Origin of the sequence: Sphingomonas lacusdianchii (genome assembly GCF_022664395.1) — a bacterium.
In the GTDB taxonomy this organism is placed as follows: Bacteria; Pseudomonadota; Alphaproteobacteria; order Sphingomonadales; family Sphingomonadaceae; genus Sphingomonas; species Sphingomonas lacusdianchii.
Map to the genome: position 1 here is coordinate 55,530 of NZ_JAKRET010000015.1, position 55,484 is coordinate 111,013.

Genomic DNA, 55,484 nt, shown 5'->3' on the forward strand with positions numbered 1-55,484 from the left:
TGTCGCGACGGGAATACGCGAGCGCGGTCACAACTGCAGCAGCCTTCCGGTTGTACGGGGCAAGCCATGTGACGTGTCCGGCGACGAGCCGCCCCCGAAGCGCAGACAGATTTTGCATCAGCCGCGGATTGTCGGGGTCGTTCGACCCGACGGCAATAACTGCCCGTCCCGCGATAGCGCCGGCAGGCTGGGCCTGAAGCACGCGCGCCGAGGATGCGCCGACCTTGGCCTGCACTTCGCATCGGATACCCTGGGCCGCCAAAGCCGCCGCTGTACCAACGCCCGTGCTATCGCCAACGATCAGGCAGAACGGGATCATCCGTGACCTACCGCGAACAGCACGATGGCCAGCGACATGACGAACAGGGAGAGCCACACGGCGATCTGGCCATAGATGTGGAGAACGAGACCGACCCAGGAATAGCGCCTCCGCAGGAGGATGCCGCTGCCGACGGCCACGAAGAAGGCGACGGTTGTGGGCATCGTGATCGAGGGCGAGCGGCTGAGCGAGGCTTCCGCCAACGGCATCAGGCCGATCGCCATCACCAGCATCCAGGAAAAGCCAAAGAGGGCGTGATTGCCCGCTTCAACGGCGATCTGCTTAGGCCCGTTTGAGGTTGTCATATCGCTCCCCTCGTGCGATCATGACGGCGGAGGCGTCTGCCATGATCGACCAGCAGTTCTACTATGCCACCAAGGACAGCCCGATGGGGCCGATGTACGTCATGGAGGACGATGGCGTAGCCACGCCCGATCATGTCTATCGGGACGCAGATGGCAAGCCCACCCGTGGCGGTATGATCGGCCAGGGTATCACCACGGTGATCCTGCTCGCCGGCTTCGCCTACTGCTGGTTTGCCATCTAGCACGATCATTCCCGAAGCTTCGGATCATGGAAGAAGCCGTGGTTCAGTCCGTCGGTGACTTCCGACTGAACCTGAGCACCGCCTTGGACGTACCCACCACGCATCACCCGCTGGGTTTCCTGCTCGGCTTCTAGATTATCCTTGCCCACGGAAATGCGCGCTCGCGCGGCGTCTCCGTTGGGCAATGCAGGCGCCGCAGGAAGGCCATTGAGGCCATGCGGGTGATAACGCGCGGCAACATCCGCCTCGGTCGATACAGGCGGAGGCGCGACCTGCACCAGGTCTGGGGTCTCAAGACGATCCGAAACCTGATCGTAGATAGCCTGCCGACGTTCTGCGAGGAACTGAGAGACCATAGCATCACGGGTCTGCCGCTGCTGCGCCGTGAGCGACACTTCGTGCAGAGCAGGGGCGTTGAGACCGGGGTGCTCGCGAGCTTCTTGGCGATACCAATCGGCGAGCTCCTGGCTGAGATTGACGCTCATCTGCATGCCGTTGTTCTCGGCGAAGTTCGCATCATTGGTCAGTTGCTCGGCGAGCTCATGAAGCTTTCGAGCACGCTGCTCGTGCACATAGGCGCGAGCACGCGCGTCTTCCTGGCTGACTGACGAGGTCGAATCCGATGACGACCGCGAGAACGTCGAGCTACGGCTAAAGGTGCTCGAGGACGTCCCAGCGCTGTCTCCGTTGGAATGTTCGTCGCGAGAGCCGGTGTTCTGGCTGCTGCTATAATCGTCAGACCGGGAACGATCGGTGTTGTGGGTAAGGCCGTCGCGCTGGCTGCCGGTCCAAGATACACCGCCTTTGATCTGCGGAATGGGCAGTGCACCCAGCGCGCGACCGACGCGACCCTTCGGCGTTCCGCCCACCTGGCCATCGCCAGATCCGCCGCTCCCCACTCCTCCGCCGATACTGATCCCGCCTTGGGTAAGACGAACGGTCTCGGCACCACGGCTGTGGCTATCGGATACCCGCTGGCTCTGGCCGGTCGACGAGCGCTCTTCCGTCCCGGATGAGGTCGAGCCGGTGTTCCGGTCGAAGGTCTCCAGCGACGTGCCGGTCTGTCCACCCTGTCCAATCTCGAAACCCGAGGACATGCTCGTCGAGCGTCCGAAGGAGCTGCGATCGGTATGCGTCGTCGTGAGAGAGGCCGCGGCTGCTTCTTCCTCGCTACGGGCTGCTCGCTCGACCAAGCTGGCCTGCTGCCGCATCTCGGCGACATAGCCGCTGGTCATCGTTGGTTGCATCGGCAGACGCGAGATCGCTCCCGTCGTGTCCGTCACTACGGCCCCGCTCGCCTTGTAGCTGTTGATGGCGCCGTTACCCTCATGGACATTGAAGCTGTTTGCGCCGGTCGTGTACGACGACAGATCCGACCAAGCGTTGCTCTGACGCATGTTCGACGTCGAGTTCGCGAAGCTGGTGTTGCCATAGGAGTAGTTGCCCGTCGTCTGCTCCAGCGCCGCGGCCTCGGCCGCGTTCTGCGCCGGGGCAAGGATCGACGTCGCTTGACCCGAGATCCCCATCGCGCCGCGAGCCAAGCCGCCCGCGATGAAGGGCACGCTCATGAGCATGAACCCGGCGATCGTGGCGGTCTCCGCGTTGACCGCCCCAATGCCGGCGACGGTCCCGAGACTTAGACCACCATCCGACATGCTCGCCGATGCGGCCGTGGCCCGCGTCATGCAGATCATGTGGAGGATGACGTACAACGGACCCCATGCCGCCAAGTAGAAGAAGCCGGTAAGATAACCCTTCAAAGCTCCCACGCCGGTTTGGGGCATCAGGAACAGAGGGAAGATCACCGGGAACATGGCGTAGAAGACGACCGTCAGGACGATGTTGAGGATCGGCACCCACGACATCGCCTGTTGCGCGATCGAGTTGTAGGTGTTCCGCGCCTGGATGTCCGCGCGGGTGGTCGCGAAGGTATCGATCGAGGCGCCCCCTGGACCACCGGCCATGCCGTCGCGGGCCTGCATGAAGGCATTGATGGCCGTATTCTGGCGCATCGTCGCAACGTAGTCGCTGCTCGCGTTCGTGAACGCCTGGTTCGCGATCGGAACGTCCTGCTTCAGCTTGGCGACGGCTTCCGCCGTTGTCAGCTTAGGATAGGTCTTCTTCGCCCAGTCAGCGGTCTCTGCCTCGATCTGAGCTGGCCACCTGTTGGAAAGATACTCGTAGGCGTTTCGACACGTCACGATGCTGCTGGTGATCGCTCCGCCCGACTTGTCGATCCACGGCTGCGCCCGAGCGGCCGAGCCGGGGCCAAGGTCCGTCCAAAGGTCCTTCGACTTAGCGAGGTCGGTCAACGACTTCTGGTAGAGCAGTATATCCCCGAAGACGCAGTTTTTCATGTGCGCTTCGAGATTGGCCGCGAACTCGGCATCGTGAATGTAAAAGTTGCGGGTCGCGTCAAAGAGCCGCGAGCCATAGATCATGCCGTTGGTGGTGTAGCTGAGCTGGCTCGGCATCACGAACACGGTTTCGGCCGTGCGGGTCAGCCAGTCACCGACTTGGCTCGTGAAGCTCGCGATCACCCCTAGACCGAGTGGGACATTCGCTACCGTCGCCGGCGCGAGAGAGGGGTTCACCCGGTCCGTCACCTTGATGGTGACGGTCGGCACCATGAGGCACATGTAGATCAGGGTCGCGCCGATGAACCAGTTCATCCAGACACGAAAGTTCATCGTGAAGGCAACCGCCAGAAGCGAGTAGATGAGCCCGAGGACCATCACGACCTTGATGAGGGACTTGTACCCTCCGCCACCCGTCCACGCCGCTACGGCGTTGAAGGTGTTGACGATATATTCGCCGCCGCCAATCGTGAAGACCTCGAGCATGATCCCGTTCCCCGCTTAGTTGAGGCCCTGCGCGTTCAACCCGCGTGAAAAGTTGAGCGCTGCGGCCATACCCGGCGACATCGTGTTCTGGAGGGTGGACTCGACCTGTACCGACCGGTTGATGAGCGCGATCGTCGCGGTCAGCGTGTTCTTCAGCTTGATATCGCGCTGGCTGTATTTGTTGCGCGCTTCGGCAAGCTGACGGCGCCACGTCTCGGCCGTCGCCTGATCCGCCGGCTGGAAGTGGACCTCGGCCTGGCTCACGCGATCGAGCATGTTCTCGATCATCGAGCTCAGGAGGTTCACCGCCACGATCTCGGCTAGCACGTCGATCTCACCGTCCCCGAAGTTCTGGTGAGCCATCGCCTGGACGGCGAGCATCTTGTAGAGCGGCACCGACGTCATGTTGAGTAGCTGCTGCTCGGCCGAGTCCAGCGCCGCGTCGGTGCGGATCTTGTCGTTCATCGAGACGATCATCGCACGGACCCGAGGACGGAGCGCCACGTTGGTCGGGATGGAGAGATTGGCCTCAGTCACGTTGAGGCACTGATCGTCCGTGTCGCAAGTCAGGACCTTCGCCGTGTTACCGGTCTGGGTGCCATCGAGAAGCGCCGTGACGACCGCGTCTTCCGCCGGCCCGAGGTACTGGATCGAGGCACCGCCGCCCGCGCCGTTCGGGTTGGTGATAACGGTCCCGACCACGGTCATCAGGTATTCGGAGAAGCCCTTGTCGAACGACCCGAACTTGTTGGACCGCTTGATGGCCTGCCAGGTGTAGTTGCGAGGGGCGAGCGGGATCTGATCGTCCATCTTCGCGTCGGTGTTGCCGGCAAGGACGCTGTCGATCTGGCCATCGGGACCGCACCCCTGCCGCGAGCGCGCCCAGTCAGAGAACACACCCTGGCTGTTGCCGACCGCCGCGCAAATAGTCGACCGAGCGCCCTGCACCTTCGGCCACACCGAGCCAACCAGCCCCTGCGCCGCTTCGCACGACGAGATGTTCATCTGGTTCATCTGTTGCGCGGCTTGCGCAAACTCGCTCATCACCTTGCCGATCTCCGGCGAGACGCTGTCGATTGCGAGCTTGAAGGCAAAGCCAAGCGCGTTGTTGGCGGTTGCCTTCAGGAGGGCGACCATCTCAGAGGCGTTGATGAACGAGAAAGATCCGGAGAACAGGTCGATGCCGCCGCAACCTGCCCGGGCACTCGGCAGCTGTAGGTTGAACGGCTGAACGCTCTTCTGCGGGAAACGCGTCCAGATGTTGCCGCCGGAGTAATAGCCCGCCGCCTGACCTTGGTAGGCGGTCGGCCCAGTGACGTTTGCAGCGCCGCCGGACTCGTTGAAGAACGAGTTCATCTGGCCTGCCACGTCCGCTCGCGCGACACCGACCGGAACCATGCTGGCCGCCCCGAGCGTCATGGCTCCGGCGGCAAGCCGCCGACGGAAGACGCGGAAGCGGGAAGGGCGGGGGGAGGGCGTGGGAGGGTGCGTCATCAGTAGTCACTCCCGACCTTGGTGTTGGTGAGCATGAAGATGCGCTCCATGATCTCGTCGGCCGACATAACGCCGAACCCGATCGGGACGGTTTTGCGGGTGACCGTGTCGAAGAGGACAAGAGCGGGCGTGGCGAGCGGGACGCCCATGCGTGCGCGCTGGCCGGAGTCGACCACGTAGTTCGGGAATGTCCGGCTCGGACCGCCGTCGGTCGAGACCGCCATCACCGAGATGCGATGGCTATCTGCAACCGAGCGAAGGATCGGGGAGAATACCTCACACGCCGCACATGACTGCGCGAAGAAGTAGAACATGCCGTAGCGTTGGCCGAGGCGCGACAGGACTTGGTCACGGTCCGCAGTGCGGTTGTCGGACCAGGCCCGCTTCGCGACGGTCGAGACCGGCCGCTGCAGCGTGTAGTCGATGTCCGGGTTCTGCCAGAGGGCACGCTGCCATGTGTCCGAGAAGGTGGACGCGCGGTCGAGCTGCTCACGCTGGAAGCGGACATAGGCGATCACGTTCGCCTCTGTCGGCTCGAGGATCGCTCGCGCCTTGAGTTCGTCGAGCTGCTTGGCGATCGCTGCCATGCGCTGGCTGGCGGACTGCACGGGAGCCGCAGCCTTCGGCGCCACCGGCCTGGACTTCGGCCGATCGCAATAGAACCATTGCCCGAGCTTGCGCTCGCCGCAGTAGAAGCCATCTCCGCGATCGCCGCCGTCACCGGCGTCGGCACCGAGGTCGACAGCCTCATCGCCTACTCCAGCCTCGATCACCGGGTCCGTCCCCTCCGCCGTCTGCGCGAGGGCAGGAGCGGGGAGCGCCGGCAGGGCGGCCAGCAGAATAGCTGCAAGGTGCGTCAGGCGGCCGCGGCCGACCTTGGCCACCTTCCGGTGGTCAAGCTTCATCGTCATCATCTGAGTGCTCCCCATCGAGCTCGATCATCGCGAGGTTGAGAACCGACATCATTCGGGCGACGTCGAGCATCTTGGTGCCCTGATCCATCATCCGAACGAGGCCACGAAGGTGCATGCGGCCGTGCCGTCGCCCCGCGATCGTCGGGCGAACCCCGCTGTCGCGGCTGACCAGCCATCCCAGCGCGAGCATCCGGCGGAAGCCCGCCTCGATCTCGCGGGGATCCACCACACAATCGAACCACTGGCCGATCGTCGCCGAGACATCGCCGGCGACGGCAACACGGTTGGTCCGATGTACCCGCATGAAAATGGCCAGATCGAGAACCGACATGTTGACCATGCACGGCGCCATCCCCCCGGCCCCATCAGCGTCATTTGCTGCCATGGAGGTCATAGTAGTCCTGTATCTTTTGCTGGATGTCGGTCATCACGCTGACTTCATCGGGCAGCTTTGCTGCCTCCTGGAACTCAGCGTACACTTCGGTGAAATCCATCTTGGATAGATCGAGCCGCTGGAACTCCTCGATAGTGAAGCCTTTGCACTGTTCGTTCTTCGGCTTGCCCCAAGGCTTGCCAATCTGCTGCCGCCCCTGGACCTGCAGGATGCGGCTGAGCTTGCTGCCAAAACAGCAGTAGGCGTCCTTCGAGGTCACGCAGACGCCCAGGACCTTGTCAGAGCAATACGACCCGACTTTGTAGCAGAGGCCCTTGTCATCCTTCTCGTCGAGCTGCTTCTCCGCCGTGCTGCACAGCCACGGCGTGAGGAGCGGGACGCCCTTGCCCGAGCAGCAGTTCGAAGCGCCGAAGATCTTCTTGTTGCAGGTCTCGCGCGTACCGGAGAACACGGTCAGGGTGTTCGGGTCGAACTGCTTGCCCGCGTCCCCGATAGCGTGGAGCGCCACCAGGGCGTCCTTGAACTCGGTCGAGGCCTCCCGCTCGATCGTCTCGCAATCGCCGTTGATGCAGTAGACGTCATTTCCGCAGACATACTGGCTCCCACCCGTCGGCTGGTCGTCCGGGAGCGGGCAGCTGTAGATCCGTTGGGAAACCTGGCACGCGCCCTGCTGCGGATCATCCAGGCACTCGTCCCGGACGTAATGGCACTGCGTGTTCTGGTCGAGATCGCCGCAGTCGTTCGCCGGGGTGAGGCGCTGACAGGTGAACTGGCGTGACCATGCCCAGCAGCTCTGCGTGACGGGTTGGCCCTCGATCATCCGGGTCTCGGGACCCTCGGTGCAAACCTCAACATCTTGCGGGACGCACGACGTATCGGCCGCCAGTGCCGGACATGTGCCCTCGTTGCGGGTGACCGTGACGCTGACGGCGCCTTCCTGCTTTAGGTAGACCGTGCCCGTCGCATAGTTCGTGTGGTACGGGATCTGGCCCTGCGGGATCTCACTCGAGCAGGAATAGAGCTGCGCCTGCGTGTTGAGCGAGCCCTGCCGCTTGCAGTACCGCCGGTAGCTCTCGACGTTGTCGCCACCAGCGCCGAGATCGATCTGCGCATCGCACAGATGCTTGGTGACCGGCTCGGCGCGGCAGAGGCCAGATGCGACCTTGCTCTGCATGACCGAGTTCTTGGCGAAGCCGTTGGCCTCGTTCTGGTCCCGAATCCCGTAGTAGAAGTAGCGCGTCGTGTTGACGACGGACGGCACCATGCGACCCGAGCAGCTCTCGGTCTTCTCGACAACCTTGGAGCCTCGGTTGCAGGTCGCCTCGTAGTAGCCCTTCGACCCCGCCGGCGGGGGGAGGGGCGTGCAGGTGCCGGATCCGCCACCGAGGCTCTGGCCGTCGAGATAGGTGTCCGGATTGCCCTCGATGGCCATGCCGCGACTGGTCGCCGCCGTGATCTCGGCGTTGCTGAAGCTGGGACGAGTGCGGCCCTTGTCGGTCACGGTCCCGAACGCCTCGCTGGTGTTCGCCGTGATGTTGCCGTCGGCCACGAGCTTGTCGGGATCGTCGAAATACGCGCCTTGCGGAAGATCGTCGCCGGCGTAGCCGGGAACGTCGTTTCGCTTCGCCTCAGAAGGCATCAGCGTGTCATCGGCACGCATCGTCTTGCCGATGTTCTTGCCCTCTTCCCTGGCCTGCTCGACTGTCTGAACAGTCTGCGCAAACACGGCACCGCCGGCAGCGCATGCCAGAGACATCAGGACCGAGGCGGTGAACGCCCTCACCTAGCCGGCCTTCGCCATGTTCCGCAGCGCCACAGCGGCCACGCCGGCACCCGGGCCGCGGGCGTTGACGAACGTGTCCAGCACATAGTTGACCGAGACGTTGCCAGTCATCCGGTCATGCGGGGGGACCTGGGTCTGGCAGTTCAGGCCAGCGCACAGGTCGAAATCGCTCGACACCGCGACATAGGTCGGCACGGCCTGGACGTTGAAGGCGCGAAACAGCCGCGGATCGATGCCGACGTTGGCGAGCTGGTCCTGCTCGGTCACGACCTTCCCGAGCGCCGCGCTGAACGCCTTCATCGAGTTGTTGGGGAACCCGCGGAAGACGACGACGCCCCCCGCCTTCGCCGTGTCGGCGATGAGCTGACGAAGCGCCTTGGGCGGCATCGACAGGCTCGCGAACGCGATGAATTGCGGTGCCTCTCCCTTGGTGCCGGCGATGTTCTGCGACGCACCCTTGATGATCTCGTCGAAGTCGAAGGTGTCGCCACCGTTCATCGGGATATCTGCCTTCGCGAGGGTCACCATATTGTCGGTGCCGCCTTTGCGAAGCGCGATCGCTTCTTCCCGGAACGCGTCGCCCCGGGTCCGGACCTGCTGGACGAACGTCTCGGCGTCCTCTTTCATGGCCGCAGAGCGCTTCTTTATCGCCTCCACGTCGATGCCATCCACAGACTGCGCGAGAGCCTGGATGGCGCCGATCCCGGCGAAAGCGGCGATGAGGATCGGTAGGCGTCGCATCGCGGTTCCTTTCAGAGTACGCAGCAATTGCGCTTGCGCCACACGAGGTAGCCCATGTCCTCGCCCTGGACGGGGAAGGCCCGGCCTGCCTGCGGCGGGAAGGTCGAGGCACCCAGCGGTGAGCAGGCGAACTTGCCGCTGACCGTCGGGATCGGGTTGACCATCTGGACGCGGTACTGCTGCTTCTTAAGCACCGGCATGAGGTACTTATTGCAGAGCCCCTTCGAGCCCATCGTGCCCCAAGCCAGGCCCTCACGGTGGATCTTGAAGGCAAAGCGGGCGAGCGCGAGACGCGAGGCCTGAACGTGCCCGATCGAGGCCGGCACGTTGCCGTTGACCGGATACATCGGACCCTGACAGCCCGCGCACCAGAACAGCTGGTCGAGGGGGAGCTTCGCCGTGGCGGCGATGCAATCGCCGGCACAGGCAGCCTGTGCAATCTTGCTGGAGAAGAGGACCGCCTCCGGGTTGATGAGAGCGGTTAGGGTGTCATCCTGCCAGAGGGGATCGACCTCGGTCATGTAGGCGATGTCGAACGATGCCTGCTCGAAGCACAAGAAGTCCGTCAGGATCTCCATCCAGTAGAGGAGCGGGTAGACGTACCAGTGGACGTGCCACTTCGACGTGTTCTGTGCCTTGCCGCCGATCGCGGAGGGGCCTTCGAGATGGCCCTGGCCAATATCGAACCCCGGCGCGATTTTGAGGCCGCCGAGGTTCACGAAGCACCACGGCTTGGTCGACACGTCAGCTAGTCGAACCGGCTCCCAAAAGCCTGCGGCGATGCCGATACGCGGAACCGGGCTGCCGCAGGCGCAGACCGGCAGCGAGGGATTGTCGGTGTCGGGCCGCGTGCTCGGCCAGATCTTCAAGCCGCCAACTGAGAGCGGAAAGAGGCACGACCAGCAGACGTCGGTAATTGGATTCACGAATTTGCCCGTGCACCGCGACTGAGCCTGGGCCGGCGTCGTGAACACGGCCGCTGCCAAGACAAGCGCGAGAACGCCGGCGAAGAGACGGAGCGCCCTCACGAGCGGCCCTCCTTGCGACGCAGCCGGAACTTCACCCACGCCAGACCAGCATAGAGGCAGGCGAGATGACCCAGCGCTAAGAACAGCTCGAAACCGGTCGGACCGGCGCCCGCGCCTGCCGTGCCCGCGGAGAGGAACGACAAGAGCAGCCCGACGGCGACGAGGAGCGTGCACGCGACGCTCAGGGCGCACAGCAGGTCATGGAGGGAATACAGCGTTGCGCGCTTCGCCGCCGAGCCGGCCTGGCTGGATCGCGTGCTCACTGGCCGTCCTCCGACGCGACCGCTGCATGAAGGAATGCGTTATCCGCCCTGTTCTTCCGCACGACGTACAGCGTCGTGTAGAGGGCGGTCGTGAGAAGGAGCCCGGCGACGCATACAGGCGCGGCACGTCCAAAAAGCACCGTCAGCGGCGATATCGCGACGACGCCGAGCGCCGAGAGGACGCACAGGATCTGGAAGGTACGACGCATCGACCGGAGCACCGACGTTTCTGGTGCCGCCATCGGCGTCTTCAGGAGGTCGAGCCAAAGCGGCATCAGCTGTTTCCCTTCAGCTTGATCTCAGTGAGCTTCACGATGTTGCCCTGCTGGACCGCGACCGCGGGCGTGTGCTGGATGCCGAACTTCCCGGTGAGCCGGCCCTCCTGGTCGAAGTAGAAGCGGCGCTTGCGGGCGGTCATCTCCTCGATGGGAGAGCCGCTCACGAGGATGATCTTGGCTTTCAGGTCGGAGTAGCGCTCCGTCGCCCACGCCATCTGCGCTTTGTCGTCGCCGTCGATGAAGACCAGCGCCTGGTGCATAGTCACGAAGTCGAGCGGGTTCACCGTCTGACCGCGCCGGGCGATCAGGTTGCCCTTCTGGTCGCTCACGTCATGCTCGATCACGATCGTCGGGTCATAGGCCCACTCGCGCATCTGAACCGCAGGCGTGATGCCGTCGACCGGCTTGGGGCGACGTACCCGCGCTTCGGCGCGCCGGGCGAACTCGGCGTTCATGCGGTCGATGCCCCCCGTCGCCTGCAGCTTCTGCAGCCGTGCCTCGATCGTCGCCATGAGGTCGGGCTCGATGATCGGGAACGTCTCGCCCGAAACGCCGTGATCCTTCGCGAGCGTGCCCGACGACATGCTGAGCGAGCAGAGCAGGACGAGGCCGAGGCTCTCCACGGTGCGTCTCACAGGATCGCACTCCCGACCCCGACGATCTTGTTCGAGCAGGCGTACCCGATCGCGGCGTAGCGACTGTCGAAGCCGTCCTTATGCGGCGTGCCAACATAGTAGCACCCTTGCGGGATGACGCCCGTCGGCCCTGCAGCCAGGGGCTCCCCGAACCGCGTGAACGGCTTCATGCGCGCTACCAGCTTCCCGTTGACAAAGACTTCGGGGCCGCGATGCGCAACGACGTCGCCGGGCATGCCGTAGACGATCTTGCCGAACATCTGCTTCTTCGCGCCAAAGTGCCGGACGACCAGCGGGGCCTTCGGGGGGACGAAGAAGACGTACTCTCCGCGCTTCGGAACCGCCGTCTTGTGGATGACGAACGCCCAGTTCGGAAGAGACTCCGAGCTGTTGATGAGCAGCCCGTGGGAGTCACGCCAGTCCGCGATCGCCGTCAGGGCAGAGCCGCCGACGATGAACAATCCGAGCGCGGCCCAGCGATGTTTGTTGGGACGCCACCGCGCTACCGGCGCGCCAGAGGCCGCGACTTCACTGAGCGCCTGCGCCATCGGGGCCTCCGAAGCTGGACACGCTGGCTCCCGCCATTCCGGGGGCAGCAAAGGCAGGATCAGCCGGAGCAACAGGTGCAGGGCCGAAGGCACCTTGCTCCACGGGTGCCTGTGCCGCCGTCGGCATCGGGACCACGGGCACTGCCTGTTGGGCAGCAGCTGCCGGCACCGCGCGCATCATCTGGCTCATCTGCTCTTGGCTCGCGGGCTGCGGGCGCTTCACACCGGAGGCGTAAACGGCGCTCACAACCTCGGGCGTGATGTCGGTGACACTCTTCGAGAGGACCGCCTCCCCGACGAGGACGACCTGTCCCTTGGCACCGCGGCGCTGCAGCTCGTTGTCCAGAGACGCCATGAACTGGCGCATCTGAGCCTGGACTTGATCCGGTGGGGTCGCGCTTCGCGCTTGCGCCTGCACATAGTCGCCGACGATCCGCGACAGGTCGGCTTTGACGATCCGCTGGGGCGGCTCGCTGGTGAGGGCACGGGTGACCCACATGCCCCACACGACAAGCGCGATCATGGCCGCGAAGAGGACGAGCTGGCCAGCGGTGTAACCGGCGAAAACGGTGCGCCTTACCTTAGCGACGGGCTTTGCCGCGTCTGCGGGGGCGCCAGCCACCGCGGGCTCAGCTCGGAGGGCTTCGGTCATGTCGGTCATGCGGCTTGCTCCAGAACCTTGGCGTCGCGCGGCATCAGGGCGTGGCGCCGGAAGAAGATGATCGCGCAGGCGATGACCATGTGAGCCACGCCGAGGATCAGCTTGAAGTGATCGAGCCTGGCCGCGTCCGCGGCGATGTACCGGGTCGAGAGGTTGGCCAGGTGGTGCATCATCCCGTCGACGCTGAAGCCGCCGATCGCGAGGAAGAAGAGGACGAAGACACCCCACGTCATGAGGAGCGTCACGCTCACGAACCCGAGGCTGTGAAGCATGAAATACAGGACGAAGCCGTAGTCCGTCCTATGCGCCGGCTTCGCCGGCATCACAGCCTTGCGCTCCCGGCGCTCAAACCAGCGGTTGGGGAAAGTAGTCGCCATGACGCTCACTCCGCTGCGATGGCGAGACCGGGATCGGCGTCGCCCCACTTCTCGGGGTTGTTGGGAAAGGCCACCCGCTCGATCGCGGCATCCATTGTCAGACCCTGGCCGAGCAGCTCATGGATCGCTGCGAACGTGCGGGGCGACGACGAATAGACTGTGGCGGAGTAGGGATCGAGGACAAGCCGGCCGACGGCCAGCGTATCCGGACCCTTTATCATCACGTCGGAATACTCGACGCCATTCCGCTTGAGGGACCGCAGGAGCGCGTCCGTATAGTCGTCCATCTCGAAGCGGTCGTGCTTCTTGAAGTCCGCGATCGTCTCCGCCTTCTGCTGAAGGATGACGAACCAGTCGCTGTTCTCGAGCGCTGCGCGCGAGCCGTCCGACTTGTAATAGTCGTTGAGGCTCTGGGTCGCGGTAACGAGCGACGCGCCGTATTTGCGGCAGGTGCGTGCATAGGCCTCGATGAAGTCGGCCATCGAGCCGCCCTTCAGCATCTGCCACGCCTCGTCGAGCAGGAGCGCCTTGGGCACCGAACGGTCCTCACGGCGCATCGCCTGCGATGCCATGAACATGATCGCGGTGAGCACGACCGACCGCAGCTCCTCGCGCGAGGAGAGATCGGACAGCTCAAACACCGTGAGGTCGGCCTTCAGCTTGAACGACACCTCGCCCTCGAAGAAGCGCCCGTAGGTGCCGGTGCGGGAGAAGGGCCGCATGGCGATCGCAAGATCGGCCGCCAGTGGGTTGCCGCTCGCATCCAGCGCCTCGATCACGTCGTTGACGGATCCACCGCGCCCCTTGGCCTGCCAGACCTGGTTGATCGCGCCGTCGATCAGGCCGCGCTCGGTGTCGTTGAGCTTGTCGATGTGACGAGCCATCTGGTTCACGATGGATTTCAGCATCGCGAAGCAGTCCATGAGATAGTCGCCGTCCTCGGCGGCCATCACCGGATCGATCATCGAGAAGGGATTGATGCAGAAGCCAGACGACATCGTGAACTCGACGAAGGCCCCACCCTGGAGCTTGGCCGAGTGCTCGAAGGAGCGGCCGTCATCGATCACGACCACCTTGGCGCCGGCCCCGCAGAGGGAGGAGCAGAGCTCCTGCAGTGCGACCGACTTGCCCGACCCCGACTTTCCGAACACCGCGACATTGTGGTTGCCGGCCGTGTTCTCGAACGGGCTCCAGAAGAAGGGTTGGCCGCGGCGCCCAACCAGCATCAGATGCGGGTTGTTGCCGCCGAGGTACTCGCCCTGCAGCGGGGCCAGGCTGGCGGCGGTGGTGGTAAGCACCGTCCGCATCCGCTTCATGTTCTTGAGGTCGTAGGAAAGCCCATTTGCCATCGTCATCGGCATGGCGGCGAGCAGACCCTGGATCTGAAGGTAGCGATCGTCGAGCAGATCCCAGCCTGCTGCCCGGTACACCGACTTCAGGATGCGCTCGTTGGCGTCGCCGCGACCCTTGGGCGAGAACGACGTGACCGAGTAGAACGCCTGAACCAGCTTGCGGCCCTGCCGGAGCTCGTCCTTGACGAACTTCCACTCGGCCGACTGGTCCTTCAGCTGCGGCAGCATCCGCGCAGATTTGCTATCGGCCAGGCTCGTGGTCCGCATGAACTTCCGACCCGCGCGCAGGCCCTCGGCCTCCGCGTCGGGGAACTCGAGGCAGAGGTTCGTCGACACCGGGCAGGGCATGCGCAGCTTGTCGGCGAACATGTCGCCGATCAGCTTGGCCATGTCCCAAGGTGCCCAGCGCTGCGGGAGGTTGCGGACCGAGAAGGAGCGGACGTCGAAGACGTCCGGGTAGATCTCGCCGATCTCCGGGGCGCTATCGACCGTCTTGCCGGTCGGCCTGAACCGCTCGGTGCGGAGAAGGATGCGATCCGGCTCGATCTTGATCTCAAGGTCGTGCCGGACGGCCTGGTCCGCGATCGGGTCGAACGGGTTGTAGATTATCGCGTCATCGCCCGGCGCCGTCGTCGGCGAGGTGATGTCGTCGATCCACGCGATCAACGCCTGTGGGTCCATCGGGCGCGACTGCACGCCGATCGATTCCAGCGCCGAGATCAGGCCCTCCATGACGGAGACGATTTCCTCGCTGGAAACCCGGCTCGACTCCGGGGTGGCGTAGGAGATCGCTAGCCGATGGTTGCGCAGGCAGAAGGGGGCCGCGCTGGAAAGCGAGTTCCAGACACCGTCGAGCAGATACTCGGTGCGATGCTTCGCCATACGCTCATAGACGCCCGCGGCCGAGTAGCGCGGGAGATACCACTGGGACAGGCGCTCACTGACCCGCGGGCTCATCCAGCCGTGGAACTGCAGCGTGCCGGGGGTCGGAATGCCCTCAGACAGGAACTGCGTCATGATGTCGGCCGATTGCTCGCTCGCGCCGATCATCGGCGCTGCTTCGAGAACGAACCCCCGCGATGCACTGTTGTAGAAGATCTGGGTCTTGGGGTCGTAGCTGCGATAAGGGAGCCAGTGGACCAGCCTCGGGACGGCCGTGTCCGGACGCGCATTGTCGGGCTTCGAGCTATCGCCGAGGACGGACGACAGCAGATTGCGGACCATGCTCATTGCTGAACTCCCGGGAACGAGGTGGCGCGAAGCACTGGCAGCGGTTTGGCGTCCTGCGCGGCCGTCCGAGCTTCGGGTTCGGCACGAGCCAGTCCCGCACGGACGGCGGGATTGGCCGCAACCGCCGCGATCGCGGCCCTGCCGGCGTCGGTCGCATGCGCCGGCACGACGATTGCCGGGGCGCCAGTCGCACCCTGGCGCCCGGAAGACGCGGATGCGGTCGGGGTGCGGGCGGGCGAGGGGGTTGCGACGTTGAGGGAGGTCTTAGTGCCGGCGTTCGGGGGGGTCGCCGCGCTGATGGTTGCCCCTGCCGACGCGGGTGCCGTCGTGGCCGAGGCCGGAGCCTTGGGCACGATACGACTGACCGGCTGCCGGCGTGGCGCGGTTAGACGACGCGAGACCTGGTCTTTGATGTCCCCGATCGGGTCCGGGCTGGCGAGCTGCTGCGGCGCTGCCTGCGCACGCGCCGCCGCGACCGCCGCCGCGCTCGGCGTGCCGGGATCAACTTCGGCACCGTCGACGACGGGCGGGTCGGCCCGCTCCACCGCCGCCAGCAAGGTGTCGCCGCCGGTCGCTGCCGCTACATCCGTCGGCGTCGTCGCGACGGCGTTGCTGGCGAGGGCCTGTTCCCACCCACCTTGCTCGACCACCGCATGCACCGCGGTCTTCTCGCGCAGGCGGCCCGCCGCATCGATCTGAGCCGGGAAGACGATCCGGAGTACGCGCTCGCGCGTCCGGGCAGGGGCGGACGCGGTCTGGAAGCCGCGCCCTTCCTTCGGGGGCTCGGCATAGGGGCCGGCGGGCTGGACCATGCGATCGCCGTCCTCTCCCGAGATGAGGGCGAGCGCGCGATCGTCGATCAACGAGCTTGGCGCGCAGATCCCGTCGGGCGCGACGCAGGAGAAGCTGCCCTTCACGTTGGTGCCCATGGTGGTGCAGCCCGTCAGCGCGGCGCCGCTGGCCAGCAGGCCGGCGAGCAGAAGCCGACCGCGGCTCACGACTTGCCTCCCGCGATCCAGCTGGCGAGGACCTGCTTGGGCCGGTAACCCTCGATCATCGAGCCGTCCTCGCGGACGATGACCGGCGTGCCGCTCAGACCGTATTTGCGCGCGAACGCCTCGTTGGCATCAAGGCCACGGGTGTCGCACTTGCCGGTGTTCCGCAGCGGCTCGCCCGCATAGGCCTCGTGAAGCGCCTCCTCGCGGTTCTTGGCGCAATAGACCTGGTTTGCCAGATCGCGGCTTCCAAGAACTGATATCGGGCGCTCGACCACGCGCACATTCATCGAACGGAGCGCGTTGCTGAGCGCCTTGCAGTAGCTGCATCGAAAGTCACTGAAGACGGTGACCGTCTTGCCATTGGGGTTGCCCCAGACGATGGCGCCTTCCTTGGGGAGCGTCTGGATCGGCAGGCGCTGCAGGGGGGCAGGCGCGGATGTCTGGCGAACGCCCGCATCACGCCCCGGCGCGATTGGGAGGGCGTCCCCGCTCTCAGCTGCGGCATTCGCCTTGGCAGAGCCCCCGACGAGCATGTCGGGGTTCATCTCGAGCAGCCGGGTGGCCGTCAGGTCCTGCCGGGTCTCCATGTCGTACACGCGGCCGATGACGAGGTATCGGGCGGAGTGGTCGACATAGAAGAGGTTGCTGCCGGCGGTGACCTCGCAGAGGCCGTCGAGCTTCTCGCAGTCGACCTTCGAGACTTCGGTCTTCGGCAGCCGGGCCTTCAGGAGCTGCGCGACCTGCGTCTGGCTCGGTGAGCCCCCAGGCATGTGTTGCGCGAGCAGGGGCGCGGCCCACGCGGCACCGGCATAGCCGAGGACCGCGCTGGCGCTTACCGCGAATGCCCGGTTCCGGTGCCGCTTCAGGCTATGCAGGACCGCGGTCGCACGGCCGCCAACCGGGGCGCGCGACGCGCGCCCGTCGTCAATTCCGGACATACACACCCTCCAGGAAAACGATTTCGACGTCGACGCCGGTCGGCATCTCGATGACCGGTTGGTACTGCTCGGCCCGCTCGATCAGGTACTTGGAGACCATGTCCCCACTCTCGGAGATCCCGTTCCCGAGACCGCCTTGCGCGATGTCGCCGACCCCCAGCTGCTGGCGCTTGCCGTCGACGACGATGGCGCCGGGCTGCAGGGCGATGTTGGAATTGGCGGCGAAGCCCCGTCCGATCCCTCCAACGAGACCGGCGAGAAAGGCTTGGCTGACCAGGCCCCCCTCGCGGCTGACGACCCGACCGCGAACACCCGTCTTGCCGCCGAAGGCGATGAAGCCCTTCACCTCGGAGACGGCGTAGCGGCCACCGGGCTGGGGGCAGGTCATCTTCTGCAGCTTGACGTACACCTTCTCCGAGCTGAGTTCGCCGCGCGCCGCACCGTTGATGAGACAGCCCTGAATCTTCGTCGTCAGCAGCTTGCCGTTCTGCAGGACCGAACGGGCGGGACCGGTCACGCGCAGCACAACCGGAAGCGGATCGGTCTGGCTGTTCACGCCGGCAGCGGCATCGACCCCGACGATCACCTTCGCGGAAGCAAAGCTGTTCGGAGGCAGGTAGTTCGGGCTGTCGGTATAGACCGTGTTGCCCTTCTCGACCTTCGTTGCCGTCCCGGAGCTGGCGGTGGTGAACGACACCATCTTCACCTCGCTCATGCGTGCCGGCGGGAGATCCGGTCCGGCAGCGGGCGAGCCGGGGCGCTGGTACGTCGGCACGCCCGGGCCATACATCGCGGCCGGACCCGGAGGCGGGGCGGCGGGCACACTCGCGCGCTCGTTGATCTGGCGGCGCAGCTGCTCGTTCTCTGCCTGATAGGCACTCACGACCCGTTGCCCGTCCGAGGACATCGACTGGTTCTGGGCGCGCATGGCTTCCAGCTGCTGCGAGAGCTGCGCCACGCGGGCGTTGGTGCCGTCGACGGACTTGAGCTGGTTTTCCTGGCTCTGGAAACGGTTCTCCGAGAGCGCCATCCATTCCTGCTCGGACAGGTTCCGGTTCATCATGTCGTTGGTCGACACCTTCACCGTTTCCGACCCATTGGCGTCACTGGCGGTCGTTTTGCCGTCACCGCCGAAGATCCAGAAGCTGGATGCGAGCAAGCCCACCCCGCCGACGCCGGCCAGCAGCATGCGCTGCTTCTTTCGCGCTTCGGTGTTGCCGTCCAACTCGCTCGCGACCGGTGAAACGCCGGGGGCGTCAGCGGCCTCCGGGCCGTCGAGCGGCTTGCGGGTGCGCGAAAACATATCCTTGATGCCCATGGGTCAGTTCCCGTTCCGAGATACGAGGTAGGCGGTGGTGACCTTGCCGGGGGCGAGCTTCGGCTCGGCGATCGACACGGCCAGCGAGCTGGCGGGCGCCACGCTTGCCTCGGTGAGGGTGGTCTCCTGCGTGCCCTTGTTCTCGATGCGCAGGACGCGGCCGGTCAGATCGTCGCCACGGTACTCGGCGATCATCTGGACCTTGAGGTCACCGACATAGACCGGCCGGAGCGAGCGCTGACGCATCTCGTAGCCGTCGACGATCTTGTTGGCGTACATGGCTTGGACCAGCTCGACGGCCTTGTCCTCGCGGGTCGCGGTGGACTGCGGCCGCGCTTCGGCCATTTCCGACTTCGCGATCGCCGGGTTGGAGATGAAGACCTGAACAGCTTGGTCGCCGGCGATGCGGCAGATGAACTTGTAGACGTAGCCACGCTTGCTCGTCGCGAAGAACGAGAGCGCCGGACGGGCATAGCCTTCGGGCACCGACAGGTAGATGTCGCCGCGTACCGGCTCGTTGACGACGCTGAAATCGTCGGATGGGTTGCCCGTGTTGATCTTGGACACGGATGCGAACTCATCTTGGACGAGGCTGATGCGGGTCAGGTCCTTGGCCGAGGCGCTGCACTGCACTTGGCTGCCGTCCGAGGCCATCAAGGTCTGGTCGCCGCCCGCCGCAAAGGCCGGCGAAGCGATGAGCATGAACGAGACCGCGATCAGCACGATGCCGACGACGCGGCTCACGAGGCAGAAGTAGCGGGACACGAGAGCGGTGCCGGCAACAGCGGAGCCGACGGCATAGATGGTCGGCGTCATAGCGTCCCCCGAGTTTTCCTGACTGGTTGGACCATCCCGAAGCCGGCGAGCTTCAGGGACACGCCGGAATACTCCCAGTCGAACTGGAAGGTGCGGGTGTCGCTGGAGACGATCTTCTGCCCGACGACAGTGTTCAGGACACCCGTGACGGAGGATCGGAGGTTCTTCGGGTCGATCTCCATCGACTGGATCTGGAAGTATTGCGAGATGCTGGAGCCGCGCTGCTCGTTGACGATCTTCAGCAGGTCTGCCTTGATCTTCCCTTGGGCACGCGGAGAGACGATCTCGAGGACCGACTTCATCCAGTAGTCGAGGGTTCCTGGCGAGCGGTCGAGGGTCAGGATCGCGGTATCCCGCGTGACCATCTCAAGATACTCGCGCGAGACGCCGGCGCTGGAAAGCGTCACCGGCGATCGCAGAACGGGTTGGAGCACGATCTCGCGACTGCGGGTCGCAGAGACAAGCAGCAGCAGGCCGACGATTCCTGCCAGCACCAACGCGGCCATGCCGAGAAGATTGCGCTGGCGCAGGATCCGCTGGCTCTGCGCATGCTGATAGGAGAAATCCATGTCAGCCCACCATCAGTCGGAGGTAAGAAGGTGGCGTGGCGCGCAGCGAGGGAAAGCCGCCTGGCAGGTGCCAGTAGGCCAAGTGGATCAGCCACGAGGTCGCCCTGCCCGCCTTGGCTTTGCGGAGCGCCCACCATCCAAGAAAGGCCAGGCCAATCCCTATGATGATGTGTTGGGCAAGGATCCCCCACGTGAAGGGGATGACCATCGCTAGAAACTCATCAAGCGTCCAAAAGCCGATCAACTCAGGGTCATCGAGATGAGAGGGGATCACGTACTTGTCGGCTGCCATCACGCCACCTTCCGAACGATGCCGGCGGAGCTGCTACTCCGCCGGCATTTGGGTCAGATCGTCGCGGTGACGGTCGAGGTGACGATCGGGATACCGGTGCCGGCGCCGACGCCGACGCCGACCGGGATCGCGACCTGACCGAGGCTGAAGCGGCCCGACGCGAGACCGACGATGCCGCCCGCGAGCGACAGGACGGTGATGATCTTGCCGCCCGAACCCTCGAGGAAGCCGGTGAAGGCGTCGAGGGCGGTGTCGAACGTCGTGTCGGCGCCAGCGAAGGCCGGGCCGGCGAACATCGCCGCAGCGGCGACCAGGCCGACCGCGGTGAGAGCGGCTGTCTCGCGACGGCTGCCCTTCTGGACGAGAGTCTTCATGTCAGAGGTCTCCTTCGGATCGAGCGCATTTCAGCGCGCCCAAAGGAAGGCTGGATGGGACCGCAGCGAAGCCGCAACCGGCCTCGGCGCGGAACCATGCCGCCGCTCAAACATTTTTCACTTTTGCCCCGGTAGAGTCGTTCCGAATCGCTTCCGCGTCCACATATATGGACGCGCGTCCGCCCTGATGGACGGGTGTCCACGCCATTGGACGCGCGTCTATGTCCTTGGACGGACGTCCGAAATAATGGACGGGAGTTTTTCGAGACGAATCGTGCCCCGGCTACCTGTTCCGCTTACCGGCTTAATGCCGTAAGCTGCCGCTTCGGCGTGATCCGAATGGGCAGTTGGAAGGGGTGAAGGGTTCTTGAGCATGAACGCGGCTGAGCGATGCTTCAATCTGGACGTCTCGGAATACTATTTCCGACTGACGACCGAGAGTATCCGGCTCCATTCGAATAGAGCGTTTCGGCACTCTACTTTCCGTGAGGTAGTCGACGATCGTGCCGAAACTGCAACGGATCTACTGGACCGCTACGAAGCCGACGACATGAAGGAGCACCTCCGCATCATCCCAAGCGATGGTGACAAGGAGCTCCGGTTCTGTATTCTTGAAACTAGCGCCGCATGTATTGATGACGCCATCCCGGAATTGGAGAAGGCGCTCGGGACTTCAGTCAAGTTTGCCGATGCACTGTCTCTGGTGCTCTACGATCTTGTAGTTGAGGCAAACGCTACTGAGGTTCTTACTAAGCTGGGCCTCACCTCCGAGGAGGCCGAAAAGTACCGGGTTTGTCTTAAAAGACCCAAATCGAATGTAATTCCTTTTAAGTGATTCCGAGTGCGGAACGAGCGGATTGTTGCCGGCTGGTTAATGAGAGTGGTTGCAAAGCGATCCGGTTCGGGTATCCCTAGGAAGCACGACCGGGAGGAAGGCAGTGGGGGACCCGAAGCAAGAGGCGGCACCCTGTCCCGATGCGATGGCACCACCGGCGCCATCGCGCGGCATAGTGGATTTTATCCTCGCAAGAGCTGACGCTGACAAGATCAGCGCCCGACAGATCGGCCTTCTCGCAGGCATCACCAGAGCACGTTGCGGTAACGTACTCCACCGAGATCCGGCGAAGCGTCACCCGCTCCGGCTCGATGAAATCAACACGATCCTCGACGTCCTGAAGATCGACCGGATGGAGGCCCATCTCGCAAACGAGCTGCTCGCGGCCGATCCAGGGGCGGACGAGCGGGCCATCCTCCGTATCGTGCTGCTGGTTTCCGAGTTCGTTCGCGGCCTTCCCGCGCAGATCGTCGAGATCGTCAGTCACATCGACGGCCTCGAGCTCGAAGACATCCGCCCGGAGCATGGCAGGCGGTTGCAGACCGCTATTCTGAAGATCGTTCACACCCAGTACCGGGATCTGGCGGCGCGCCGCGAGTTTCGGATCGACCAAGAAGGCCTGTAAGGCCACCCCGCCCCGACCAGGAAGGGGCGGTCCATGGGCGAGATCGCCCAACAAGCACATTGCGAACCGCACCAAGCGCCAGATAGCCGCATCAGGCCCGCGGCGGGTTTTCCGCGCCATAGCACGAGGGCAGAGCGCACGATGCCCTCGCTCCTGCATTCTTGGGCTGGAGAGGGAAGAGGGGGGCGGATATTCGTGGTTTGACGCGGAAAACCCCAAAGGGGGGTCGAGCCTGATGACCGTGCAGGCTATGTCAACCCATCCTTGGCCACGGCTCGCTCCAATGCGGTGACATTATGCTCATGAAGCAACCCGACCTATTCGAGCTGGACAGCCCGCTGTACGCCGACCTCCAAGGCGAGCGGACGGTTGCGGAGTTTCCCTTTTTCGCTCTGTCGAAGAAGGCCCAGATGACGCCGATGGTTTTCGAGAATGGCGATGCCCGGATTGAGATCAATCCAAGCAAGACGGGCGTTGCCACGATCTACGACAAGGAAATCCTACTCTATATCGCCAGTCTCATGGCGGAGCGCATGGAAAAGGGCGAGCGCGTCGATCGCGTGATGAGCTTCACAGCCAACGACTTGTTTCGCGTTACCAGCACCAATTCGTCGGCACGTTCCTACGTTTCCCTGAAAGCCTCGCTTGCAAGGCTGCAGGGCACTCAGATCATCACGAACATCGAGACCGGAGGCGAGGGGTCGGACAGCGCATTCTCCTGGCTGCTCAAGGCAGATATTAAATACGTGAAGACGGCGGACGGCGCGCGTCGGGTGAAGCGGATCGAGGTAATGGTCTGCGACTGGCTTTACCGCGCGATTCTGGTGGATCGGCGTATCGCCGCTTATCACCATGACTTCTTCACTCTCGGACCCATCGAGCGCCGATTATACGAGCTGGCGAAGTTCAATTGCGTCGACGATGGCGGCTTCGAGATCGACATGGAGGCGCTCGCCACACGGGTTGGCTGTGCGACCGACAAACGTGGTCTGGAATACTTCAAAAAGCAGCTTCGCGAAGTCGCGGAGGACCAGCCGCTTCCAGAGTACGAAATCCGCCTGTCTGAGCAAAAGATGACGTCGCCCAAGGGTGGCAGGCCGCGGATCAAAACAATGATCCATTTTCAAAGCCGCGGAACACTGAGGCTAGTCTCGGCCAAGGCCGCCTCGTAAGTCCCTAGGACTGTCGGCCAGCCCGCCATGCTCGGTGAATACGGTCGCGGCTTTCCGCCTTGTCCGGTCAACACTCCGGCGCAGTCGCCATCGAGTTAGCCGTGTGAAAGCACGAGGACGCCCCCCGAGGGGTTTTCCGTGTGATACCACGAGTGCGGATGGCGTTTTCCGCGTGAAAGCACGAAGCGGGATGGGCTTTTCCGCGTAAAAGCACGAACTTTAGACGGGGTTTTCCCGGTGTTCGCACGAATCTGGCTGCTAGGGACCCGCGCGATCGAGCGCCATTGATAGGCGGCGGTTCCACCATCCCTGAATCGATCCAAGAAATGCGGATGGCAGCTGCAAGCCAGGCGACGTCGTCGCCAGCTTCATCACGAACAAAGGGATCAACATGACCGGATAAGAGAAACCCGGCACGAAGGCCGGGCATCCCATTGGCACTGACACACGCCGGCAAGCGTGCGCCGCCTCACATCGGTTTGTCAGATAGCCTCTCCCGATTGCTGTCGCAAGGATGCGCGTTTCGCGCCACGGAATCTTTTGCCCGCTCGCGATCCCCAGAAGGGGAGTTGGAATGGGTCAGTTCACTATCGGCTCCGCGGCGCTCAGCGCGATCGCGGGCATGCCTTTTCGTGCCAAGCCCCGTCGGTCCGGTGCACCGCACCGCACCGGGGCACCCGTGCTGCGCGATAGCATCGAGGACACGAAGCTCGACGAGGGCTTCTTTCAGCTACCGAGCCCCGGCGAGCCGGACCGGATGCTGCGCATCGCGCGCAAGACGCTGGATGCAGGGAAGCGCCTCCGGCGCGACGCCCGCGCTGGGACGCGCACGTTGTCCGCGATGGAGCGATTGTTGACCCAGCTGACGGCATCCGCAGTGCGGGTGTACGAGGAGCTCACGACCCTATGTCGGCTGAATAAAGGCCGCGTTTATCCCAGCTACGACCACTTGGAGGAGGCGACCGGCCTCGGCCGCTCGACCATCAGGCGCTCGCTCGCCATCCTCGAGGCGATCGGCTTCATCATCAGACAGCGACGCTTCACACGCGTAGAGGCCGAAGGACCTGGCCCTCGCTGGAAACAGACGTCGAACGCCTATAGGCTGCTCACCCCGAAGGGCGTGATGAGCTATCTTCCGCGCTGGCTACGCCCTGCTCCCCTGCCCGTAGATGACGAGTGGCGGCGCGAGGCGCATGCCGAAGACATCCAGCACATGCTCAAGTCGCTCTCCTGCAGCGAGTTCGCGAAGGCCACGGTTGGCGGCGATCTCGGCAAGTGGCTCGCCCGTTTGGGCGCCGCGGTCGATGAAAGGGAGCGTGAGGTTCAATCTGATCCTCAACCGCTAATAGATTCATATATCTAAGGGAGTTTCGGAGTTGGCCTAAGACGGCCAACGCGCTTGAAAGGGACGCGAGAGACCACCGATAGCCAACCCCACAACCCAGGACCCCAAGACGACAGCACAGGAGTGTCGGCTAACGCCGCCACGTGCTCCCCGATGGGAGCATGCGTTTTCTGGAGTGGCCAATCTCCGACCTCATCCCTGCTGAGATGTTGCAGCTAGGAGCGACACCGACACGTCTCAAAAGGCCGAAATCGAAGCGGTCCTGAACCCGGTACGGGCAATCTCGCCGCGCGCCTCAGAGGGCACAGGGACGCCGTTCAGCCTTGACCAATTCGCGATGATGTTGCTGACATATGCCTGGGTTTCGGCGATCCGCGGGATCATCCCGTTCCGCACACGACCCGGACCAGCATTGTACGCGGCCAAGGCGAGATGGACCTGGCCGAACTTGTCGAGCTGCTGGCGCAGGTATCGTGCCCCACCGCGCATATTCTGCGCCGGGTCGAAGCGATTGACACCGAGACCCAGCGCGGTGCCCGGCATCAGCTGAGCAAACCCGAACGCATTTTTCGGCGACACGGCAATCGGGTTGTACCCGCTCTCCCGGATAATCATCGCGTCGAACAGACCAGTCGGAATCCCGTGCTCGCACGCGATCGCACTCATCATCCCGTAATAGGCTGCCCGCCGACTCTCGGCATCGGCACCGAGGAACCCGGAGGGACGATAGGCTAGCGGCGCGCATCCCGGCGTAAACGAAACCGGAGAGACGGCCGCGTATGACCTCATCCACGCGGGGACCGCGATCGACGAAGTCGGCGCCACCACCGCCGGCGCTGGCCCACCAAAGGTCGGGGCCAGGTCTGCGGCCTGCTGCGAGGCTGCAAGCTCTTGCGCCATGCGATACTCAACATAGCGCCGGCTCAGGTCATGAACGCGGAATGCATCGGGGAGGGGAGCGGGAGAAGGGTCGGGCGACGGCTCGGCCGTTTCGGGAGGCTCCAGGGGGGCGCTCATCGAGATCAGCTGCACTTGACGGACGCCGCGCACCTTTTGCGCCAGCGCCGTCACCGGAGTAATCGCGACCGCGCCGATCAGCGCCGCTCCGATGAAATTAGCACGCATCGTAGCCTCCAAAGCTCCCTTTCGAGAAATTGGAGATCAGGACATTTCCTGTTGTCAACTGCCCCGAACGCTTTGACACTATCCCTGTTGGACCTGCCGAAAGGCTCCTCGAGCATGTGGCTGATCGACCGCGACACCGATGGAAGAGGCTCAAACCGGATCCCGTTGCCGCCCCCGCTGCGGGAGGCGCTGGTGCGCTGGTATGTCGGGGAAGGGTCACTACACGACGAGAAGGCTGGCATCACGCTCGTCCAGAATGCCCGCATCGGTCACCGCTGGATCGCCTGCAGTTGCCTCGGGCGCGACCAGGCCCCGCCAATCCTGACGCCGGCCTTCCTCTCGGAAGCGGAGACGTACTACCTACGCCGCCTGACGAGCGCGAAGCGCCCAGAGCACCTGCCGGAGTGTCCCTTCTTTCGCGACCAGGTGACGAACCGGATCACCGAGGTCCGATCGAGGACCACCCCAACCGACCCGCCGGCGGGTTTCTTCGAGGTCCTGCGCCCCGCGCCGGAGAAGCTCGCACAGCGGCCAGAGGACGACGCAAGCGACGACCGCACCCGCAATGCGTCGATCCCGCGGCTCGCCCGATTGCTTTGGCGCTTGATGCACACGTCAGGCGTCAACCGGATTGCTCCACTCGCTTATGCGGAGGAATGGTCGATCAAGGCTGAGTTCGCGGCAATCACCCGAGCAGCCGCGAAGATTGAGATCGCCCCGGGTATCGAGCTCGCGCGAGCGCTTTGGACCCATGCCCGGCCGCTCCAGGCAAACGCCGTTTACGCGACCCTTCGGGCGCTCGAACCGCACTGGCCTAAGGCACACGCGCCCCAGGGCTTCGTCCTTCTCTATGCGCCGGGCTTCAAGGGTCAGGAGGTCTACTTGCCCGACGGTGACCCGGTCGCGATCGCGAACCGCGTCCAATCGCCTTCGATCAGGGGTAACCGGATCAGCGGCCCATTCCTGGTCCTGGTGGTGGCTGGCCAATACCCGGAGGCTCACGGCTACGCGCCGCTACGGGCTTACGCGCAGCCGGTTTTCAACGGCCGGCTTTTCGTCCCCGTCGAGTCCGACTTCGAGCGCGCCGTCCTGAGAAGGATTCTTGAAAGCCAGCGGCTTCTTCACTCTCGTGGAATTGATCTGGCGATCGATAAGCCGTTGTTCGACACCATGACGCCCGAGGGGCCGTGTCGACCTGACTTCGTGCTGGAAGCCAGGTCACGTGTCACCGGCGAGATCCGCTCGATCGTCGTGGAGGCAATGGGGTTCGACAATGATGACTACGCCGCATCGAAGGCGGTGACCCACCCCCGCATGCGACGTCTCGGTGCGCTCGTCACCATCGACCGAGACGAGGCAGAGACGGAGTCCGCAGTCGCGAAGATCGTTTCCGCCCTTGACGCTTAGATCGTGATCTCACGACCGGAGAACTGGAGGTCCGCGGTAGGGTGGATTCCTCCCTAGCTGCTATGGCGGAGCTCAAGAGCGATAGCGGCCGTTCATCGCAGTGGACGGCAGTGGCAGCTAACGACCCATTCCCGGTCGTTCTACAAGCCAGCGCGGCATCCCGAAACCGGCCGTTGCGGCAACCCGCAACAGTCCCGTATCTTCATGCTCAACAGACCGTTTCGGGAAAACGCAATCGGGAACAGGTTTTGGGAAAACGGCCCACATGGAGGCATCGGGAGACCAATCCCCCTTTGGCTGTCCCGCTGGAGCTCCCATTCGGGAATGGCCAGCCCCACCATTATTTAAGCATACTGACGAAGAAACACCGGGAGCAGCAAAAGCCAGACCCAACCTGTCATGAAGATGATCGGAGCTCGACGTGCAAACACCTCGCCGGCTTTGCGACCCCAAGCGAGCTCGTCATCATCGGCTTCATCCCGCCAAGGCGCGAGTTCCGCATGCTCCCTGATCGCCTGCGTCAGGCGCTGCCGCCAACGGTTTGCTGCGGCGCGAGCAGCAACGATGCTCAAACGAGCATGGAACGCAAGAACAAGGCCTAGAAGGGCTAGGGTAGGCGGCAGCAGCATCGCGAATGGTTCGTGCCATCGTCCGTTGGCGCTGCCCATGCTTGTGGAGTAAGCGATCACGAGGAACGCCTGCGACGAGATCAGCGCATTGAGGCGGGCGAGCATCAGCCCGCTTTCGTGCTGCATCTGCTCTCGGTAGAACCGCATGAGGTCGACCGGTTCGGTCAAGCATTCACCTCCAGGCCAGCCGCCATCGGTCGCAATGTGCGCACGCGCAGGTTGGTGACGGCAACAGGCGCACCTTCCGCGGCGATCTCCAGCCGGTCCGGTGCGGCATCGAAGTAGTGCTGGATGGTCCCACATGCTTCCCCGCCCAGCCCGAACAGCTCGAGCGAGGTCCGATCCAAGACCAGGTGGAGGTCGGTTTCGCGCGTCTCGGGCGAAGCCGCCCAGGAGAACCGGTCAACGAAGTAGCGATGAGAAAACCCGTGTGCGCCTCCTCGATCAAGGAAGAAACCGGGGTAGTTGCCGGCATCGAACCCGGCTGTCAGCGCTTCGCCTCCGCTGTTGCGAAAGCGCACGCTGACCCGCGCGCCGGGACTTGCGGCCACCCGCATCGAAACCTCCACGGCCTCGCCCGGCGGCAGGGCGACGGCAGCGAGCGACCCCGAACCTTTCGCATGAGGCAGGTCGATCAGCGTCCGGCCGGCGACCGGATCGAGTTCGATCGGCGTCTGGAGCAGTCGCCAGTCGTTTGCGCGTCTTCGCAGACCGAGGCGGCGCGGCAAGGTCATCGCGCCGCGAGCGCCAGAGTAGGGCACCTCGTTGCAGTAAAGCCAGTTGCTCATCCAGGCGATCGCCACCGGTGGGCCCGGTGCATCGGCATAGGTCTGAAGCGCGTAGAAGTCCTGCCCGAAGTCGGCCAACCGCGTGACGCTGTCCTCAGCCCTGAAGGTTTGTCCGTCAAAGCTGCCGACGAAATATTGAACGCAGCTGCCGCCCAAGGGTGCGCCGGGATTGATCGAGACGAACAGAACCCAGCGCGAACCGCCACCCTCGACCGGCACCTCGACGAGGTCCGGGCATTCGTAGTCAATCCCGAGCAGGCCGGCATTGGCAAACGAGCCCAGCTCGGCCCAGCGTTTAAGGTCGGTCGAGCCGTAGAAAAGCACGCGGTGCTCGCGCGAGCGGACCACCGTCATGATCCACCGAAGCGTCGGCTCGTGCCAGAACACCTTGGGGTCGCGAAACGAGGATGAGTTCACGTCGAGCACGGGGTTGCCCGCATACTGCCGGAACGTCCGGCCGCGATCGGTGCTTGTCGCGATCTCCTGCGTCTGTTTCTCGGCCGATGCGCGCGTGTAGATCGCGACCAGCCCGCCGCCGTTGCCGAAAAGGCCGCTGGTGCTGTCGCGGTCGAACACGGCCGAGCCGCTGAATGCCTGACCGGCGGCCGTCTCCGTCAGCGCGACCGGCAGCTCGCGCCAGCGGACCAGATCGGGGCTGACCGCATGACCCCAGTGCACATGCCCGGCTTTCGCCTCAAACGGGTTGTGCTGATAGAACAGGTGATACTCGCCCTCGTGAAAGATCAATCCGTTGGGATCGTTCATGAAACCTTTCGCGGGCGCATAATGGATGGTCGGCCGATAGCGCTGTTTGTCAGGCCGGATCGGCGACGCGGATGCCGCACCCCCTGCGATCACAGCTCCGATGCCTAGAGCGCCAAAGCCCCGGCGGGTGATTCCATCTATCGACAATCTCGCTCTCCTGTTCCCGATAGAGTCCTGGGCGCCTGCACGGGACGAGGCGCTCACCGCGTTTCGCGCCCTGGGGCGATCAGCTCGGCAGTTCAGCGCATCGCAGCAGTAGCCGTTCCTTTCGTAGCAAACGTTTTCAGATTTTGAAGCGACGTGCTTTGATGAGGTGGCGCGGTGTCGTAGGATTGGTGTCGTAGGATTAAAGTGGGCCTCGCTCTTGCCGTGCCCATGAACGTCGAGCGGCGGCTACGACGAGCCGAGTCAAGCTGCCCGCCAGTAGCGGAGTATGGAGCCAAAGTGACGGTCGGGATCAAGAGTATCGCCGCGGCGGCAGGCGTTTCCCCTGCAACCGTTTCGCGGGTCCTGGCGGGCAAAAGCGTGCGGCCAGCTTACCGCGAACGCGTTGAGAAGGCGATGCGTGGGCTCGATTATCGGCCCAATCTCGCGGCAAGGCGGCTGCGCGCACCCGAAGCAGGTGCGGTGGGCATCATCGTTCCCGACCTCGCCAACCCCTTTTTCACCGCGTTCGTGCGCACGGTCGAGGAACTTGCCTGGCGGGAAGGCCTGCGCGTCATCATCTGTGATAGCAACGAGGACCAGGTGCGCGAAGCGACCTACCGCCGATTCCTGCGCGAGGAACGTGTCGCGGGGCTTATTCTGGCTCCAGTCTCGCCAGAGACTCAATTGGACCTCGGAGCCACCCCTGCGGTGATCTTCGACAGGGCCATCGGCAACGAGCCTCATGATTCTGTGATGCTGGACAACCACGGCGCAGCGACTTCCCTGACCGGCGCGCTCAAGCAGAAGGGCGCACGCACGGTTCTGGGCCTGTTCGGGGACGGCGGCGTCGCCGCCGATGCGCGCGCACGGGGCTTTGCAGACGGCTCGGCGGCTCATGGCTTGGACACGCGGCTGGCGAGCATACCCTACGAGCACAAAGCTCGACGGCGGGCGGTCGAAGCTGCGCTCGCGGAGCATGAAGAGGTCGACGCCATCGTCGCGGTAAACAGCGACATCCTTCTGGAAGCGGCGCTATTGCTTCGAGGCCGGCTCGGCCGGGCGCTCGCGTGCTTCGACGATACGCGCTGGCTGAAGCTGCTCGACGTCGAGGTTCTGGTCGTCGCGCAGCCTGTGGAGGAAATGGCGCACGCTGCCTTGGCCATGCTTGTGGAACGCATGACGGACGAGGCGGGAGAGCCGCGCAGGCTTGTGTTCAAGGCGCAGATTTCCAAACCCATGTAAAGAACAGAAAACGTTTTCAGTTTCGGCGGAACCGATAGGGTGCCGGGGCTTTCTGACTGACAGCAGCGCAATCAGCATGTGTCGCGTACGCGCCGAAGACGATCGCTCATCGCGAACCACGACCCGGCGGATCGTCTGGCGGCATCAGCACAGTCGAGAAGGAAACCAGCATGGCTCAACCTCCACAGCAGCAGAACCACGTTCCCGGCACCGAAGGCGAGATGAATCCGAAGCCGGATCACGGCGAGGAAAGCTACAAGGGCTGCGACAAGCTGGTCGGCAAGGCGGCGGTGATCACCGGTGGCGACAGCGGCATCGGTCGCGCCGTGGCGATCGCCTATGCGCGTGAGGGTGCGGACGTGCTGATCTCGTACCTCGACGAGCATGAGGATGCACAGGAGACCAAGCGCTGGGTCGAAAAAGCAGGTCGCAAGTGCGTCCTGATGGCTGGCGACGTCGGCGACCCCGCGCACTGCCGGGCCATTATCCAGAAAGCCGTGGACGAGTTCGGACGGCTCGACATCCTGGTCAACAACGCGGCTTTCCAGATGTCGCGCGACTCCATCGACGAGATTTCGGACGAGGAGTGGATTTACACCTTCAACACCAACATTCACTCGCAGTTCTTTCTGACCAAGGCCGCGCTCAAGCACATGAAGTCGGGATCGGCGATCGTGAACACCACGTCGGTGAACTCGGACAAGGCGCCGCCCAAGCTGATCGCCTATTCCGCCACCAAGGCCGCGATCGCCAACTTCACCGCCAGCCTTGGCCAGTTGATCGCCGAGAAGGGCATCCGGGTGAACTCGGTCGCGCCCGGTCCGATCTGGACGCCGCTCATCCCCGCGACCATGCCGGAGGAGCAGGTCAAGACGTTCGGCGAGGAGACGCCGATGAAGCGCGCGGGCCAGCCCAAGGAAGTCGCGACGCTGTTCGTGTTCCTGGCGTCCGACGACTCGAGCTACGTCACCGGCGCCCGCTTTGCGGTGACCGGCGGCACGCCCGTTCTCTAACGAGGGGTGAGCGCCATGGATTGGTACCCGCTGGCGCTAACCACGCCCACGCGAAACCATGTGTTCGGTGGCACGATCATCGCGGACCGGCTCGGTCGCGACGATCTGCCGTCGAGGCGTATCGCCGAGACGTGGGAAGTCAGCGACGTCGACGAGGATATCGCGGTGGTGGCAAACGGTCCGCTCTCCGGCCGTTCGTTGCGCGATCTGACAATGGCCCATCCCGACGAGATGGTCGGACGCGGCTGGCGCGGCCCGCACTTCCCGGTGCTGACCAAGTATATCGACGCAACCGGCATGTTGCCGGTCCACCTCCATGCCGATGACGCCACCGCGCGGCGGCTGGAGTGCCAGCCCAACGGCAAGACCGAAGCGTGGCACATCCTCGACGCCGGCACGGGCGCGACGGCGTTGCTCGGCACCAAGCCTGGCGTGGACCGCGAGACGCTCCGGCGCACGCTGCTTGCCGAGGACTGGGACAGCGTCATGCGCCGGGTACCGGTCCGCACCGGCGAGACGGTGTACGTGCCGGGCGGCACGCTGCACAGCTTCGGCCCGCAGACGTTGATCTACGAGATCGAGCAGACCTCCAACATCCAGCAGCATGCGATGCCATGGCACATGGAGGACGGATCGGCGGTCGCTCCCGATGAGCGCGAGCGCAACATCGACAAGCTGCTGGAGGAGTGGCGCCCCGAGCCACAGCCGACCTTCGTGCCGCCGCTATCGATCAGGGTCGACAACGACATCGACCGTGCGATCTGCTGCGCGGGGCCTTACTTCGCGCTCGAGCGCTGGCGCGTGGGCGCGGGCGCCCGGCTCGATTACCGATTTGACCATGCGACGATCCTCAGCAACGTCGGCGCTGCCGCAGGAGTTCGGGCCGGGGCGTGGACTGGCACGCTGGGGCGGGCGAAGACGCTGCTCCTGCCAGCGGCATTGGGACAGGCTACCATCGAAGGGCCTGCCGATCTGCTGATCGGCTATCTGCCGCACCTCGAGCGGGACATCCGCGCGCCGTTGGCGGAAGCCGGGTACAGTGCCGCAATCGTCGCCCAGCTCGGCGAACTGTCGTCCCCTGCTGCGCCGCAAGAGACGGGGAGCTGCTGACATGGCCCATGTCACCGCCAACGATGGCACGAAGCTGTTCTACGAGGAGGCGGGAAAAGGCCGGCCGCTGGTCATGATCCATGGCTGGACCTTCACCGGGCGTTTCTTTCGCGATGTCGTGCCGGCGCTCAGCATGCACGCGCGCGTCATCACCCCTGACCTTCGTGGCCACGGCCGCTCCGACAAGCCGGACCACGGCTATCGCGTATCGCGGCTTGCGGCCGATCTGCGCGACCTGCTGATCGCGCTCGATCTTTCGGACGCGACGCTGCTCGGCTGGTCACTGGGATGCCCGGTGATCTGGAGCTACCTGGAGTTGTTCGGGCAGGATCGGGTACGCGACGTCGTGCTGGTCGAGCAGACCCCCAGGCAGTACCAGACCGCCGACTGGCGCAAGGCGCACGCCCAGTGCTTCGACCAGGCGAGCTGCGCGACCATGCTCATGCAGATGAGGGCCGACCCGGCCAGCTTCGACGAGCAGAACCTCACTTCGTGCATGCACCTGGCACCATCGGACGAAGACAGGCGCTTCATGCTCGCCGAGATGGCAATGGCACCGCTTGAGGCACGCGCGGCGGCGATGGCTGACCACACGGTTCATGACTGGCGCGACCTGCTGCCACACCTGGACGTTCCGGCGCTTGTGATGGTCGCCGAGAAGGACAGCGTGTTCCCGGAGGGCGGCGCGGAATGGGCCGGCGAGCACATGCCGAATGCACGCACGGTGCGCTTCGAGAACAGCAGCCACATGATCTTTCATGACCAGCGCGCCAAGTTCGAGCAGGTGGTGACCGATTACCTCGGCAGCGCCGATGACTGATCGCTTGCCATTCGCGTTTGGCGTGAACGAGTTCACGACCCAGCCTTGGTCGTTCGAGCAGGATCTCCACCACTACGACGCGCTGGGCGTCGAGACGATCGAGATATGCGAGCAGAAGCTCGACGACCGGCAATGGTCCGACCAGATGGCGCGGGTCGCCGATACAGGGCTGGTGATCAGCGCCGTTCAGCCGCTCGTTCGTACGTTCGGCGCCAGCCGGATGCAGCCCGAACCAGAGGGCGTGCAGGCGCGCACCGAACGGCTGCGGCTCAGCATCGAACGGCTTGCGCCGTTCGCCCGCGACGTGCCGTTCGTCGTCAACACCGGCGCCGCCGAGAAGGGCGACATGCAGGCCATGGTCGACACGACGATCGACCGGCTGCGCGCGCTGGCACCATACGCGGCGGATCACGGCGTACGGTTGGCGCTTGAGCCGCTGAACGCCACGTCGATGAACATCGAAACGGCAATTTGGACGCTGGCGCAAGCGAACGACATCGTCGACGCGGTCGCAATGCCGAATGTCGGCATCTGCCTCGACCTCTGGAACGTGTGGCAGAACGCCGACGTGGAAGCGGAGATCGTACGTGCCGGAAGCCGCATCTTCGTCCTTCAGGTCAGCGATTGGCGAACGCCGCGATCCTCGGGAGACCGGCTTGTTCCCGGAGACGGCGCGATCCCCATCGGGCCGTTGCTGCGGGCGGTCTACGCTGCCGGATACCGCGGTACCTGCACGGTGGAGATCTTTTCTCAGGACGTGGCGGACTCGCTTTACCGGACCGACCTCCAGGACGTGATCGGCCGATCGCGCAGCGGGCTCGAACACGCCTGGACAGCCTGACCCGCACGGCAATTCCCGAAATTAGTGATCAAAATGGAGAAGCATCATGAGCATCCTTTCCGCCCTCGGCGTCGAGTCCGAGAAGAAGGTGCGTTACGGCATCGTTGCCCTAGGTGACATCGCGCAGGAAGCGATGCTGCCCGGCGTCAAGCACACCGGCAACTCCGAAATAACGGCACTCGTCACCGACGACCCGGAAAAGGCGCGCCGTGTCGGTGAGCAGTACGGGGTGGCCGACCACTACGCGTCCGACCGGTTCAGCGAGATGCTTGCCTCCGGCAAGGTGGATGCAATCTACCTCGCCATGCCCAACTGGCGTCACGCGGAGTTCGCCGTGCCTGCTCTCAAGGCCGGCATTCACGTGCTGGTCGAGAAGCCGATGGAGATTTCCGCCGCCAAGGCGCAGGAAATGCTGGACGCACAGAGGGGCTCGTCCGCCAAGCTGATGGTCGCCTATCGGCTGCACTTCGAGCCGGCGACGCTGAACACGATTGAGCGCGTCCGGCGCGGCGACTTCGGCCAGGTCACCCTGTTCACGGCCACCTTCGGGCAGATGGTGTCGCCCGACAACCACCGAGCCAAGAACGGCGACAAGGCGGGGCCGGTGCTCGACATGGGGCCATATCCGGTCAACGCCGCGCGTTATATTTTCGGCGCGGAGCCGACCGAGGTGGTTTCCGCCACCGGAAGTCGCCACCCGGAAGCGGGGCTCGGCGACTTCGACGACACCGTCGCGGTTACCTTGCGCTTCCCGGAAGGTCGTCTCGCCCAGTTCGTCATCTCCTATTACGCCAACCCGCTCGACACCTATTTCGTCGTCGGCACCAAGGGGAGCGTGCAGCTCAATCCGGGGTTCATGTATGGTGGATCGTTGGAGCAGATGCTCACGATCGGCGAAAAGAAGAGCACGGAAAGCTTCAAGAACACCGACCACTTCGGCGGTGAAATGAAGTATTTTTCGGATTGCATCCTCAACGACCGCGATCCCGAGCCGGATGGTGAGGAAGGATTTGCCGACCTGCGCGTGCTGGACGGCATCTTTCGCGCATTGGAGACCGGTCAGCCGCAAAAGCTGGAGCCGTTCACCCGCACGAAGCGCATCGACACGGAGGATCAGGAGGAAAAGTTGGCAGCGCAGCGTTCTCCCGAACTCGTGAACACGTCCAGCCCTGCCAAGGGCAAGGACAAGGTCCCGAAGAACTAGCCGCTGAGTGTAGCCACGGCTTGCATGAAGATGAGTGTTCGACGCCGGGTGCCTGTCACCCGGCGTCGCAACGGATGCCGCTAAATGAAGCAAGCAACGATCCCGACGCCGCTCGACGCAGTGGTGTTCGACATGGACGGCACGCTGCTCGACACCGAGCGCCTTCACCATGAGGCGATGGGAGCGGCGGCGGTGGCACTAGGCTATCGCATCGACCCGGCGCTCTTCGCGGCAATGGTCGGCGTTCACCGCGAACTCAATCAGGCCATGCTGGTCCAGCAGCTCGGTCCCGAGTTCCCGGTCGAGGCTTTCTACGCCGACGCGGATGCCCGTTTCGCCGTCGCGGCATCCACTGGGATACGGTACCGTCCCGGCGTTCGGCATCTGCTGGATCAGCTCGCTGCCGACGGCATTCGCTGCGCCGTCGCGACCTCAACGGAAAGCCCGCGCGCGGAGGAGCGGCTGGCGAGTACCGGGCTGCTCGGCTATTTCGAAGCGGTGGTGACGCGCAGCGACGTCGCGCATCCCAAGCCAGCACCAGACCCGTACCTGCTGGCTGCGAAGCGGCTCGGCGTTCGCCCGGAGCACTGCCTCGCAGTCGAAGACTCGCTCAACGGCATTCGTGCAGCCGCGGCGGCCGGTATGGCCACGGTCATGGTCCCTGACCTGATACCGCCCGACTGGGAAACCGGCCGGTTGACGATCGCCACGCTCGAGAGTCTGGCTGAGCTCGAGGACATGCTTCCGCAGCGGACACGGCCAGGTGGTCGCGGGATCGGCACGGTGATTGCGCTGCTGCTTGCGCTGTGCACCCTCGTGCTGCTCGTCATGTCGCCGGCGGCGTTCGCTCAGGATGTGCCTGACACTGCGGCGAACAGCACCGCCGCCGCGACGCCGCGTGATCCCTATGGTCGCGAGACGCCGCGTGGGCTCGCCGACGGTCCGGTCGCCGCCCTCGCGGGCCAGGGATCACGAGCGGGCAAGTGAGTATTTCGATCTGTCCGGGGTAGCCAGGAGCAGGCGCACAGAACAGGGCGCCACCTAAAGGAAGGCCGGGCGCCTTCCCGTAACACCATCGTTTGCGGGACAGCCGGCGGCAGCTATCCGCTTCCGGCCTCCCGATAGCTGCCGGTCGGAAAAGTCCCCCGTTTCAGCCCCGGCGTTATTCATGAACCAACGACCGCTTCTGAGGTCGCGACCGAGGCAGATGGACGGCGAGGATTGGCCTTGAGCGGAAGGGCCATTTTTATGTCCGTACGCCCTAGCTTAGCTCCAGCGGAGCGTCGCCGCGAACCACCCGACGATGAAGAGCGTCACCGGCGTGGAGAGCAGGTAGAGCTTTTGCCAGCGCCACCACACCTTCGGCAGGAAAAGAGCGGCTCCACGCACCGTCCGCACGTCGTTCCAGACGCGGTCACGCCATAAACCATGGATAGTAACACTTACGGACAAGCACATTGCTATGCCACAACATAGCCCCGCCGCGAGGTAGATGGCGATCCAGTTCGCGATCTCGATGGGCGTAAACTGGGACACCATCACCTCACGTCAGTGCGCGTTCGACAAAACAAGCCGGATTGGACCGTTGTTCCGGCACCCCTCTAACTCAGGTTTTTTATCACACGGTAAACGACGAGAAGCGCCGCCGGTTGAGCATGGAGTGGAGAGGGAAGGGTGAGGAAGGCCGAGAGATTGGCCGCAGCCCTTCAGCCCGAGGATGCCGACCAGGTGTCCGCCAGCACTAGGTAACCTCGCCATGGAACGCTTCCTTCTGTTTATCAGGGACACCGCGGCCGCCGACGACGTCGCAGATATTCATCCTGACGAGTCATCCGCGCGCAAGGCCCTTGCTGCCTATGTCCGTCGCCGGACACGCGAACAGGGGCGGCCCATGCCGATCAACGACGACGTGGCGATCGCATCCTACTTCGAAGCAGACGGGGCGCTTTACGCAATCGCCCGCATCTCACCCGCGCGCTGAGGGAGACGCCCGATGGCCCTCGTCGCCCGAAAACCCTCCCAGCAGCTGGTCAACCTTGTGGGGACACTCGGCGGGAAATGGACCGGCAATACCGCCATGTGCCGTTGCCCAGCCCACACGGACACGACGCCCAGCCTCTCGCTCCGGCAAGGCGACAGCGGGCTCCTAGTGACGTGCTTCGCCGGATGCGATCCGGTGGATGTGCTGCGCGAACTCGACCGGATCGCCGTCACCAGGCACTACGACCCGCCGGCGGATAAGCCGAGGTCGGGCACGGCCAATATCGAGCGCCTCTGGAACGAGGCTCGCTCTGTGCCGGGTACATTGGGCGAGCGCTACTTGGCTTCGCGCTTCCTCGTGCCGATCCCGAACGACGTCCGGTTCCATCCGCGCTGCCCTCTGGGACCCAAGCCCAAGACGGTGTTCAAGCCGGCCCTTCTGGTCGCCATCAGGGAAGCGCAGAGACTTGTCGCTCTGCAGCGGATCTTCCTCGACCCCGAGACGGGCTGGTACACCGAGAAGGCAACGCTAGGGGTAATGGGCTCCGGAGCCTGGCGCGGGGGCGGGCTGGCCCCGACCATCGGCCTCGCAGAGGGGTTTGAAACCGCTCGCGCGTGGTCGGTCCTGAACAATCTACCCTGCTGGGCAACGCTAGGCTCTCGCCGGCTCGATCTCGTGACGATCCCTGATAGCGTCACGAGGCTGATCCTTGCCGGCGATCCTGATCTGGCAGGACACCGTGCGGTCAACCGCGCGACGGCACGCTACGCAGCCCCGAACCGCGTGATCCTACCCGACATCCCGAAGGGGCGCGGCGATTGGGCCAAGGTGCTCGAACTGCAGGAGAGAGGAGGGGGGAGGAAGGGGTGAGCTGCCGGAATGGCAGTTAACCCAAGGAGACCTCCCGATGCGCGATCTGCTCGATATTCCGGCCGTCACCGACCGGGACGCCGCCCGTACCATCGCAACTCTGCTCGCGGGTTCGGCGCCGATCGCGCGACGTGATCTCAATGCCGCCATGACCGAGGCTTTTGGGGGCTCCGACGCCGACGGGCGCTGGACCCAGCGCGACAGCTTTGAGATGCTGGAACACGCCCTGGCCATGCACCTGGTCGCGAGGCCTTACGAATTGGACGGCTTCGCTTCGGTTCGGGCGGCCAGCGCGATTATGGAGCGCCTCCCGACCCAGACGGTCCGCAGCGAGGAGCAGATCGACCTCCAGCAATTCTCGACCCCCGTCGACATCGCGGCGATTGCTATCCTGATGGCCGCTATCGCCCCCGAGGACATCGTTCTTGAACCCAGCGCCGGCAATGGCCTTCTGATCGCCCAGGCGCCGACGTGCGCGGCGCTGCAGCTCAACGAGCTCGACCCCAAGCGCCGGGAGCGACTTGCCGGCATCTTCGCCAATGCCACGGTCACCGGATGCGACGGCGCGGGACTGGTCAGCCACCACGCCAGCCTTCCTCGGCCCAGCGTCGTCGTGATGAACCCGCCGTTCTCACGGAGCGTCGGGCGGGGTGCGGATGACCTCGCGGCGATCCGACACCTTCAGTCGGCAATCCGGCGCGTTCGCAAGGGGGGCCGCATCGTGGCAATCATGCCCGATTGGTTCGCGCCGAGCGCCCGCGTCCGCGCCGCCTATGAAGCCGTGCTGACCGGCTGCACCGTCAAGACATCTCTTCGGCTAGAGCACTGCTACCGCAAACACGGCACCAACATAGCAGTACGGCTCTTTGTAATCGATAAGTGCCCCGGCGACACGGCACCGGTCATCATCCAGCGAGCGTCCGTCGCAGACTTCCTCGACGTCCTCGAGGTGCCGGCCCGCAGCGCGCTCGCGCCCGAGGTTGCCGCTCCGACATCGCCGGTGCCACGGACCGGCGCGTCGCTATTCGGCGCAGCGCGCGCGACTAAGGCGCCTACCCCCCGCCCGTTCCATGCGCCGGTGCGCAATAACGTCCTGCCCGTCGGCTATGCGGGCCTCGCGCAGCCGGCGCCGCTCGCGGAACAGGTTGGCGTCTATCTGCCCTACCGCCCGAGCCGGATAATCTTCGACACCGCGGGCGAGCACCCAACGGCACTGGTCGAATCCGTTGCGATGGGCTCCATCCCGGCCCCGATCCCGGCGCACATTCCGCACCTGCCCGAACGTACCGTCGCCGAGCGGATGCTGTCCTCCTCGCAGCTCGAGACGGTCGTCTATGCCGGGCACGCCTGGTCGCAGATGCTCCCCGGCACGTTCAAGCCTGCCAAAGAGGGTGTCGGTCTCACGATCGATCCCGAGGGCCGCGCATATCGGAAAGGCTTCTTTCTTGGTGACGGCACGGGCGCCGGCAAGGGCCGGCAGGTAGCCGCCTGTATTCTGGACAACTGGCTCCAAGGGCGCCGTCGTCACATCTGGGTGAGCAAGAACGAGCCGCTGCTGGAAGACGCTCGCCGTGACTGGACGGCCTTGGGCGGCCTGTCGGCCGACGTTCAGCCCCTGTCGAACTGGAAGATCGACCAGCCCATCAGGCTGGACGAGGGTGTTCTGTTCGTTACCTACCCGACCCTTCGATCCGCGCGCTCCGATAGCACACGGCTGCAGCAGATCATCGACTGGGCAGGCGATGATTTCGACGGAGTCATCGCCTTTGACGAGGCCCATGAGATGGGCGGGGTCGCCGGCGGTGAAGGTGCCATGGGCGCCAAGGAGGGATCGCAGCAGGGCATCTGTGGCGTGCTGCTCCAGAACAATCTTCCCGGCGCGCGGGTCCTCTATGCCTCCGCGACGGGCGCCTCTGACGTGAACAACCTCGCCTACGCGGTTCGGCTCGGCCTATGGGGACCGGAGACCGCCTTTGCAGGTCGTGAAGCCTTCATTTCCGAGATCCGGAAGGGCGGCATTGCGGCAATGGAACTCGTTGCACGAGACCTGAAGGCGCTCGGCCTCTATACCTCCCGCGCCCTCAGCTTCGCCGGCGTCGAATACGAGATCCTCCGCCATGGGCTGACCCCCGTTCAAATCGAGATCTACGACACCTATGCCGATGCCTGGGCCGTCATTCACCAGAACATGGAAGCCGCCCTTGAGCTGACCGGGGTGGTGGACGCGCTGGAGAACACGACGCTGAACAGCGGCGCGAAGGCGTCCGCGCGCTCGCGGCTTGAGTCCACGAAGCAGCGCTTCTTCGGGCAAGTGCTTCTTGCCATGAAGCTGCCTTCGGTGATCGCCGCGGTCGAGCAGCATTTGAAGAACGGCCAATCCGTCGTGCTGCAGCTCGTCACGACCGCCGAGGCCATTCTCGATCGCCGGCTCTCACAGATGTCCGCCGAGGAGCGTGCGGATCCCGAGATCGACCTCTCGCCCACCGAGTACGTCGTGGACTACCTGATGCGCGCGTTCCCGACCCGGCAGATGCAGGTCTTCACCGACGACACGGGTACGCCCCGGTCAGTCCCGATGAGCGACGAACACGGGCATCCGGTTCACAATCCCGACGCGCTTGCGGCACGCGACCAGCTGATCGAGCAGCTTTGCGCGCTGCCGCCCGTTAAATCGGCCCTCGATGCGGTGATCGAGCATTTCGGAACCGATCAGGTCGCCGAGGTGACGGGTCGCTCCAAACGGCTCGTGTCGACCTCGGACGGGCGCCAGAAGGTCGAGTCCCGTTCCGCCAGCACCAATCAGGCGGAATCCGCCGCATTCATGGCGGGGGCCAAGCGGATCCTCATCTTTTCCGATGCCGGCGGGACAGGTCGGTCCTACCACGCCAGTCTCGACGTCGCGAACCAGCAGCAGAGGGTCCATTTCCTGCTTGAGCCGGGTTGGCGGGCTGATCGCGCGATCCAGGGCCTGGGCCGCACCCATCGTACCCATCAGGCGTCGACGCCGCTGTTCAGGCCGGTGACGACAGACTGCAAGGGCGAGTTGCGCTTCACGTCGACCATCGCGCGCCGTCTCGACAGCCTCGGCGCCCTGACGCGCGGGCAGAGACAGACCGGGGGGCAGAACCTGTTCGACCCTGCCGACAATCTGGAAAGCGAGTACGCGAAGGATGCGCTCGTCACCTGGTTTCACCTGCTCGATAACGGCAAGCTGACCAGCACGAACCTCGACGACTTCTGCTCTCGCACCGGCCTTGAACTCCATGACAACGATGGGGTCTTGAAGGAGGAGCTGCCGCCGATCCAGCGATGGCTCAATCGCCTGCTCGCGCTGCCGATCGCGCTGCAGAACAAGATCTTCGACGAGTTTCTCGCCCTGGTCGAAACCCGGGTAGCAGCGGCGCGTGAGGCCGGGACGCTCGACGTCGGGGTCGAGACCATCACGGCGGATATGGCACGCGTGATCGAGGATACCTTGCTCCGCACCGATCCCAACTCGGGGGCGACGTCGCACCTCCTCACCATCGAGATCGCGCGCAAGAAGACGCCCATCTCGCTCGACCGCATCATGGAGCTCGCCAGGTGGCAGGACGATGTGGCGTTCGTCCACAATGCACGTTCGGGTCGCGTTGCTCTGCAGACCCGCGCCCGGTCCTGGATGAGCGAGGACGGAGAGCCGATCGCGCGCATCGAACTGCAGCGGCCGTGCCGGCGCGAGTACCTACGCGAGGCCGATCTTCTCGAAAGCGCTTGGGATGTCATCGATCGCGCAGCCTTCGAGGAGAAATGGGCGGCCGAGGTCGCCGAGGCGGCCACGCAGGTCGAGACCGAGACCATTCGCCTCGCGACAGGATTGCTCCTGCCGATCTGGTCGGCACTGCCTTCCGATCATCTGGCGGTGAACCGGATCGTGGACAAGGACGGCAACAGCTGGCTCGGGCGCCTCGTCTTCGATCAGCACGTCGTCCAACTCTATACCAAGCTTGGGATCGCCAAGACGGAGGACATGCCCGTTGAGGCGATTGCCAGGTCGGTTCTCTCGGGGCGGAGCGTCGAGGTCGCTCGCCCGTTCGCGATGACCCTGAAGCGGTCCGTGGTGAACGGCAACCCACGGGTGGAAATCGTCGACGCCCCGGCGTCGCAGCTGCCGTGGTTGAAGTCGCTCGGCTGCTTCACCGAAATCATCGCCTACCGCACGCGCGTCTTTGTCCCCGCCTCAGATGCGGAATCGGTCCTCGGCAAGGTCCTGGCCGCCGCCTGACGCGTCACCACGGGTCGACGCGCCCTCACGCGCGTCGACCCTTCGGAGCCCCGGCACCGCTCACCTTCGACCACCTCATCTCCTGCGCCAATCAAGGCGGTCGGGAGAGGGAGGGGGAAGGGAGCTGGTGTCCGGAATAAGTCCGGATCCAGAAGAAGGTGAGATCCCATGATCCAGTCCGTCAAACTCTCGAAGCTGGTGCTCTCCGACATCAACGTCCGCAAGAAGCGCGGCGATGTGGTCGAGAGCTTCGCCGCGAGCATCGCCGCCAATGGCGTCCTCCAGAACCTGATCGTTACGCCGCTGAAGAAGCCGCGCGGGCACTTCGGTATCGTCGCCGGCGCGAGCCGCTATCTCGGCATGATGCTGCTGGTCGAGCGCGGCGAGATCAACGCCGACGACTATGATGTCCCCGTCAAGCTGATGACGGGCGCCGACACGCAGCTGTCCGAGGTGTCGCTCGTGGAGAACTTCCAGCGGGAGAACATGACGCCTGCCGATGAGTGCCGCGGCTTTCACCTGATCCTCAGCCAGGGCGGCGACGTCGATGCGCTGGCGAAGCGGTTCGGCGTTACCCGTCGGTTCGTCGAGGGCCGCCTCCGTCTCGCGACGCTCGCCGAACCCATCTTCGAGGCACTCGCCTCCGGCAAAATCACGCTCGATCTCGCCAAGGCCTATGCCTCGACCGAAAGCCACGAGCGTCAACTCCTGGTCTGGAACAGCTACGGCACCAGCTCGTACCAGAGCGCGGACACCATCCGGCGTGTCATCGCGAACGAGAGCATGAAGTCCACCGACCCGGTCGCCCGACTGGTCGGCGCCGACGCCTACACCGCAGCCGGCGGTGTCGTCGACCGCGACCTCTTCAGCGACAGCGGCGATCGCTGGACCAACCCGGAGATCGCTCAGACGCTCGCGGCCGCGCTGATGGAAGCAGAGGCCAAGCGGATCGGCGAGGAACGCGGCCTCGCATGGGTGCGGCCGATCGCGTCCTCCAGCACCTGGGAAGCCGCGCGCGCCCTGCATCGTGTCGCGCTGCCGACCCTCCCCATGAGCGAGACGGAGGGGCTCCGCGTGGTCGAGATCGAGGCCCGCCTCGACGCCCTCGAACAGGAAATGGCGGACGAGGATATCGAGGAAGACGCCTTCAAGGCTCTCGACCAGGAGGATGACACGCTGCGGGCCGAACTGCAGCGGCTCCTCCAGCGGCCCTCCGTCCTTCCGCCCGAGCTCGCGCCGCGGGTCGGCGTGTTCCTGACGCTTTCACATGATGGTGCGATGGTGATCGACGACACCTACTACAGCGAGACGCCGCTACGGGTGACGATGGTCGAGCCCGAGGAGGGCGGCGAGGGCGAAGCCGACGGCGACGAGACCGGCGACGACGCCGACACCGAGCGCCAAGGCAGCAGTGGTTCGACGTTCCGGATCGAGGAGGGCAATGGCGGCAGCGTGTCCGGCAAGTCGGCCGATACCGATCCGGACACCGCGGCTCCGGGTGGCAAGGCCCTCAGCCAGGTGCTTCTCGACCAGCTCTCGGTCCAGCGCCGCGACGTGCTCGGCGCGGCCCTGATCGCGAACCCCGGCTTGGCGCTCGACTACATGCTGTTCGTCATGGTCGACGAGCGCAGCGGTCACCACGGTTCGTCGGGCACCTCGATCCGCGCTCCTCGCCCGCAAGATCCGCTGCTCGGCAACAACGTGCCCGGCTCGCGCGCGCGCGACTATCTGGCGGAGGTCCATGACGGCCTCGATGCGTCGTGGCTCGGGTCGAGCGAGAAGGTGACGCGCTTCGAGGCCTTTCGCGGGCTCAGCGACGAGGCGAAGTCGACGTGGCTCGCATGGACGGTCGCCACCTCCCTCGAGGCCAAGGACGGCTACACCACCCGCCAGAACGCGTTGCAGAACCGCCTTGCGACGATCCTCGAAGTCGATGTCGCCTCCTGGTGGCGCCCGACGTCCGAGAACTTCTTCGACCGTGTGTCCAAGGGCGCTTTGCTCTCGCTCCTCGACGAGGTGGGCGGCCCCGCGCTGTCCGGTCGGCATGCCAGCCAGAAGAAGACCGAGATCTCGGGCTCCTGTCAGAAGCTGTTCGCCGGCGAAGCCATCGTCGAAACCGAGATCAAGGAAGCGGCGCTCGCATGGGTTCCGTCCGCGATGCGGTTCAACGACGTGGCAGCCGCGCCCGATGACGACGAGGGCGAGGGCGAGGACGATCTGACCAGCCTGATCGGGGACGCCGACGACGACGAGGCCGCCGACGCCCTGAACATCGGCCCCGATGACGGAGAGGACGCCGATGCGGGCGATATCGAGCTTGGCGACGAGCAGCCGGGTTCGGTCGAGCACGAGAACGACGACGGGGTGAACGACGCCCTGATCGCCGCCGAATAGGCCAGGGCGCCTCCTTCTGGGCAACTGACCGCCGGCATTTCCTACGCAGGAGATCCCGGCGGTCCCTTATCAACCCACGGTGAGGACTTCTCGATGTCCCATTCTTTCAGACGGTCGCGCGATATCGCCGGCGACGTCACCCGCACGATCATCGCCAAGCTCGAAGCGGGGACCGCGCCTTGGACCCGGCCCTGGTCACTGACCGGCGAGGGAGGCAGGCCGCTCCGCCACGAGGGCACGCCGTACAACGGGATCAACTGCCTGTTCCTCTGGGCGACCGCCGACACCTACGGCTACCGCAGCCGATACTGGATGACGCGGCGCCAGGCCGAAGAACTAGGCGGTCATGTCGGCCGTGACGCTCGCCCCTCCATGTCGATTTATGCGTCGACCTTCCGGAAGGCCGGCGCCCCCACCCTCATGGGTGAGGCCACGGCCAAGCTGGTCCGTTTCCTGCGCCACTATACGGTCTACAACGCCGACGAGATTCAGGGCCTCCCTAGCTACTATTATCCGCGCGACGTGGCGCCCACACCCACCCTGCTCTCGCAGCGGCAGGACGCGATCGATACCTTCTTCGCCGCGATCCCGGCCGAGCTGCGCCATGGCGGTGACCGGGCCTATTTCCATCCCGTCCTCGACTATATCCAGATGCCGCACATCGGCACGTTCAAGTCGGCCGACGCATACGCCTCGATCCGGGGTCACGAGACCGTCCACTGGACCGGTCACCAATCCCGCCTCGACCGCACCTTTGGCAAGCGCTTCGGCGACAAGGCCTACGCCATGGAAGAACTGGTTGCTGAAATCGGTGCCGGGATGATCTGCGGCGAGCTCGGGCTCCCGACCGAGCTCCACGACAGCCACGCCAGCTACATCGCCAATTGGCTGGGGGTGTTGCGTGGCGACAAGAGCGCCGTGTTCCTCGCAGCGGCCAAGGCCGAGCTGGCTTTCAACTATCTGCGCGCCTTCAGCCAGGCATCCGGCGCCGCCGGTCCAACTGCGCTGAAGATGGCCGCATGATCCCCTCAGACAGGAGAGACCGCCATGGGCTGGCTCTACATGAATCGTCATCACATGGGCGGACACGCGACGCCCAAGGCATATCTGGACGCGCAATTCACGTACTCGCGCGCACTCGAGGGTGGCGGCACCCAGGGCATGCGCGTGCTCGAGTCAGCATGCGTCGGCAACCGAGTTTGGTACGCGGCCGCCCAGATCATCAAAGACGAGCAGCCCGGCGACGTCGTTGCCATCGTCTGCCTCGTCCGATGGAACCCGAGGGACAAGGAGGGCCTGCACTTCGGGTACAAGGACATGGACGAGACCTGTGGCCCCTGTGAGGATGGCTGTCCGGAGCGGATCCTGCGCCTCCTGACCCCTACGACATACGAAAGCGCGCTCGACTGGCGACGCCGGTGCCTCGCTCGCCTGCGGCTTCGTGCCCGACGGATCGAGGACGGCATGCGGATCAAGCTCGCAGCGCCGCTGAAGTTCACCGACGGCCACGAGGGTGACGAGTTCATCGTGGTCAAGCGGGGCAGCGCCATCAGCTTCCGATCCGGCAAGGGCTTCGGGCGCTACCACATCCGCAACTTCCGCGATCTCGCTTGGTCGGTCATTCCGGAAACCAAGGTTCATCGGACGGTCTTCGCACCGGCATCGGCATCTGCGACACCAGCGTGATGGGGACCGCCATGAGACCTACTCTTTCGCCATTGCGCGACCGCCTATGCAGCCGAGAAAACGCCGACCTGGTCGCGCGCCGTCTGCAGGACGAAGGGATCCGCGCCTTTGTCACGCCGAGCAACCAGCCTCTCCAGCCTTGGCGGGTGGTCGAACACGACACCCCCGCTCAGACGGAGGTCGCCACATGCGCCTGATCCCCATGCTCGCGCTCTTGGCAGTCGCCTGCACCCAAGCTGCGGCGCCATCCGCAGAAGAGCGATCGTCTGGCCGCGACCAGGTGACAGCCAAGGGCCGCCCGATCGACGGCGACACGGTATCGATCGATGTCAGGCTGTTCGGCGCAGACGCCTTCGAGAAGCGCCAGCTGTGCCGCAATGCCGATGGTTGCTGGCAATGTGGCAAAGCAGCACAGGATTATGCCTCTCGGCTCCTGAAAGGCGGCAACGCCAACATCACCATGACAGGCAAGCAAAGCTACGGCCGCCCTGTCGGGACCGTCACCATCGGAGGCCACGATCTCGGTGAAGCCATGATCGAGGCGGGCTTCGCCCTCCCGGCCACCGACTTTCTGACAGCCGACCCCGAGCGAGCGACGAGGTATGTTGCAGCCTACGACCGGGCCGTAAGCCGCCATGCAGGCGCCCACGCTGGTTTCTTCATCGAGCCTGCCAAATGGCGCAGGGGCGAAAGACTTTCATGCGAGGGGCGTGCCCGAGACGATCGCGGCGACCGAGGCCGCTGACGCGGGGAGATGAGGGGGAGGGGAAGGGCGACGATCTAGGAGACGATCATGCCCGCTTTCACCTCGACCCTCGCGCCTTTCGAAACCCTTTGGGGCAAGCCGGACACCGCGACCGAGCGCCTGCCCGGGATCTGGGATGTGTCGACGCCATCGCACGGTGGCTTCGTGCTGTCTGACGAGCGCCAGGCTGCGATGCCCGAGAGCCTTCGCCTCGACGGCCCGTCCTACGAGAAGCACGTCGACTGGTCATTGGTCGTTCTTGCCTTTGAGGCCGAGCTCCGCCGTTCGGGCGATCGCCTCCTGGACATAGAGCTGCCGCTCGCCCACCAGACCGCCCGAAACTGGCGACCCGCCCGTTACGCTGCCTTCACCGGCACAGCCGTGGAACCGCGCGACAGCTATGTTCTGCGCCGACAGGCCGCTTATGAGGCACAGATCGGCAGGATCGTCGTCGTGTCCGCGTTCGGCGATTGGGCAGATTGGGTCCCCAAGGGCAAGGTCGGCCTGATCGGCCAACGCTTGCGCAGTGTCGATCACCTTGGCTTTCCGGCCCATGAAGGCCCGCAACACCGCGCCCTGGCCGATGCCGACCGCTACGACAGCGGCAAAACCGTGAACGCGTTCGACGACATCGGCGCCGAGCTGATCGCATGAGCATCGAGATCATCGTCGGGCTACCGCACCTCGCGAACGGCCCGATACTCGAACGGGCAAAGCTGATGCAGCAACCCATGCTCGTCTCTGCCAACACCTTTTCGAGGTGGCGGACCGACGCGGGCTGGCCTGAGTGGACGGGATGGCGGACCGGGCAGCTGAAGAACGCCGTCGGCCTTAAAAGTCTGGACCTCGACTCCGCGGGGTACGTCTTGATGAGCCGATACAAGGGGTTTCCGTGGTCCATCGCCGACTACATGGCCCTCGCCTCCTCCTTTCCCTTCCGCCGCATCGCCGCTGCCGATTACTGCTGCGAACATCAGATCGCACGCGACCGCGAGGAGGTTCTGGACCGGATCTCGCGGACCATCGCTACCAATCGGGAATGCCGCTCGCGCGCTGTCGATCTAGGCATCGCGGACCGGCTCATGCCCGTACTGCAAGGCCGATGCGCCACAGACTACGAGCGCTGTGCCGACGCATTGGCATGGTCGATGCTGCCCGGCACCATCGTCGGGATCGGAAGCATGTGCCGGCGCGACATCCATGGTTCGGAAGGGCTGGTCGCCATCGTCGAGCATCTCGACCGCACCCTTCCCGAGGGCGTGGGGCTCCATCTCTTCGGGGTCAAGGGAACCGCGCTGCCGTGGCTTCAGCCGTTCGCCCACCGGGTGGCATCGATCGACTCCCAGGCCTGGGGCACGGCAGCGCGCCGTGATGCCCACCGCCGGGGCGTTCCCAAGACCGATCGCCTTTCGGCCGACCACATGGAACGCTGGACCAGCACACAGTTGGACCGACTAGCGGAGGCACCGCGCCATCTGGACCCTGCCGCAGCCGTGCCAGTGCAACACAACGTCCCTTCAGACCCATGGGAAGCCGCCATCGTGCGTGCGCGCGAGCAGATCCGCGATCTCATCGAGAGCGGCGACCTATCCCATGACGAGGTGACGGCCGCCTGGGTCGAGGCTTGGGCCGCAGACCTGTATCACGGCGATCGGCAAGCCGCGTGATCCCCCATCCTCCGTCGGGAGCCCCCACGATGACCATTACCACTGTCCACCAGTCGCTCTCGTTCGAGACGATCATCAAAGATCATCCGCATCGGCTCAGCGCCGAGGCTCACATGGTCAAGGTCCTGCGGGAATATGGGGACTGGCCCCAGGACGAAGCGGTCGACGCGGCCCGCGCCGGCAAGCCAGTCCTCGTGCGCAATAACGGCGACGACGAGACCGTTGAGATTCGCGAGCCTGGGAACTGAACCCGGCACTGCCGGGCCACAAAGGTCGCGGGCTTCGGAGGGAAGAGGGGAGGGCTGGGGGAGCGTGAAGATACGCTCGGTTCAGCCGGAGCCGCCCGATGATCTACGACGTCCCGTTCCGCCACCAGCAGGCACTCGACCCGAGCGCCCTGACCAATGTTCTGACGACGCTTCACGCGATCACCAAGGGCGTCGAGGATTGCCGAAACGCCGGGGTCGACCCGAACAGCGATCCCGCGATCTCGCTGCTCATCCGACACATGGGCCGCATTGCCAGCAATCAGGCAAGCGAGTCGGTATTACGGTCGGCCTGCGAGCGCCGGATCGAGGAACTCCGGCGGTTCCCGGCGCTGCTTGCGCTCTCCATCCGGGGCGTGGAGTACGACCAAGCGGCGAAGGAGCGCTTCCACGTCGATGGTCGCAAGGCGATGCGCAGCCTCGCGCGTGCCTTGGCGCTCGCGGAAGGCAGCTACGAGGTTTCCTCCCACCCGGGCGACATCTCGATCTCAGGCGACGTCGTCCTGCAGAGCGCCGATCTGACTGTCTCGTTGAGCGTCGGCCCCCTGCATGAAGGGCACGAGGTCCGGTATACCGCGCGCCGCGGCCCAGCTGCCCGCGACCGCCTTCGCTATGCAGCCATCCACGAACTGCTGAAGCCCGAGCGGTTCGCCGCCCGCCTTCGCCGCGAGCTGCAGCTTGAGCCTGCCCCGGTTGCCTCGCCCGAGCCCGCCCAGATCCTCCTTCCGGCATAGAGAGCATGACGATGGACATCTGCGACGCCCTGTCGGTCGCGCTAACCGACGTCGCTCGCCTCGAGCGGTTCGTCTCACGCCGCGAGCGCTTTCTCGAAGCGCTCGACTGGTCCCTACTGACCGAGGAGCAGGCACGTGAGAGCAGCATGCTCGACGGCCTCCTTGAGGAGGACATCAACGACGGACACGCGTACATCTGCTGGCTGCAGGAGCGCGCAGCCGAGGATGTGACCACCGTTCCGGGCGTGTTGCGCTTTGCCCCGCATCCCCGCCCATGGCATGCCGAGTGGATCACGCTCGCCGCCTAACCTCCCAAAGGGATCACCGATGAGCCGCTACGACTTCTCCGGCAAAAACGGCGCCACCAAAGTCTCGATCGGTTGGGATCGCCCCCTATCGACGTTCTTCGTCCAGGTTCTCCGCCCCGATCCAGAGATGGACGACGAGGAACAGGCATTCATCTGGGAGGGAACCTCTCCCGGAGAGCTCACCAAGGCTGCAGACGCTATCCGCATCGCCGAGCCCTACGCGGATCTTCCCGCCGACATTGCGTCAACGCTGGAAACCGACAGGCTCAGGACGCTGGGTCAATCGGATGGTACAGCACAACACACCGCAAAGCAGTGGCTGTTCGACAAGCGATAATTCCGACCGCCGACGAAAGGACGACCGATGGAAAGCAACAATCCAGAAGGCGGCCACGGTGGATTTGGTGGCATCGGCCTCATACTCATTCTCATGGGGATGATGCTGTTAGGCACTCAATTCCTCATGAACTTCATGGGTGATCCCATCATCGACGCACAAGGACCAAGCGTCACGTCGCACGCTCAGCGCTTGATCGATCAGATGACGAGCCCGGTTTTCCGAGTGCTCGCCGTGATTATGATCGGTCTAGGTGGAATGGCATGGCTCTTCGGGCTGGGGGCACCCATCGGCAACGCTGATGCGGAGGAGGCTGCGCCCCGTCCTCCACGCAGGACACCGATGCTCCCGATGACCCAGGCCGCGCGCGACGCTGCTCGACGCTTGGACGGCTTAATGGCGCGTTTTCGTGCCATGCCGCAGCAGCTTATCCCGGCAGAGGCGACCGTCGAGTTCGAGCGGCTTCAGGCAAGCCACCTTCCGGACCTTACCGCGGCACACCGTGACGCACGAGCCACGGTCTCGGTGACGTCCCCAGAAGCGGACGCACTGGACGCTGAATATGCGACATCTCTCGACAGGCTCAGCACAACGCTGGAGCGGCTTATCGACGACTGTGAGGAGATGGGCCGCGGCCGCCTAGCCGTTCAAAGCCGCTTTATCGAGCTTCGCCATCCGGACGACGTCCTCTAGGGCAGGGCCGGCTTTGGCAAGCGCGATGGCGTCGCGTGCCCGACACCGATAGTCTCTCCCCATGATGCTCGCGTCCACCAGTTCAATGCTCTGGGGTAACATGCCGGTGCTGCTTGCCGGCGTCGTCATGTGGGCGTCGAGCGTGGCTGCACCGAAGGGCGCCCGTCACACGCTTCTAGCTTTGCTCGTGCTGAACGCGGCCGCCTTGATCGTCTACTCCATCCATCGAAGCGCGCCTGCCTGGTGGCTCTGTTTCGGATCGTCCTTCTTCACCTGCGTCACCGCCCTGGTGGCGACGGGCTTGAGCTGGAAAGGCCAACAGCCGAAGAGGTGAGAGGGAGGGAGCGGTTGATCCAGGCTGGATCGACGGAGGTTCCCATGGCCCACATCATCGACCTTGGCGGAGCGCCCGCCAGTGAGGACTGCGCCCAGCTTGGCGTCACCGAGGAGTTCGACACCGTCAACGCCTATGAGGTGTTCGCCTATAAGCTGGCCATTATCGCCCGCTTCGGGGAGCCGCCTGCGGGCTGCCGCCTGAAGCCGCTTGCGAACCGCCATGACTTCGGCACGTATCGCACGCTGTCCCTCCGCGTCGACGACGAGGAGGATGAGAAGGTTCAGGCGTATGCGACCGCGGTCGAAGAAGGGCTCGGCACCTGGATCGAAGCCGGCTTTAGCCCTCCCATCAGCTATGTCGGCAGCGTTGCCACCATCCACCGCCTCGATCCGACCGAACTTCTGATCGGCGCGCTGCAGACGACCCGCCCCGACGCTGACGGACGCTTTCCCATCCCAGACTTCGAGACGTTGCACACCAATCTCGCCGCGGCGTTCCCGCAGGAGGCGGAGCTCGCACGCACCCGCATTTCGGCTTCTCAGCCGACCGCCGACGAGCCCTGCCGGCTCTGAACCGTTCCGGCGCCCCGCTGGCGCAGATTGCGAGAACAGCCATGATCCCCGAGCAGCCCGACCCGGCCGAGGTCAGCACTTGGCTAACCCGAGGCCGGACGCTGGAACACGCGACCGCCATCGCCGCAGCGTGGCGCGACCATCCCGACCTTCCCCCGGAGACACCGCTCGATGAGCGCATGGCGCGCAGCCGCGCAAGGGTGGAAGCCATGCGCCCCGTCAACGATGCTATCCGAGCCCATACTGAGGCCCAGCGGCAGGCCACCAACTTCGCTTTCCTCGAGCACCAGCTCAGATGCGGCAAAGCGAACGAACGGGACATCGCGATCCTGCGCGGACGAGACGAGTACCGCTACGACTGGGACGTCGCGAACCGCTACGCCGATGGATGGTACGCGGCTCATGTCGGGTGGCCGCATAACTACCCTGATGGCATACCATCGACTGCTCCCTTGGCCCAGCGCCGCGCCGCCTACGACCAGGGCTTCACCGACGGAGGCGGCGATCGTACCGACCTGTTCGACGCAGCAAGGCGCAGCAATCTCGCTCACCTCCGGCAGAGCAACATGCCACTCGCGGTCCCACCGGCGCCGAAAACCGCGCGCCCGCTTCCAAGCAACTGGCCAAAGCCAAGCGATGAGCCGCGCCCCGCGCGCTGGTCGCGCCGGCTCGCAATCATCAGCGAGAGGGACGTGGTGGCGGACGATCCAGCCCGGTTCGCATGGTGCTTCCTCCGGCTGATCCGCGCGAGGGCCGGAGCCGCGGAGGCGATGATCGTCATCCTGACGTCAGCGGGATTCGTCAACGCGGCCGACTATGCGCCACCAGTGGACCGGGGGGATGCCGCGCGCCTCAACCGCAACGTCGCGGGGCAGCAGCTACGCACCGTATTATCCGGGCGTGAGTTCGACGACGTGCTGGTCGCCCTACAAGACGACGAGCTTAGGCTCCTCGATGCGATCAGCGACGTGATCCCGCTGTGCCGAACCATGGAGCGCACCCGCAACACTAAGCTGCAGCAGCGAACCCACCTGCGCACCTGGCTCGACCGCGGCTACAATGCCGACGAGAACATGGCTGCAGGCCATATCCGCTGGAGCAAGGCCATTAACGGTCTCAGCGGCAAGCTCGGCGAGTTCACGGCCCGCCACGTCGGCCCGGCGCGGGGCCGCGGGCACCTCATCCGCGTCGAGGCTCATGGGGGTCGGCTCGCGTCCGGTTACGCTGCGGCCGACGGGTCCATCCTTCCTCCGGAGGTGGTGGTGTCAAGCAAGGCCCGCCTCCGCTCCGAGATCGCCAGCACGCTACGCGCCTTCGGCGCGTCCACCCCCCTGATGGGCACAGTGACCCGGCACGCGGCATAGCCGCACCCAACCCTCGATGGTCAGAGAGGAGGGAGATCGGGAGCGGTGCGCCGGAATGGTCCGGACTGGAGCTTCCACCATGCCCAACCCCGAAACGGCTCAGCAAGCCGAGCACCGCCGCCCCGTCCTATGGTCGTTCGGCGAAGGTCCGATGTTCCCCGGCGTCACCGATGAGACCTACTGGAACGGCTTCCTCAATGTCGCCGTGGACGAGGGTACTTGGCCATACGTGCTCCGCGAATTGATCGCCGGTGCCGACGAGGACGCCGAGACCATCGCAGCCTATCGGGCCATGAAGCCGGACAACGGCACGATCTCACTCGCCTGTGGGTTTGCAACCGTCGAGGTACATTCCCTCTGGCAGAGGGAGTTTCCAGACTTCCCGATCACCACGATGCCCCCGATCCCCGGTCCGTGGCGTGACGCGTCCTGGCACAACGAAACTGCGCCAGCCTTCTCGCCCTGCACGGGTCCAATGGGAGAGGCCGCACGCATCTGGATCGACTACGCCGACCCTACCGCGCGAGAGTTTCCGGACCTTCCCCGCTTCACTCTCTGCCGGCCCGACACCCGAGGCGATCTGCAGAACGTCTATACCGGGGACAATTACGACGAGCTTCTAGAACACGCCGCGCGCGAGGCGCTGGCGTGCGCTTTCGCGAAACGCCTCGCTCTTCTCCTTTCTGCCGACGAATGGCGGGAAATGCGCCTGCGGAACCGGTCGGTCGCAGAGACGGTCTGCGCTTCCCACGACTTCATCGATTCCAACCTGGTCATGCTGGCCGCGTGGGAAGCCGAGCGCACCGACACGCTGCGCGACCTGCCGGGCAACGGCGAGATCGGCAGTGACTTCGAGCATGTGAACGCCGCCTGGGCGATTGCCACGCAACATTATCTGACCGCGTCCGAAGAAGGCGCCCGCTTCGACGACTGGCGGCTAACCGGACATCATGTCGACAGCCTGATCGCCGCCGGGCAGGATCTGGGCGCCGAAGACGGCTATGACAGTCCGGGTCGCGTCTATGAGCCCGGATTCATGGAAGCATCCGACGCTGGATGGCTGCTTAACATCGCCAACACGAGCGAGGTCTTCGCCGACCTTGCCGAGGCCGAAGCCCACCTGTGGTCGGCCTATGCGGCAGCGGAAACCCGGCACCTTCCGCGACATCAACCCGTCTGACTAACCCCAGGCAAGAAGTCCAAGAGCCCTGACCCGCACGCCACGATCATGAGGTGAGGGGGACGGGGAATGGCGGTCCTGGCCGCGCATCCCGCGCCGTCCGGGTCGCGGAGATCCGATCCATGCGCAGCATTCTCGCCTTTTACGAAATCGACCGCTGTTATGGCGGTCCGGAGGAGGGGGGCTGGTGTGCGCCGTTGTGGCGCGAGAAAGGAGTGCGTCTGATGACGTGATGCTTGTTGGCAATGGCATCTGCCCACCGAGCTTACCGGTGCCCTCGGGCTGAAACTTCGAAAGGAGAACGGGACC

The 55,484-nt window shown here is 64.7% G+C and carries 58 protein-coding genes (1 of these 58 only partly in view); 31 read left to right on the forward strand and 27 right to left on the reverse strand.

All coding sequences use genetic code 11. The features are described from left to right. Together MF607_RS17765 and MF607_RS17770 are read right to left on the reverse strand one after the other, a co-directional pair. Nucleotides 1–319: the 5' portion of a hypothetical protein gene (locus tag MF607_RS17765; RefSeq protein ID WP_242121289.1), read on the reverse strand. Its footprint begins 170 nt before the window's first position; the window shows 319 of its 489 coding nt (coding positions 1–319); it begins with the start codon at nt 317–319; its stop codon lies off the left edge, out of view. Continuing rightward, nucleotides 316–624: a hypothetical protein gene (locus MF607_RS17770; RefSeq protein WP_242121290.1), complete on the reverse strand. Its 309-nt coding sequence runs from the start codon at nt 622–624 to the stop codon at nt 316–318. The genes MF607_RS17765 and MF607_RS17770 overlap by 4 nt, the downstream gene beginning before the upstream one ends. 41 nt (nt 625–665) lie before the next feature. Between MF607_RS17770 and MF607_RS17775 the strand changes: the two genes are divergently transcribed. Then, complete coding sequence (locus MF607_RS17775; protein WP_242121292.1) at nt 666–866, forward strand: hypothetical protein; 201 nt, start codon at nt 666–668, stop codon at nt 864–866. Between the two features lie 5 nt (nt 867–871). Here the strand turns inward: MF607_RS17775 and MF607_RS17780 are convergent, their stop codons facing one another. The 21 genes from MF607_RS17780 to MF607_RS17880 all read right to left on the reverse strand — a co-directional run bounded on the left by MF607_RS17780 (nt 872) and on the right by MF607_RS17880 (nt 20,634). Next, nucleotides 872–3,709 (reverse strand): conjugal transfer protein TraG N-terminal domain-containing protein, encoded by a 2,838-nt coding sequence (locus tag MF607_RS17780; RefSeq protein WP_242121294.1) that lies wholly within the window; start codon nt 3,707–3,709, stop codon nt 872–874. A gap of 15 nt (nt 3,710–3,724) precedes the next feature. Then, complete coding sequence (locus MF607_RS17785; RefSeq protein WP_242121296.1) at nt 3,725–5,128, reverse strand: conjugal transfer protein TraH; 1,404 nt, start codon at nt 5,126–5,128, stop codon at nt 3,725–3,727. Between the two features lie 74 nt (nt 5,129–5,202). Next, nucleotides 5,203–6,108, reverse strand: coding sequence for a conjugal transfer protein TraF (locus tag MF607_RS17790; protein ID WP_431311974.1), 906 nt, complete (start codon nt 6,106–6,108; stop codon nt 5,203–5,205). Further along, the gene (locus MF607_RS17795) at nt 6,098–6,457 is read right to left on the reverse strand and encodes a hypothetical protein (RefSeq protein WP_242121301.1); all 360 of its coding nucleotides are present in this window, start codon (nt 6,455–6,457) and stop codon (nt 6,098–6,100) included. Before MF607_RS17795 ends, MF607_RS17790 begins: the two co-directional genes overlap by 11 nt. A gap of 31 nt (nt 6,458–6,488) precedes the next feature. Further along, nucleotides 6,489–8,294 carry a conjugal transfer protein TraN gene (locus MF607_RS17800; protein ID WP_347340896.1) on the reverse strand — a complete coding sequence of 602 codons (1,806 nt, stop codon included), beginning with the start codon at nt 8,292–8,294 and terminating at the stop codon, nt 6,489–6,491. After that, nucleotides 8,295–9,035 (reverse strand): type-F conjugative transfer system pilin assembly protein TrbC, encoded by a 741-nt coding sequence (trbC, locus tag MF607_RS17805; RefSeq protein ID WP_242121395.1) that lies wholly within the window; start codon nt 9,033–9,035, stop codon nt 8,295–8,297. Between the two features lie 11 nt (nt 9,036–9,046). Beyond that, nucleotides 9,047–10,063, reverse strand: a complete 1,017-nt coding sequence (traU, locus tag MF607_RS17810; protein WP_242121303.1) for a conjugal transfer pilus assembly protein TraU — start codon at nt 10,061–10,063, stop codon at nt 9,047–9,049. Further along, nucleotides 10,060–10,326, reverse strand: coding sequence for a hypothetical protein (locus tag MF607_RS17815; RefSeq protein WP_242121305.1), 267 nt, complete (start codon nt 10,324–10,326; stop codon nt 10,060–10,062). Before MF607_RS17815 ends, traU begins: the two co-directional genes overlap by 4 nt. Next, nucleotides 10,323–10,601, reverse strand: coding sequence for a hypothetical protein (locus MF607_RS17820; protein WP_242121307.1), 279 nt, complete (start codon nt 10,599–10,601; stop codon nt 10,323–10,325). The genes MF607_RS17815 and MF607_RS17820 overlap by 4 nt, the downstream gene beginning before the upstream one ends. Next, nucleotides 10,601–11,239, reverse strand: coding sequence for a type-F conjugative transfer system protein TraW (gene traW / locus MF607_RS17825; protein ID WP_347340897.1), 639 nt, complete (start codon nt 11,237–11,239; stop codon nt 10,601–10,603). Before traW ends, MF607_RS17820 begins: the two co-directional genes overlap by 1 nt. Continuing rightward, the gene (locus MF607_RS17830) at nt 11,236–11,787 is read right to left on the reverse strand and encodes a S26 family signal peptidase (RefSeq protein ID WP_242121309.1); all 552 of its coding nucleotides are present in this window, start codon (nt 11,785–11,787) and stop codon (nt 11,236–11,238) included. Before MF607_RS17830 ends, traW begins: the two co-directional genes overlap by 4 nt. After that, complete coding sequence (locus tag MF607_RS17835) at nt 11,768–12,448, reverse strand: TrbI F-type domain-containing protein (RefSeq protein WP_242121311.1); 681 nt, start codon at nt 12,446–12,448, stop codon at nt 11,768–11,770. The genes MF607_RS17830 and MF607_RS17835 overlap by 20 nt, the downstream gene beginning before the upstream one ends. Then, nucleotides 12,445–12,825 carry a hypothetical protein gene (locus MF607_RS17840; RefSeq protein ID WP_242121314.1) on the reverse strand — a complete coding sequence of 127 codons (381 nt, stop codon included), beginning with the start codon at nt 12,823–12,825 and terminating at the stop codon, nt 12,445–12,447. Before MF607_RS17840 ends, MF607_RS17835 begins: the two co-directional genes overlap by 4 nt. Before the next feature lie 5 nt (nt 12,826–12,830). Beyond that, nucleotides 12,831–15,401 (reverse strand): type IV secretion system protein TraC, encoded by a 2,571-nt coding sequence (gene traC / locus MF607_RS17845; protein ID WP_431311975.1) that lies wholly within the window; start codon nt 15,399–15,401, stop codon nt 12,831–12,833. A 2-nt stretch (nt 15,402–15,403) separates the two neighbouring features. Then, entirely contained in the window at nt 15,404–16,405 is a 1,002-nt protein-coding gene (locus MF607_RS17850) for a conjugal transfer protein (protein WP_242121318.1), read from the reverse strand. Next, nucleotides 16,402–17,343 (reverse strand): DsbC family protein, encoded by a 942-nt coding sequence (locus MF607_RS17855; protein WP_242121319.1) that lies wholly within the window; start codon nt 17,341–17,343, stop codon nt 16,402–16,404. Before MF607_RS17855 ends, MF607_RS17850 begins: the two co-directional genes overlap by 4 nt. Further along, nucleotides 17,330–18,661 carry a TraB/VirB10 family protein gene (locus tag MF607_RS17860; RefSeq protein ID WP_242121321.1) on the reverse strand — a complete coding sequence of 444 codons (1,332 nt, stop codon included), beginning with the start codon at nt 18,659–18,661 and terminating at the stop codon, nt 17,330–17,332. Before MF607_RS17860 ends, MF607_RS17855 begins: the two co-directional genes overlap by 14 nt. Before the next feature lie 3 nt (nt 18,662–18,664). Next, the gene (locus tag MF607_RS17865; protein WP_242121323.1) at nt 18,665–19,477 is read right to left on the reverse strand and encodes a type-F conjugative transfer system secretin TraK; all 813 of its coding nucleotides are present in this window, start codon (nt 19,475–19,477) and stop codon (nt 18,665–18,667) included. Next, complete coding sequence (locus MF607_RS17870) at nt 19,474–20,046, reverse strand: type IV conjugative transfer system protein TraE (protein ID WP_242121325.1); 573 nt, start codon at nt 20,044–20,046, stop codon at nt 19,474–19,476. The genes MF607_RS17865 and MF607_RS17870 overlap by 4 nt, the downstream gene beginning before the upstream one ends. A 1-nt stretch (nt 20,047) precedes the next feature. Beyond that, nucleotides 20,048–20,338 carry a type IV conjugative transfer system protein TraL gene (gene traL / locus MF607_RS17875; protein ID WP_242121327.1) on the reverse strand — a complete coding sequence of 97 codons (291 nt, stop codon included), beginning with the start codon at nt 20,336–20,338 and terminating at the stop codon, nt 20,048–20,050. Nucleotides 20,339–20,391: 53 nt separating this feature from the next. Next, on the reverse strand, nt 20,392–20,634 hold the full coding sequence (locus MF607_RS17880) for a hypothetical protein (protein WP_431311976.1): 243 nt from the start codon (nt 20,632–20,634) through the stop codon (nt 20,392–20,394). Nucleotides 20,635–21,085: 451 nt separating this feature from the next. Between MF607_RS17880 and MF607_RS17885 the strand changes: the two genes are divergently transcribed. The 4 genes from MF607_RS17885 to MF607_RS17900 all read left to right on the forward strand — a co-directional run bounded on the left by MF607_RS17885 (nt 21,086) and on the right by MF607_RS17900 (nt 24,707). Further along, entirely contained in the window at nt 21,086–21,547 is a 462-nt protein-coding gene (locus MF607_RS17885; RefSeq protein ID WP_242121330.1) for a hypothetical protein, read from the forward strand. A 175-nt stretch (nt 21,548–21,722) separates the two neighbouring features. Continuing rightward, nucleotides 21,723–22,172 carry a hypothetical protein gene (locus MF607_RS17890; protein WP_242121332.1) on the forward strand — a complete coding sequence of 150 codons (450 nt, stop codon included), beginning with the start codon at nt 21,723–21,725 and terminating at the stop codon, nt 22,170–22,172. Nucleotides 22,173–22,474: 302 nt separating this feature from the next. Beyond that, entirely contained in the window at nt 22,475–23,344 is an 870-nt protein-coding gene (locus MF607_RS17895) for a replication initiator protein A (protein ID WP_242121334.1), read from the forward strand. Between the two features lie 574 nt (nt 23,345–23,918). Continuing rightward, nucleotides 23,919–24,707: a helix-turn-helix domain-containing protein gene (locus tag MF607_RS17900; protein WP_242121336.1), complete on the forward strand. Its 789-nt coding sequence runs from the start codon at nt 23,919–23,921 to the stop codon at nt 24,705–24,707. 219 nt (nt 24,708–24,926) lie between these two features. On the opposite strand, the gene MF607_RS17905 is transcribed toward MF607_RS17900, so the two are convergent. Next, nucleotides 24,927–25,814, reverse strand: a complete 888-nt coding sequence (locus tag MF607_RS17905) for a lytic transglycosylase domain-containing protein (protein WP_242121339.1) — start codon at nt 25,812–25,814, stop codon at nt 24,927–24,929. Between the two features lie 114 nt (nt 25,815–25,928). On the opposite strand from MF607_RS17905, the gene MF607_RS17910 reads away from it, so the two are divergent. Continuing rightward, a complete protein-coding gene (locus MF607_RS17910) occupies nt 25,929–27,221 on the forward strand; it encodes a DUF8535 domain-containing protein (RefSeq protein WP_242121341.1) in 1,293 nt (430 codons plus the stop codon). Between the two features lie 344 nt (nt 27,222–27,565). On the opposite strand, the gene MF607_RS17915 is transcribed toward MF607_RS17910, so the two are convergent. Then, nucleotides 27,566–28,018 (reverse strand): hypothetical protein, encoded by a 453-nt coding sequence (locus MF607_RS17915; RefSeq protein WP_242121344.1) that lies wholly within the window; start codon nt 28,016–28,018, stop codon nt 27,566–27,568. Beyond that, nucleotides 28,015–29,607: a glycoside hydrolase family 32 protein gene (locus tag MF607_RS17920; protein ID WP_347340898.1), complete on the reverse strand. Its 1,593-nt coding sequence runs from the start codon at nt 29,605–29,607 to the stop codon at nt 28,015–28,017. The genes MF607_RS17915 and MF607_RS17920 overlap by 4 nt, the downstream gene beginning before the upstream one ends. 240 nt (nt 29,608–29,847) lie before the next feature. Between MF607_RS17920 and MF607_RS17925 the strand changes: the two genes are divergently transcribed. The 7 genes from MF607_RS17925 to MF607_RS17955 all read left to right on the forward strand — a co-directional run bounded on the left by MF607_RS17925 (nt 29,848) and on the right by MF607_RS17955 (nt 36,767). Further along, nucleotides 29,848–30,792, forward strand: coding sequence for a LacI family DNA-binding transcriptional regulator (locus tag MF607_RS17925; RefSeq protein WP_242121348.1), 945 nt, complete (start codon nt 29,848–29,850; stop codon nt 30,790–30,792). 170 nt (nt 30,793–30,962) lie between these two features. Further along, a complete protein-coding gene (locus MF607_RS17930; protein ID WP_242121350.1) occupies nt 30,963–31,805 on the forward strand; it encodes a glucose 1-dehydrogenase in 843 nt (280 codons plus the stop codon). Nucleotides 31,806–31,820: 15 nt separating this feature from the next. Beyond that, complete coding sequence (locus tag MF607_RS17935; protein ID WP_242121352.1) at nt 31,821–32,915, forward strand: class I mannose-6-phosphate isomerase; 1,095 nt, start codon at nt 31,821–31,823, stop codon at nt 32,913–32,915. 1 nt (nt 32,916) lies between these two features. After that, the gene (locus MF607_RS17940) at nt 32,917–33,735 is read left to right on the forward strand and encodes an alpha/beta fold hydrolase (protein WP_242121354.1); all 819 of its coding nucleotides are present in this window, start codon (nt 32,917–32,919) and stop codon (nt 33,733–33,735) included. 22 nt (nt 33,736–33,757) lie between these two features. Then, nucleotides 33,758–34,576 (forward strand): sugar phosphate isomerase/epimerase family protein, encoded by an 819-nt coding sequence (locus MF607_RS17945; protein ID WP_242121356.1) that lies wholly within the window; start codon nt 33,758–33,760, stop codon nt 34,574–34,576. A 46-nt stretch (nt 34,577–34,622) separates the two neighbouring features. Beyond that, complete coding sequence (locus MF607_RS17950) at nt 34,623–35,780, forward strand: Gfo/Idh/MocA family protein (protein WP_242121358.1); 1,158 nt, start codon at nt 34,623–34,625, stop codon at nt 35,778–35,780. Between the two features lie 84 nt (nt 35,781–35,864). Then, nucleotides 35,865–36,767 carry an HAD family hydrolase gene (locus MF607_RS17955; RefSeq protein ID WP_242121360.1) on the forward strand — a complete coding sequence of 301 codons (903 nt, stop codon included), beginning with the start codon at nt 35,865–35,867 and terminating at the stop codon, nt 36,765–36,767. A 279-nt stretch (nt 36,768–37,046) separates the two neighbouring features. Here MF607_RS17955 and MF607_RS22955 read toward each other — a convergent pair whose 3' ends face one another. Continuing rightward, entirely contained in the window at nt 37,047–37,169 is a 123-nt protein-coding gene (locus MF607_RS22955; protein WP_347340899.1) for a hypothetical protein, read from the reverse strand. A 367-nt stretch (nt 37,170–37,536) separates the two neighbouring features. Here MF607_RS22955 and MF607_RS17965 point away from each other — a divergent pair, with 367 nt between their 5' ends. The 18 genes from MF607_RS17965 (at nt 37,537) to MF607_RS18050 (ending at nt 55,175) form a co-directional block, all read left to right on the forward strand. Beyond that, the gene (locus MF607_RS17965) at nt 37,537–37,761 is read left to right on the forward strand and encodes a hypothetical protein (RefSeq protein WP_242121362.1); all 225 of its coding nucleotides are present in this window, start codon (nt 37,537–37,539) and stop codon (nt 37,759–37,761) included. 12 nt (nt 37,762–37,773) lie between these two features. Then, nucleotides 37,774–38,631 (forward strand): DUF7146 domain-containing protein, encoded by an 858-nt coding sequence (locus MF607_RS17970; protein ID WP_242121364.1) that lies wholly within the window; start codon nt 37,774–37,776, stop codon nt 38,629–38,631. Nucleotides 38,632–38,668: 37 nt separating this feature from the next. Further along, complete coding sequence (locus MF607_RS17975) at nt 38,669–42,892, forward strand: strawberry notch family protein (RefSeq protein ID WP_242121366.1); 4,224 nt, start codon at nt 38,669–38,671, stop codon at nt 42,890–42,892. Between the two features lie 168 nt (nt 42,893–43,060). Beyond that, nucleotides 43,061–45,286 carry a ParB/RepB/Spo0J family partition protein gene (locus MF607_RS17980; RefSeq protein WP_242121368.1) on the forward strand — a complete coding sequence of 742 codons (2,226 nt, stop codon included), beginning with the start codon at nt 43,061–43,063 and terminating at the stop codon, nt 45,284–45,286. A gap of 93 nt (nt 45,287–45,379) precedes the next feature. Then, complete coding sequence (locus MF607_RS17985; protein WP_242121370.1) at nt 45,380–46,309, forward strand: ArdC family protein; 930 nt, start codon at nt 45,380–45,382, stop codon at nt 46,307–46,309. A gap of 24 nt (nt 46,310–46,333) precedes the next feature. Further along, nucleotides 46,334–46,972, forward strand: coding sequence for a DUF6927 domain-containing protein (locus MF607_RS17990; RefSeq protein ID WP_242121372.1), 639 nt, complete (start codon nt 46,334–46,336; stop codon nt 46,970–46,972). Between the two features lie 187 nt (nt 46,973–47,159). Then, on the forward strand, nt 47,160–47,717 hold the full coding sequence (locus MF607_RS17995; RefSeq protein WP_242121374.1) for a thermonuclease family protein: 558 nt from the start codon (nt 47,160–47,162) through the stop codon (nt 47,715–47,717). Nucleotides 47,718–47,765: 48 nt separating this feature from the next. Then, entirely contained in the window at nt 47,766–48,371 is a 606-nt protein-coding gene (locus MF607_RS18000) for a DUF7007 domain-containing protein (protein ID WP_242121376.1), read from the forward strand. Continuing rightward, the gene (locus MF607_RS18005; RefSeq protein ID WP_242121377.1) at nt 48,368–49,384 is read left to right on the forward strand and encodes a deazapurine DNA modification protein DpdA family protein; all 1,017 of its coding nucleotides are present in this window, start codon (nt 48,368–48,370) and stop codon (nt 49,382–49,384) included. Before MF607_RS18000 ends, MF607_RS18005 begins: the two co-directional genes overlap by 4 nt. A 29-nt stretch (nt 49,385–49,413) precedes the next feature. Next, on the forward strand, nt 49,414–49,632 hold the full coding sequence (locus MF607_RS18010; RefSeq protein WP_242121379.1) for a hypothetical protein: 219 nt from the start codon (nt 49,414–49,416) through the stop codon (nt 49,630–49,632). A gap of 98 nt (nt 49,633–49,730) precedes the next feature. Then, nucleotides 49,731–50,384: a hypothetical protein gene (locus MF607_RS18015; RefSeq protein WP_242121382.1), complete on the forward strand. Its 654-nt coding sequence runs from the start codon at nt 49,731–49,733 to the stop codon at nt 50,382–50,384. 5 nt (nt 50,385–50,389) lie between these two features. After that, nucleotides 50,390–50,692 carry a hypothetical protein gene (locus tag MF607_RS18020; RefSeq protein WP_242121384.1) on the forward strand — a complete coding sequence of 101 codons (303 nt, stop codon included), beginning with the start codon at nt 50,390–50,392 and terminating at the stop codon, nt 50,690–50,692. Nucleotides 50,693–50,711: 19 nt separating this feature from the next. After that, nucleotides 50,712–51,029: a hypothetical protein gene (locus tag MF607_RS18025; RefSeq protein WP_242121385.1), complete on the forward strand. Its 318-nt coding sequence runs from the start codon at nt 50,712–50,714 to the stop codon at nt 51,027–51,029. A 27-nt stretch (nt 51,030–51,056) separates the two neighbouring features. Beyond that, entirely contained in the window at nt 51,057–51,722 is a 666-nt protein-coding gene (locus MF607_RS18030) for a hypothetical protein (protein ID WP_242121386.1), read from the forward strand. A 61-nt stretch (nt 51,723–51,783) separates the two neighbouring features. Next, complete coding sequence (locus MF607_RS18035) at nt 51,784–52,056, forward strand: hypothetical protein (protein WP_242121388.1); 273 nt, start codon at nt 51,784–51,786, stop codon at nt 52,054–52,056. A gap of 44 nt (nt 52,057–52,100) precedes the next feature. Continuing rightward, entirely contained in the window at nt 52,101–52,631 is a 531-nt protein-coding gene (locus MF607_RS18040; protein ID WP_242121389.1) for a hypothetical protein, read from the forward strand. A gap of 41 nt (nt 52,632–52,672) precedes the next feature. Continuing rightward, nucleotides 52,673–53,995 (forward strand): hypothetical protein, encoded by a 1,323-nt coding sequence (locus MF607_RS18045; protein WP_242121390.1) that lies wholly within the window; start codon nt 52,673–52,675, stop codon nt 53,993–53,995. Between the two features lie 79 nt (nt 53,996–54,074). Further along, nucleotides 54,075–55,175, forward strand: a complete 1,101-nt coding sequence (locus MF607_RS18050) for a hypothetical protein (protein ID WP_242121391.1) — start codon at nt 54,075–54,077, stop codon at nt 55,173–55,175. Nucleotides 55,176–55,484 lie beyond the last annotated feature (309 nt).

Bases quoted from the DNA above. Each gene is read 5' to 3' on its own strand.
- MF607_RS17770 (WP_242121290.1), bottom strand. From the start codon at position 624: ATGACAACCTCAAACGGGCCTAAGCAGATCGCCGTTGAAGCGGGCAAT.
- MF607_RS17775 (WP_242121292.1), top strand. From the start codon at position 666: ATGATCGACCAGCAGTTCTACTATGCCACCAAGGACAGCCCGATGGGG.
- MF607_RS17780 (WP_242121294.1), bottom strand. From the start codon at position 3,709: ATGCTCGAGGTCTTCACGATTGGCGGCGGCGAATATATCGTCAACACC.
- MF607_RS17785 (WP_242121296.1), bottom strand. From the start codon at position 5,128: ATGACGCTCGGGGCGGCCAGCATGGTTCCGGTCGGTGTCGCGCGAGCG.
- MF607_RS17790 (WP_431311974.1), bottom strand. From the start codon at position 6,108: ATGAAGCTTGACCACCGGAAGGTGGCCAAGGTCGGCCGCGGCCGCCTG.
- MF607_RS17795 (WP_242121301.1), bottom strand. From the start codon at position 6,457: ATGGTCAACATGTCGGTTCTCGATCTGGCCATTTTCATGCGGGTACAT.
- trbC (WP_242121395.1), bottom strand. From the start codon at position 9,035: ATGCGACGCCTACCGATCCTCATCGCCGCTTTCGCCGGGATCGGCGCC.
- MF607_RS17820 (WP_242121307.1), bottom strand. From the start codon at position 10,601: ATGCCGCTTTGGCTCGACCTCCTGAAGACGCCGATGGCGGCACCAGAA.
- MF607_RS17830 (WP_242121309.1), bottom strand. From the start codon at position 11,787: ATGGCGCAGGCGCTCAGTGAAGTCGCGGCCTCTGGCGCGCCGGTAGCG.
- MF607_RS17835 (WP_242121311.1), bottom strand. From the start codon at position 12,448: ATGACCGACATGACCGAAGCCCTCCGAGCTGAGCCCGCGGTGGCTGGC.
- MF607_RS17840 (WP_242121314.1), bottom strand. From the start codon at position 12,825: ATGGCGACTACTTTCCCCAACCGCTGGTTTGAGCGCCGGGAGCGCAAG.
- traC (WP_431311975.1), bottom strand. From the start codon at position 15,401: ATGGTCCGCAATCTGCTGTCGTCCGTCCTCGGCGATAGCTCGAAGCCC.
- MF607_RS17855 (WP_242121319.1), bottom strand. From the start codon at position 17,343: ATGTCCGGAATTGACGACGGGCGCGCGTCGCGCGCCCCGGTTGGCGGC.
- MF607_RS17860 (WP_242121321.1), bottom strand. From the start codon at position 18,661: ATGGGCATCAAGGATATGTTTTCGCGCACCCGCAAGCCGCTCGACGGC.
- MF607_RS17865 (WP_242121323.1), bottom strand. From the start codon at position 19,477: ATGACGCCGACCATCTATGCCGTCGGCTCCGCTGTTGCCGGCACCGCT.
- MF607_RS17870 (WP_242121325.1), bottom strand. From the start codon at position 20,046: ATGGATTTCTCCTATCAGCATGCGCAGAGCCAGCGGATCCTGCGCCAG.
- traL (WP_242121327.1), bottom strand. From the start codon at position 20,338: ATGGCAGCCGACAAGTACGTGATCCCCTCTCATCTCGATGACCCTGAG.
- MF607_RS17880 (WP_431311976.1), bottom strand. From the start codon at position 20,634: ATGTTCGCCGGCCCGGCCTTCGCTGGCGCCGACACGACGTTCGACACC.
- MF607_RS17885 (WP_242121330.1), top strand. From the start codon at position 21,086: ATGAACGCGGCTGAGCGATGCTTCAATCTGGACGTCTCGGAATACTAT.
- MF607_RS17895 (WP_242121334.1), top strand. From the start codon at position 22,475: ATGAAGCAACCCGACCTATTCGAGCTGGACAGCCCGCTGTACGCCGAC.
- MF607_RS17900 (WP_242121336.1), top strand. From the start codon at position 23,919: ATGGGTCAGTTCACTATCGGCTCCGCGGCGCTCAGCGCGATCGCGGGC.
- MF607_RS17905 (WP_242121339.1), bottom strand. From the start codon at position 25,814: ATGCGTGCTAATTTCATCGGAGCGGCGCTGATCGGCGCGGTCGCGATT.
- MF607_RS17910 (WP_242121341.1), top strand. From the start codon at position 25,929: ATGTGGCTGATCGACCGCGACACCGATGGAAGAGGCTCAAACCGGATC.
- MF607_RS17930 (WP_242121350.1), top strand. From the start codon at position 30,963: ATGGCTCAACCTCCACAGCAGCAGAACCACGTTCCCGGCACCGAAGGC.
- MF607_RS17935 (WP_242121352.1), top strand. From the start codon at position 31,821: ATGGATTGGTACCCGCTGGCGCTAACCACGCCCACGCGAAACCATGTG.
- MF607_RS17940 (WP_242121354.1), top strand. From the start codon at position 32,917: ATGGCCCATGTCACCGCCAACGATGGCACGAAGCTGTTCTACGAGGAG.
- MF607_RS17950 (WP_242121358.1), top strand. From the start codon at position 34,623: ATGAGCATCCTTTCCGCCCTCGGCGTCGAGTCCGAGAAGAAGGTGCGT.
- MF607_RS17955 (WP_242121360.1), top strand. From the start codon at position 35,865: ATGAAGCAAGCAACGATCCCGACGCCGCTCGACGCAGTGGTGTTCGAC.
- MF607_RS17965 (WP_242121362.1), top strand. From the start codon at position 37,537: ATGGAACGCTTCCTTCTGTTTATCAGGGACACCGCGGCCGCCGACGAC.
- MF607_RS17970 (WP_242121364.1), top strand. From the start codon at position 37,774: ATGGCCCTCGTCGCCCGAAAACCCTCCCAGCAGCTGGTCAACCTTGTG.
- MF607_RS17975 (WP_242121366.1), top strand. From the start codon at position 38,669: ATGCGCGATCTGCTCGATATTCCGGCCGTCACCGACCGGGACGCCGCC.
- MF607_RS17980 (WP_242121368.1), top strand. From the start codon at position 43,061: ATGATCCAGTCCGTCAAACTCTCGAAGCTGGTGCTCTCCGACATCAAC.
- MF607_RS17985 (WP_242121370.1), top strand. From the start codon at position 45,380: ATGTCCCATTCTTTCAGACGGTCGCGCGATATCGCCGGCGACGTCACC.
- MF607_RS17990 (WP_242121372.1), top strand. From the start codon at position 46,334: ATGGGCTGGCTCTACATGAATCGTCATCACATGGGCGGACACGCGACG.
- MF607_RS17995 (WP_242121374.1), top strand. From the start codon at position 47,160: ATGCGCCTGATCCCCATGCTCGCGCTCTTGGCAGTCGCCTGCACCCAA.
- MF607_RS18000 (WP_242121376.1), top strand. From the start codon at position 47,766: ATGCCCGCTTTCACCTCGACCCTCGCGCCTTTCGAAACCCTTTGGGGC.
- MF607_RS18005 (WP_242121377.1), top strand. From the start codon at position 48,368: ATGAGCATCGAGATCATCGTCGGGCTACCGCACCTCGCGAACGGCCCG.
- MF607_RS18010 (WP_242121379.1), top strand. From the start codon at position 49,414: ATGACCATTACCACTGTCCACCAGTCGCTCTCGTTCGAGACGATCATC.
- MF607_RS18015 (WP_242121382.1), top strand. From the start codon at position 49,731: ATGATCTACGACGTCCCGTTCCGCCACCAGCAGGCACTCGACCCGAGC.
- MF607_RS18020 (WP_242121384.1), top strand. From the start codon at position 50,390: ATGACGATGGACATCTGCGACGCCCTGTCGGTCGCGCTAACCGACGTC.
- MF607_RS18025 (WP_242121385.1), top strand. From the start codon at position 50,712: ATGAGCCGCTACGACTTCTCCGGCAAAAACGGCGCCACCAAAGTCTCG.
- MF607_RS18030 (WP_242121386.1), top strand. From the start codon at position 51,057: ATGGAAAGCAACAATCCAGAAGGCGGCCACGGTGGATTTGGTGGCATC.
- MF607_RS18035 (WP_242121388.1), top strand. From the start codon at position 51,784: ATGATGCTCGCGTCCACCAGTTCAATGCTCTGGGGTAACATGCCGGTG.
- MF607_RS18040 (WP_242121389.1), top strand. From the start codon at position 52,101: ATGGCCCACATCATCGACCTTGGCGGAGCGCCCGCCAGTGAGGACTGC.
- MF607_RS18045 (WP_242121390.1), top strand. From the start codon at position 52,673: ATGATCCCCGAGCAGCCCGACCCGGCCGAGGTCAGCACTTGGCTAACC.
- MF607_RS18050 (WP_242121391.1), top strand. From the start codon at position 54,075: ATGCCCAACCCCGAAACGGCTCAGCAAGCCGAGCACCGCCGCCCCGTC.